This is a genomic window from Phascolarctobacterium faecium DSM 14760, assembly GCF_003269275.1.
Taxonomy (GTDB): Bacteria; Bacillota; Negativicutes; order Acidaminococcales; family Acidaminococcaceae; genus Phascolarctobacterium; species Phascolarctobacterium faecium.
The window spans coordinates 90,018-147,688 of the sequence record NZ_QLTS01000002.1 but is presented as its reverse complement, the minus strand read 5'-3'; the positions used below and the strand labels follow the sequence as shown (position 1 = coordinate 147,688).

The following is a 57,671-nucleotide window of genomic DNA, read 5'->3' as shown; positions in this document are numbered from 1 at the left end:
ATATGCGTCAGGTGATTGCCAAACGTCAGGCTGACGGGCTGGAAAAATAAGTTTTGCCCTTATAAAAAAATTTGGCCGCAGGTTTTACAGCCTGCGGTTTTTTATGCCCGACAGCGTATTTATCGGCAGGACTTAGCAGGATTTTTCGGGAAGATTGCGAATAATAATAAGTGGTTTACTATGCCTGAAGGAGGGTATGCAAATGGATATGAATCAGGAAACTAAGGTCACTGTCATTGACGACCGGCTGCGTCAGGAGGAAGCTGAAACTTTGTGCCGCTGGGCTGCTGCCCGCGCCGGGGTTATCGTTGTTGCTCCGTTACTTGGAACAATGGCGCTGATTGCTAATGATGTGTATCTGGTGATAAAATTAGGCAGTGTTTATGAAGAAGAAATCGGAGAAAAGGCGGCCGTAAGCCTGCTGAGTTCTTTAGGAGCTTATTTTGTAGGCAGTACGCTGACGACACTGATCCCGTTTGCTCCCTTGCAGATACCTGTAGCTGTAGGGACTACCTATGCGCTGGGACGGGTCGTTACCGAATGGCTGAAGGCCGGTAAACCGGCGGACCTGAGTCCGTTTAAAACTGTGTATGATGATGCTTTGCGTGAAGCAAAGAAAAATATTGAGCTTTTTAAAAATGACCCTAAAAAAGATGAACCACTGGGTGATGAAAGTAAAAAATACGATTTGTGATCAAACCATAATGAATGGAGGTCCTTTATGTACGAGAACTATGATGTAGCGATTATCGGCGGTGGCCCTGCGGCTGTTTTCGCAGCTTATGAATTTACTCTGAAATATCCGACGGTCAGTCTGATCATGCTGGAGGAAGGCAATCCAATCGAACGGCGTCAATGTCCGCTGGCTGCAAAAAAAGTGGATCATTGCCTGCGTTGTGTTCCTTGTGATATCATGCGCGGTTTTGGCGGTGCCGGTGCTTTTTCAGACGGTAAGTATAATTTTACGACTGAATTCGGCGGCTGGCTGAGCGAGTATATTCCGGAAAAGACTGTAATCGAGCTGATTGATTATGTTGATGAGCTTAATTGCCGTCATGGCGCTCCCGGCGAATATTTCAGCACAAAGAACAGTACTATCGGCGGTCTGGCGCTGGGACATGATCTGCACCTTTTAAACGCCAAGGTCCGGCATCTGGGGACTGAAAATAACCTTATTATTATGGAGCATATTTATAAATATCTGGCTGAGCGAATGGAGATCCGCTGTAATACCCATGTGGAAACTATCAAGAGGCACGGTGACGGTTTTGAACTGGGCGTTCGCGGTGAGGATAAAGCTGATATTCGCTGTGATTATCTGATCGCTGCTCCCGGACGTGCCGGTGCGGAATGGTTTACCGAACAGTGCCGCGGGCTGGGATTGTCCTTTATTAACAATCAGGTCGACGTAGGCGTGCGGGTAGAGGTGCCGGCGCAGGTCTTTAAACACATTACTGACGAAGTCTATGAAGCTAAGCTGGTTTACCGGACACGGCAGTATAATGATCTGGTCCGTACTTTCTGCATGAATCCCAACGGTTATGTAGTGGCCGAAAATACTGACGGCATCATTACAGTCAACGGGCACAGTTTCCGCGATCCCAAGCTGCACAGTCATAATACGAATTTTGCTTTACTGGTCAGCAATAAATTTACAGAACCGTTTACTGAACCGCATCAATACGGCAAACGTATCGCTTCTTTTTCCAATATGCTGGGCGGCGGCGTGCTGCTGCAGCGTTTCGGCGATTTGATCAAAGGCCGGCGTACTAATGAAAGACGTCTGGAAAAAAGCTTTACTAAGCCTACCTTGTCGGCTACGCCCGGCGATTTGAGCCTGGTGCTGCCTAAACGCCATTTGGATAATATCATCGAAATGATTTATGCGCTGGATAAGGTGGCGCCGGGGATGGCTAATGCCGATACCCTGCTTTACGGTGTAGAGGTAAAATTCTATAGTACGCGTCTGGAACTTGATGATAAGCTGGAAACTAAGATCCCGAACCTGTTCGCCGTCGGCGACGGTGCCGGTATCACGAGGGGGTTGTCACAGGCCAGTGCGAGCGGAGTCTATGTTGCCCGCCAGATCGGCGCGCAGCTATGCGGAGGAGCGGATTAATTTTATGATGAACGGAGCAAAGTCATGACCTTGCCTCTTATCAGTATGCGGCAGATAACGAAACGGTTTCCTGGCGTTATCGCCAACAATAAAATAAATTTGGAATTGTACCCCGGTGAGATACATGCGCTCTTGGGTGAAAACGGCAGCGGTAAAAGTACTTTGATGAGTATCCTTACAGGTCTTTACAAGCCTACAGAAGGCTGTATCATGGTTGGCGGGGAGGAAGTAAAGTTTGCTTCGCCTGCTGACGCCATTGCCAGCGGTATCGGGATGGTACATCAGCATTTTAAACTGATCGAATCTTTTACGGTAGCTGAGAATATCGTTCTGAGCCAGAGCAAAGGCGGTTTTTTGCTGAAACCGGAGCAGATCATAGCAGATATTGAAAGTCTGGGTGAGAAATATGGACTGCAGGTAGATCCGCGGGCCTATGTCTGGCAGCTTGGTGTGGGAGAAAAACAGCGCGTGGAGATCTTGCGGATGCTTTATCATCGCAGCCGTGTGCTGATCCTGGATGAGCCTACGGCTGTTCTGACGCCGCAGGAGACACGCGAGCTGTTCGTCAATCTGAGAAAGATGGCAGACGACGGCTGTGCGGTAGTTTTTATTTCCCACAAACTCAACGAAGTCGAGGAACTGGCCGACCGAGTAACTGTTTTGCGCGGCGGCTGTGTAACCGGCAGCGCCGCAAAAGAAGATATGCGTCGCGACAAGCTGGTGCAGATGATGATCGGCCGCGAGGTGCTGAATACCTATGAAAAAAACTGCGAGCACTGCGGTGAAGTGGTGCTGCAGTTGGAGCAGGTTTCAGCTCTCAATGATATGAATACGGTTGGACTGAACAATGTCAGGCTTGCAGTCAGAGCGGGTGAAATTTATGGTATCGCCGGAGTATCGGGCAATGGTCAGCGCGAGCTGGCTGAGGTACTTGCCGGACTGCGGCCGGCGATGGGCGGAAAAATATTTTTTTACGGACAGGACCTTACCAATAAAAAACCGAAGGAAATGATCGAAGCAGGTATCAGTTATGTGCCGGAGGATCGTCTGGGTATGGGGCTGGTGCCAAATCTGGATTCGGTCAATAACGTGATCCTGAAAGAATATGACGGTAAATTTTCCAAAGGCTGGCGGATTCGGCGTGAAGCTGCTATAGCGGCGACAAAACGTATCGTAGAAGATTTTGATGTGAAGCTGGGATCGATTTTCCAGCCGGTGAAGATGATGAGCGGCGGCAATCTGCAAAAACTGCTGCTGGGACGCGAGATAGCCGCTAAACCCAAGCTGATGATCGTACTGTACCCGGTACGCGGCTTGGATATAGGTGCTATCGAAGCAGTGCACAAGCTGCTGCTGCAGCTGAAAGAAGAACAGACTGCGATCATTCTGGTATCGGAAGAGCTGGAGGAAATCGCAAAGCTGGCTGATCGTGTAGGCGTTATGTTTGCCGGGCAGATTTTAGGTGAATTCCCTGTCAGCGAAATGGATACAGAAAAAATCGGTGCTTTGATGGCGGGTATTACCGAAGCGGGAGGTGCGGGCGTATGAAGCTGGTAATGGAAAAACGTCTGGCACCCAGTCCGCTGATGCGCTCGCTGGTGCCGGTGGTGGCAGCTTTCGCCGCTCTGGTTTTCTGCGGTATCTTTTTTGCAGTGACGGGGCGCGATCCTTTTGAGGTATATTATGCCATGTTCAGCGGTGCGTTAGGTTCTGAGTATGGTATTTCGGAAACGATCGTCAAAATGATACCGCTGGCGATGTGCGGATTAGGCATTGCCATTGCCTTCAGGATGCAGATCTGGAATATCGGCGCTGAAGGGCAGTTTTATATGGGAGCCTGTGCGGCCAGCTGGCTGCCGCTGACTTATCCTGACCTGCCTTCTATGATCATGCTGCCGGGCATGCTGCTGCTGGGAGCTGCGGCAGGCGGGATGTGGGGACTTTTAGCCGGGTGGTTCAAAACCAAGTGGCTGGTCAGCGAACTGATTACGACGCTGATGATGAATTATATTGCAATTTTATGGGTCAATTATCTGGTCTATGGTGCGTGGCGTGATCCCAAGGGCTTGAATTTTCCTTTGACAGCGGCCTTCAGTGAGTCGGCTTTGCTGCCCTCTTTCGGAGATCTGCGCGTACATGCCGGTATCATTATTGTATTTGTTTTAGCGGCAGTTCTGGCAGTAGTTTTTCGTGATTCCCGCTGGGGCTACGAGACACTTGTTATTGGTTCCAATCCTACGGCTGCCCGTTATGCCGGGATCAATATTCCCAGAAATGTTTTGCTGGTGATGCTGCTAAGCGGTGCTGTCTGCGGGATGGGCGGCATGATTGAAGTCAGCGGCATCGTTGGCAAGCTGCAGCCGGGTATCAGTCCCGGTTATGGTTATACGGCAATTATTGTGGCCTGGCTGGCGCGGCTGCATCCGGCAGCGATTATCGTAGTAGCTTTTTTGTTTGCGATTATCCATGTCGGCGGGTTTATGGTGCAGACACTGGGGATTCCTTCGGCTGTGGCAACAATGCTGCAGGGAGCTATTTTATTCTTTGTCGTCGGCGCTGATATCTTTACCAATTATCAGCTGCGCCTGATCAAAAATGAAGGAGGCGAAGAGAGTGAATGAGACATTGCTCATTTCAATTTTAGCTGCCTCTATTACGGCCGGTACCCCTATTTTGTTTGCTGCGCTGGGTGAACTGATTTCCGAGCGAGCTGGTGTTACCAATCTGGGTGTGGACGGGATGATGCTGGTCGGTGCCTGTGCCGGGTTCATTGCCGCTCAGCAGACGGGCAGTCTTCTAAGTGGTGTTGGGATGGCGCTGCTGGCAGGTTCATTGATGGCGCTGATACACGCTTTTCTGACTGTCACCCTGCGGGCAAACCAGGTCGTCAGCGGTTTGGCGCTGACCTTGTTTGGCACGGGTCTATCCGGTTATCTGGGTTTGGATTATGTGGGGCAGCAGGCGACTGTTGTTTTCAGTAAGCTGGCTGTACCGGGGCTCAGTGAGATCCCGGTGCTGGGGCCGGTACTGTTCAGGCAGGATCTGCTGGTTTACTGCAGTTATATTTTAGTGGCTGCTGTTGCTTTTTATCTGTACCGTACAAGAGCAGGGCTGTTTATGAGGGCTTTGGGAGAAAATCCGGCTGCTGTAGATGCTGTAGGCGTCAATGTTTTTGGACTGCGGTATTTATATGTGATCATGGGCGGTGCTTTAGCCGGTTTGGGCGGCGCGTATTTGTCGCTGGCTTATGCTCCCTGCTGGCTGGAAAATATGACGGCCGGACGCGGCTGGATCGCGGTGGCACTTGTAATTTTTGCTCTGTGGGATCCCTGGCGTGCGCTGCTTGGTTCGTATCTTTTCGGCGGCATTGATGCTTTGGGCTTTCATTTGCAGGTCATTGGCCTGCCCGTGTCTGTTTTTATTTTGAATATGCTTCCATATATTTTTACGATAGTGGTTTTGATTTTGGTTCTGGCCCGCAAAGGGGGCCGTCTGGCAGCGCCTCAGGCGCTGGGGCAGCCTTATGACAGGGAAGAACGTTAAACGAGGAGAGCTGTTATGGAATTTTTTATTTTCTTATGCTTTATGTCTTTTGTGTCTTTTGCTGTGGCCTTCCTGGCTTACGGACTGGTGATCCGTCTTATGGGGACGACGAGTTCTGCAAGCCGTTATTCGCAGATCATTCTTGTGCCGATAGCGATCATTGGTTATGATTTTCTGACGATCACTGCGCCGGCCGAATACCGTTATGTTATCGGCGGCCTGCCGATGCTGCTTTTAGGATTAATGCTGCTGTATTACCGTTTTGGTAAAGGCGGCAGTATGGATGATGCTCCGGCACCGTCAGAGATCAAAAAAGTAAGTAAAAAATCCCTGAAGCATCAGGCGAAAAAAAATAAAGTTAAATAATTTTGCTTTAGCAGGAATTTAGGCTGTAAAAAGAGAAATTAACAGTGAAACCAATAAGCTTATTATTGATTTTGAATATTCTAAAAGCAGTTAAGATAGCAGGAGGTGCGTATTATGTTTAAAAAAATCTTAGTACCTGTAGACGGTTCCGAAACCGCATGGCGCGCATTGAATAATGCGTTGGAGATCGGTAAAAAATTTGAGAGTGAAATTTTGGTAGTGAACGTAATCCAGCCTTATAATAATGCTGCTCTTTTGGCAGTCCCGCTTGACCATGCTACGATTAATCAGGGTAACAGCGAATTGGAAAAAGTCGGTGATAAGGTTTTGGAACTGGCCAAAGAAATGGTCGGCTCCTATCCGCATAAAGTTGAATATGATATGGAAGTAGGGCATCCGTCGGAACGGATCATCGCTTTGTCCAAAAAAGTGGAAGCCGACGCGATCGTTTTGGGCAGCCGCGGACTCAGCGGCATTGCTGAATTTTTCCTGGGCAGCGTCAGTTCCAAGGTTTCTCAGTATGCAACAGTGCCGGTACTGATCGTAAAATAATTGCGGAGCTGTGTTTAAAGTTTTGATGAAGGATGATGAATATGTTAAAAAAAATCCTCGTACCTATCGACGGGACTGAATATTCCTGGCGGGCCATGGAATATGCCGCTTCGCTGGCAAAGCTGTCGGGTGGACACCTGGTTATTTTGACGGTCGTTAAGCCGGGGATTAAAGCTGTCGGCGGTGCTCCTTTGGAAGAAGAACTGGTCTATAGTGCCAATGGGCCGGTGATGCAGATCGGCAATGAGGTGCTGGGCGCTGCCAAGCACTTAATGGACAAACAGGAAATCCCCTGCGATTATCTGCTGGCTATCGGCAGTAGAGCAGCTGAAGAAATAATTAAGCTGAGCCGTCGAGAAAACTGTGACAGCATTGTTATTGGTAGCCGCGGCTTTGGAGCTCTGGAAGGGCTTTTAAAAAGCAGTGTCAGTAAAACGGTGATCGAAGAATCCGAACTGCCAGTTATTGTAATTAAATAAAAGTGGTCTTTGAGGCGTTGTGTATAAATTACACAGCGCCTTTTGTTGTTTTAAGAATAAAAATATTCTAAAAAACCAAAAATATTGAATAGATATTATAATGATGTTATAATACAAATGGATAAACAAAATGCAAACTTTTAAAAATGTTAAAAATAAATATCCTGAAGAAGCTTTTTTTAACTAAAGTAAAAGTTGCGACTGGGAATATTTATAAAAGAGGTGCAGAAATGAGCTCGAAAATGATGGGCTTCGACGAATTTCCTCAAATAGCGCGTACAGAAACAGCAAGAGCGATCTATCTGATTGATGTTGATACCTGTGAAATTGTTTATATGAATAAGAGTGCGAAAGACATGCTGCAGCTGGCTTATGAAGATGACAGCTACTGCGGTAAAAAATGTTATACGGTTTTACAGGGACTGAACAGCAAGTGCAGGTTCTGCCGGAATAATCTGCTGACTACAGAGCGCATGTTTGTGGAAGAAATATATCAGCCGTCGGTACAGCGCTATTTACAGGTCAAGAGTATTTTATTCAATTATATGGGGCGTCGTCTGCGTTTTGAAATTCTATATAATTTTAAGGAAGAAGAACTGGAACAGCAGAAAAAATATCTGGATCAAAAATTGGAACAGATCCGTTGGGTAGATAATCTTACAGGACTGTATAATAGAGAGAAATACAGCAGTCTGTTGAAGGATATAGAAATTAAGAAAATACGGCAGATAGGTATTGTCGATATGGATATCAACGGGCTGCGCAATATCAATGCAACCAAGGGCTATCATTCGGGTGACAGGGTCCTGATCAGGATAGCAGCACTTATCAAAAGTGTTTTTGGCGTTAATTCATTTCGTGTCGGCAGTGATGAGTTTGTCAGTTTGGCGCTGAATATGGATAAAGCGGATTTTGAAGCAAAAGTAGCGGCGCTGAAAGCTAAATTCAGTGCAGAGACAGATTTCAGGGTCTCGGTCGGCAGCTTATGGAGCGATAATTGCCGGGATATTTATAAAAAAGTATCTCAGGCAAATGCGGTGATGGAAGCGACAAAATCGTTTGGCTATAAAAATCTGACCGCCGATTATAATCATAAAGCAGAAAGCGCGCACCGGCTGTTGGCCGAGATCGCGGAAGGAAGGTTCAAAGTTTACCTGCAGCCGAAAATAAACCTGCAGACAGGTCTGATAGAAGGTGCCGAGGCCCTGGTCAGAAAAATCGACGATCAGGGAGTGATAATAGCGCCGGATAATTTTATTCCTGGTTACGAAGAAAATGGTTTGATAAATTATATCGACATCTTTGTTCTGAAGACAGTCTGCCGGATGCTGAAAGACTGGCGTGAACGTGGCGGCAGAGTTTTTAAGATGTCTGTAAATGTTTCGCGGGTAACGTTGATTGCGGAAGATACAATCAAAAACAGTGTGGCTATCTGTAAGAAATATGGTATTGATCCATGTCTGATAGATGTGGAGATCACGGAAAGCTTTGGTTTGCTGGAAAAAGAGCTGCTTGTGGATTTGATCAAACGGATGCATGAGGCTGGCTTCAGTATTTCCATGGACGATTTCGGTACTAGCTTTTCTAATCTGGAATTATTGTCACAGGTGCATTTTGATACGGTAAAGTTTGACAAAAGTCTTACGGACAGTATCGTAGACAATCCTAAAACGCAGATTTTGTTTAAGGCGGCGGTTTCTATGTGCCGTGAATTTGGCGATACGCTGACTTTGGCTGAGGGCATTGAAAATGAAGAGCAGCTCAAGGTTTTGCAAAAGCTGGGCTGCCAGTTGGGTCAGGGTTATTATTTTGCCCGACCGCTGCCTGAAGACGAGTTTTGGGAGCGTTATGTAAAAAAATAAAAAGCATAAAAATAACCCCGCTGCATTATTGCAGCGGGGTCTTCTTCTTCAGGTTCAGTATGAGCGCCGGCCCATTTCCGGATGCGCTACGGGTTTTAGATGCAGGCGCTTGGCCTGTTCTACGGCTTTATCCAGCGGCAGGTCCTGTCGTCCGGACTTGCTTTCAAAGACACAGCAGGGAGTATCGCTTCCTACTTCTCCGCCTGGAAGATAAATATATTCCTGATTATCGTTATCGCCGAGAATAATACCGGCCAATAATTGTTCTGCTAGTATTTTTGACATAATATCCTCCTAGAACATGCGGCGTTTCCACAACCAGTAGCCTGTACCTACAGAAATCAGCAGGGCGATGGAAGTGATGGTGACAAAACCGAATTCGTTACCTTCCAGAGGCACCGGAACGTTCATGCCCCATAAGCCGCCGATAGTTGTGGGGATAGCTAAAATAATGGTTACAGAAGCCAGGAACTTCATAACTAAGTTCAGGTTATTACTGATGATAGAGGCAAATACTTCCATCATGCTGTTAAGAATATGGCTGTACATTTCAACCATTTCAATAGCCTGCTTATATTCAATGATGACGTCTTCCAAAAGGTCTTCGTCTTCTTCGTAGAGCTTGATCAAATGTCCTGACTGATTTGTAGAACGCAGACGCAGCAGTTTTTCAGTAACGATATAATTGCTGCGCAGGGAAGTAGTAAAGTAGGTCAGTGACTTCTGAAGATCCAGCAGGTTGAATAACTCGGAGTTTTCCATGGATTTACGCAGATGCTGCTCCAGTTCATCAGTACGTTTGATGATGATACGAATATACTTTAGATATAAAGTAGCTGATTTATAAAGGATCTGGAACAGGAACCGCGTTTTTTTGAAGGTGCTGAAGAAACGATGATTATAGGAAGAAAAGTCAGCAACAACAGCGTTAGGCTCCAGACAGACGGTGACAATAAAGTCTTCAGCGATGATAATGCCGAGCGGCAGTGTGTCGTAGTCTTTGTTACTGCGTAAAAAAGGAATATCGACCAGGATCAGGATCTGGTCGTCTTCGGTTTCGATACGCGATTTTTCTTCTTCGTCAAGCGCGGCCGTCAGAAAATCCAGCTGGATCTTAGTAGCGGCGGCTATTTCATGCAGTTCTTCAGGGGAGGGACTGACAATGTCGATCCAGCAGCCCTTTTCTAATTGTTCAAGCTCAAGCTCATCGATGCCGTTTGGTGTACTTTTGAGGATCTTATACATTGCAGGTGCCCCCTTTCCTTGGAATTTGCGATGTTGTTATTTGTTTAGATGCTGCTCCAGGGCCTGAGCCAGCTGGTCGCCGCAGGAGGTGCTGCGGTTGCCGCAGTGAATGCCGCGCAGTTTTGCGGCAACTTCCTCGACGGGAAGTCCTTCTACCAGGATACCGATAGCTTTAAGATTGCCGGGGCAGCCGTTGACGAAAGTAACATTATGGACCTTGCCGTCAACGATGTCATAATTTATTTGTTGAGAGCAGGTGCCGCTGGTTTTGTAAGAATACATAAATTTAAGCCTCACTTATCAGGGAATTTCAGATAAATAAATCTTCTGTAATCTTTTTTACATTCGACATAAAAATCTAAAATCCTTGTTGCCGACAGCAAAGTATAAAAAATTTTACAAGGCAGCCAGCGAATGTAAATGAGCTAAAGAAAGTAAAAAAGTGTTTTAAAAAGCTGTTTTACTTCACTTTGCAGAAGAAAATTGATATAATTATATCCATACTTGATGGGTAGGAGGGTAGTATGGCAGCAGGCGCCTTCTGAGGCGCAGAGTGGTTTTAATAAGCAGCAATGTAGCAGCGTAGAAAGGTAGTGTGGCATTTGTCTATTCAGTTGATTATCGTGTGCGTGTATATCGCGCTTTTGTTTGGTATCAGTTTTTATGTTAAAAGGCGGGCTGATAAAGGCTCGACGGAGTATTTGTTTGCCGGGCGTAAATTAAGTGCCAGCCTGATCGCGGTCAATATTACGGGGCTTGCGGTCGGTGCGGCTTCTACAGTGGGCGTTGCCGAAAATGCCTTTAAAGTAGGTATGGCGGCAGGCTGGTATAATGCAGCCTGGGCAGCGGGGGCTGTCGTGATGGGGCTTGTTGCCGCTGGGAAACTGCGGGCGATGAAGATTTCTACGATCCCGGAATTTTTTGAGAAATACTATGATACGAAAGGTCGTGTCATCAGCGCGGTCGGTCTTGTTATTATTATGTCTGTTATTACGGCGCTGCAGTATTTGGCGGGCGGGGCGATTCTGGCTTCACTGCTGCCTGACATTTTCAGTTTTAAAGGCGGCATGATGATGAGTGCCGTTGTTTTCATCGGCATCACCCTGATCGGCGGTCTGTGGTCCTCAGGTCTTTCCAATATCGTCAGCGTTTGTCTGATTTATGTCGGTGTCCTGTATTCCTGCTTTGCCGCTGTCAATAATGCCGGCGGGATCGAGAATATTGCGGCTCAGCTGCCGCCGACGCTGGATTGGTTCGATCCTTTGGCTGGTATACCGATGGCGGTCATTATCGGCTGGTTCATAGTTATGGTCACACAAGCGATCACGGCACAGGGACCGGTGCAGATTGCCTGTGGTGCCCGTGATGCCAAAACTGCCCGTAAAGGTTTTCTTTTAGGCGGCATTTTGATTTTCCCGATCGGATTTTTATGCGCGCTGCTCGGCATTGTAGCGAAGGTTTCTTTCCCGGATATTACGGCGACTATGGCTCTGCCGAAAGTCGTTATGAGTCTGAACCCGGTGGCATCAGGAACGACGCTGGCTGCCTTGTGGGCGGCCGATGTTTCTACTGCCTGCACGATCCTTTTGGGGGCGGGCACTTTGTTCAGTCAGGATATTTACAAACGTTTTATTAATCCTTCTGTCAGCGATGAAAAATTTGTCACTGTCAATCGTCTGACTATTTTCGGGGTTGGTTTGATAACCTTATGGTTTGCTTTCAATGCCGCAGGTATTTTGAAGACCATGATTGCCGGTCTGTCGATGACTACCGCTCTGACCTGTGTCTTTTTATTTACTGTGTTTGCGCCGGGGCTGTGCCGCAGAAGCAGTGCTTTTTATACAACGCTGGTCGGACTTTTAGGGCTGGTGGTCTGGGAATTTGTACCGGCGCTCCATGTTCTGCAGCATGTAATTTATTTTGAATGGCTTATTTGTATTGTAACCTTTTTAATAGTGGCAGTTGTTGATAAAACTCCGATTAAAGTACCGGAATATGTAGAGGAAGAGGCTTGATATTATGACCGACAGCAAACTCACCAGTATTGAAATCGGCCGTGCGGCCCTGAAAATAGCTGTTACAGGTTCACGCAGCGAAGAGCAGAGAATCAAGCAGGAACTGGCTGAACAGGGTATTCGTTCGACAGCGGTCGATTTTGGCGGGGAATTTATTCCGTCTATTGTCAAGATTGTTGAACGTGCTGTAGTGGCAGCGCAGAGGCAGGGCCTGGTTTCAGATACGCATGTTGGCGCCGGTGCGGTAGCAGGCGCTGCTCATGCGGCTTTAGAGCAGGTGAAAACCAAGGCTTTGGGCTTTAATGTCGGCGGCAAGATCGGTGTTGCCCGCTGCGGTGAGCATTTGTGCGTTGCTATTTATATGGCGGTAGGCGTGCTCAATCTCAATGAGTTGTGTGTAGGTCTGGCGCATCGTTCGCTGGATAATGTGGAATAAGGACGCAATAGTAAAAGCAGTGAGGTTATTATGAATATATTTGATGTTATCGGACCGGTAATGATTGGTCCGTCCAGCTCGCATACGGCTGGAGCCGTACGTTTATCGTTATTGGCGATCAGCATTCTGGGGGCCTGGCCGGTAAAGGCGCAGATTGCTTTGCATGGGAGCTTTGCTCAAACTTACCGCGGCCATGGCACGGATATGGCGCTTCTTGCGGGACTGATGGGCTGGCTGCCGGATGATGCCAGGATTCCGCAGGCAATGGATTTTGCGCAGAAGCAGGGCTTGGAATACGCATTTTCCACGATCAATCTAGGTGATCTGACACATCCCAATACGGTCTATTTTAAATTGACAGCTGCAGATGGCAGAAAATGCGAAGTTATTGGTTCTTCTATTGGCGGCGGACAGGTTCTGGTAACTTCTATTGACGGTGCGGCTGTAGAACTGAGCGGTAAGCTGCCGGCGATCCTTACCTTGCATAAGGATAAGCCTGGTGTTATTTCCCTGGTCAGCAGCGCTTTGGCAAGTGCCGGTATCAATATTGCCGGTATGCGGGTTTTCAGGGCGAATAAAGGCGGGTTGGCAACGATGGTCATTGAATGTGACCAGGTCGTGCCGGAGCCGATAATCAATCTGGTTGCTGCTTTGGAACCTATGCAGTCGGTGCGGTTCATCCGTAATGTTTTGTGAGGTGCAGCGTGATTAACGAGAAAATTTCTTTAAGGACCTGGATTGAGGCCGCAGCTGATCAGGGTGTTCCGTTACATACTTATCTGCTGAAGCTCAGCAGCGAAGAGCTTGAACTGAGTGAAGATGCTATATTAGAGCAGATGCAGACAATGCTGCAGGTAATGGAAGAATCGGCAGCATTCGGTCTGACCGGGGTAAGTTCACACAGCGGCCTGACTGGTGGTGCTGCTAAAAAGCTGCAGGAGGCCAGACAGTCTGAAAATTATAAAAATATTTTAGGCGGTGTCGTTAACGATGCTGTGGCTTATGCCATGGCTGTAGGTGAATGCAATGCGGCGATGGGACGTATCGTCGCCGCTCCTACCGCCGGAGCCAGCGGCGTTCTGCCGGGAGTACTTTTGGCATTGAAGCAGCATTACAATTTGAACGAACGGCAAATGGCTGAAGCTTTGGTAGTGGCTGGTAATATTGGTATGGTCATAGCCAGCCGCGCTTCACTGTCGGGCGCTATGGGCGGCTGTCAGGCTGAATGCGGCAGTGGTGCGGCTATGGCGGCCGGTGCTGCTGTAGATGTGCTGGGAGGCACTCCGGAACAGGTAGGACATGCAGTGGCGATAGTATTCAAAAATATGCTGGGGCTTGTTTGTGACCCTGTTGCCGGTCTGGTAGAAGTGCCGTGTATCAAACGAAACGGCGGTGCCGCTGCACAGGCGTTGCTGGCAGCAGAATTGGCTCTGGCTGGTATCACAAGCTTTATCCCTGCAGACGAAGCCATTGATGCGATGAAGTCAGTAGGCGATCGTTTGCCCTGCACGCTCAAGGAAACGGCGGAAGGCGGACTGGCACAGACACCAACTGCACTGGCCTGGGCACAGGCTTATTTTGCCGCTGATGGTAAAATTTGAAAAATATTTTAGATAAGTATTAAATGGAGGTAGATCAAATGAAAAAAATTATTAAGACTGAAAATGCACCGGCTGCTATCGGGCCTTATTCTCAGGCTGTTATGGCTAATGGTATGTTGTATATGTCAGGTCAGATAGCTTTGATTCCTGAAACAGGCGAAGTAGTAGATGAAGGTATTGAAGCGCAGACGATCAGAGTCTTGAAAAATATGGAAGGCGTATTGTCTGAGGCAGGGTTGACTTTTGACGATGTGGTAAAAACCACTGTTTTTTTGACTGATATGGAAGATTTTGGCGTTGTTAACAGCATTTACGGTGAAAAGTTTGCTGAAAACGCTCCTGCGCGTTCCTGCGTACAGGTTGCGGGACTGCCGAAAGGTGTTAAAGTTGAAATAGAAGCAATCGCTGTCTGCAAATAATAATCCCTGCAAAAAAATGTAAAAAAGTTTATAAAAAAGATTGACATAAACTAGTGGCTATGGTAGAATAACATTCGTCGCCAAGCTATTAAGTTTGGACAATTTGGTGGCTGTGGTGAAGCGGTTAACACGGCGGATTGTGGCTCCGTTACTCGAGGGTTCGATCCCCTCCAGTCACCCCATAATTATCCGGTTTCTATCCTTGGGGCGTAGCCAAGTCGGTAAGGCACGGGACTTTGACTCCCGCATGCGTTGGTTCGAGTCCAGCCGCCCCAGCCAATGTGATCCACTAGCTCAGTCGGTAGAGCACCTGACTTTTAATCAGGGTGTCCCGCGTTCGAGTCGCGGGTGGATCACCATTTTTTTTGCCTGTTTGCGAGTGTGGCGGAACTGGCAGACGCACTAGACTTAGGATCTAGCGCCTTCGGCGTGCAGGTTCGACTCCTGTCACTCGCACCAATCAAATTATAAAGCTGTAGAATCGTTAGATTCTGCAGCTTTTATTTTTTACACTTGCTGATTATTGAACTATTAAAGTTCAGGGGCTAGCGAGTGTATTTTTTATTTGAGGCTGGTAGGAACTGTTGGAGCAATAATTAAGATTAATGTATAATATATGAAACAATAAAGGATATTAATTTTCTAATAGAATTAAAAACTAAAAAGTTATTGACAAAAACAGAAAATAATATTATATTAATACTAAAGAAAATATCATTAACAGCAGATAACAGACTTGGATATTTCGATTAACAAATGCGTATTCGGGCGCTGACCCCGTAAATAAAAATATAGGAGGATAAAGACATGAGAAGTATTACAACATTAGACCTGCAATATGCCCATAGATTTTATGGGTTCAAAGGTGAAGCACAGTATCTGCATGGACATTCAGGTATTCTGACTATTGAGGTGGAAGATTCTGTCGAACCAGGTGTCAATATGGTATTTCCCTGTAATGAAATTCAAAAAACTGCCTGGGACGTTTTAAAGAACTTCGATCATGCACTGATTTTGAGGGAAGATGATCCGCTACTGCCGGCAGTACTTGATGTTTACGAAAAACAGGGTATCCGTAATGGCGCTCCGCAGAACCAGATGAAAGGCGCGGCTTTCAAGACAGAGCTGGCAACAGCATACCCGGATTGTCGTCTTGTGGTTACAAAAGAAACTATGACTGTCGAGGGCATGATCAAGATCGTTTATGATCTGCTTAAAGACAAACTCAATATTGCGAAAATAACTTTTGTCAGCGGTGTCAATACTGCTTCGGCAGAGTTCACAACCAAGAATCAAATTGATCGTTGCCCGCTGTGTGGTATTGCCTTGAATGAAAATGGTGTTTGTCCGAAGTGCGGCTATAAAAAATGATAGTATAGAAATAATGAAAACAGCAGGCCTATAAGGCCTGCTGTTTTTTGTTGGGATAAGATGGACGAAGGGTTAGAGGATATTCATATTAAAATTACTGGAGGAAAATAAAACAACAGCAATTTAAAGCAGGATACAGGGAAAATTTTTATTTGTATCTTGACTTGGAGTGAGCTTTAAGTGTTATGATTGATAAAAGAGGAACGCATAGGTGTTTATTTTACCATAGCAGAGAATATTACAGCGACGTGAAATTAGAGAGCTAAAGTTTCTGCTTTAAAGTATATATGGGGGAAGGTTTGTTATGCGGGGGCTGAATAATGAAAAAAGATACGCCTTGCTGGACAGTCTGCGAGGGCTGCTGTTATTGGAGATGATCGTCTATCATTTTTTTTGGGACCTGGTGTATTTATTTGAGCAGGATTTGCCCTGGTTTCATAGCAGTTTGTGTTATTGGTGGCAGCAAAGTATTTGCTGGCGTTTTATTTTTCTATCAGGCTTTTGCTGGCCTTTGGGGAAAAGAGCTGTACGGCGTGCTGTGCAGGTTTTTGGTGGAAGTGTCCTGGTGATGGTTATAACGCACATTTTTGTGCCGGACCAGGCGGTTACCTTTGGCGTTTTATTCTTTCTGGGGTCAGGTATGCTGCTGCTGGAGCTGCTTGACCGGCAGCTGTGCAGGCTGGCTCCTGTCTGGGGCATTACAGCAAGTGGTATGTTATTTTTTCTGACCCGCAATATCAACGACGGTTATTTAGGTTTTGAGGATTGGAATTTTTTCAAAATACCGGAGCAGCTGTATCTGAATAAATTCACTACTTATGTAGGGTTTACAGAGGCAGGATTTGTTTCCAGTGATTATTTTTCTTTAGTGCCCTGGTTCTTTTTATATTTGGCAGGATATTACTGTCTGCGTTTTTGTGAAGCTCTGGGCGGGTTTCCTCAGATCTTCGATTATGGCAGCCGCAGTCTGAGTTTTTGCGGACGGAGGTCTTTGTCAGTCTATCTACTGCATCAGCCGCTTTTGTACTTGCTGCTGACGTTGATTTTGGGTGGTAAGGTATTGCTTTAAGGAGAAGGAGTGTTGGAGTATGGAATATCGTGAATTGGGACGGACAGGTATTAAAGTCAGTGTGATAGCATTAGGGTGCGAAGGCTTTGTTGCCAACGAAGGTGCCTTAACAGAGCAACTGCTGAATGCGGCAGAGCAAGGCGGCATCAACTGTATTGATTTGTATGCGCCGCAGCCGGAAATGCGCAGCCGTTTGGGTAAATGGCTGCGTGGCCGCCGCGGTAAATTTGTTTTACAGGCACATTTATGTACGGTTTGGCAGGAGGGACAGTATAAGCGGACCAGGGAGATCGGGGAAGTGAAAGCGAGCTTTGAAGATCTGCTGACACGGCTGGCAACGGACTATATAGATATTGGGATGATCCATTATGTGGACTCTCTGGAAGATTGGGAAGCGGTAGCTGGTGGCCCGGTAATGGCGTATGCAAGAGAAATGCAGGCTCAGGGAAAAATCAGGTATATCGGCTTGAGCAGCCATAATCCTGCCGCAGCTATGCAGGCTGTACAAAGCGGTTTGATCGATGTACTGATGTTCAGCGTTAATCCCTGCTATGACCTGCAGCCGGCGAATGAAGACTGTTATGCGCTTTGGGATGGGAAAAATTATGACAGGCAGCTTGTGAATATGGATCCGGAGCGGGAAGCGCTGTATGAAACCTGCAGCCGCCTGGGTGTCGCTATAACCGTAATGAAAGCTTTTGGCGGCGGTGATTTGCTGGATGAAGAGCTTTCGCCGGCAGGAAAAGCTTTGACTGTTAATCAGTGTCTGCACTATGCTTTGACGCGTCCCGGAGTAGCGGCGGTGATGTCGGGAGCGCATACTGTTGACGAGCTGGAAAAATGTCTTGAATATACTACGGCGGCTGATGTTGAAAAGGACTATGCGGCTGCTTTTGCCGCTTTACCGAAAATCAGCTGGGAAGGACACTGCATGTATTGCGGACATTGTGCTCCCTGTCCGCAGGGAATAGATGTGGCAGCAGTAACTAAATTTTTGAATCTTACCAAAGCGCAGAACAGTGTTCCTGAAACAGTACGCGAACATTATGCTGCGCTGCGGCATCATGCCGGGGAGTGCGTGAAATGCGGCGCTTGTGAGAAACGCTGTCCATTTAAAGTTACAGTTATCCAAAATATGCAGGAAGCAGTGAAAGTGTTTGGTATGTAATAACGTAAATAATCTTAAAAATAAATTATTGCTTGACTTGGAGTTGACTCCAGGTGTTAAAATAATCGCAGGAGGAGGTGTTGCTCTATGACGATTGCAGAAGTCAGTAAAACGTTTGGCTTGACAGCTGATACGCTGCGTTATTATGAACGAATTGGCCTGATACCGCCGGTCAAGCGCAGCAGCAGCGGTATTCGTGATTATGATGAAAAAGATTGTAATTGGGTAGAATTTATTAAGTGCATGCGCGGTGTTGGTATTCCGGTAGAAATGCTGATTGAATATGTGGCGATGTTCCGCTTGGGCAAGGAGACGATTGCTGCCCGTAAAGCTCTTTTGGTAGAGCAAAGACAGCAGCTTGCCGACAAGATAGTAGCTATGCAGGCTGTACTGGAACGGTTAGATATGAAAATAGATGGTTATGAGGAAAGATGTTTAAAATTTGAGGAAGAAAATTTAAGACAATAAATAAGATTTGCAGCAGAGGTCAGCCAGGAGTTGGTTGACCTTTATTTTTTATCTTCGATCATAATAAATGTCTGAAAGATAATAAATATTTATATAAACAAATAAAAGTGATATAATTATTATTATACGCAAATGTTTACTTGAATAATATTGTTCGATGTTTTGGCTGGGGAGGTATTTAGGATGCTGAAAAGAATATTGACTGCTGTGTTGATGCTGTTTGTTCTGCTGGTAGTCAACAGTGCAGGTGCTTCTAATACAGTACGCATAGCCTATTCGGATATTGATAATTTTGTCGGTATCAAAGACGGACGGCTGGCAGGTTATGGCGTAGCTCTATTTGATGCAATTGCCGAACATACCGGCTGGACTTATGAATATAAAAGCGGTTCGTGGGAACAGTGTCTGGAGTGGGTGAAAAACGGTGAAGCCGATTTTACTTTTCCAGCCCAGTACAGCGAGCATCGGGCGGCGGATTTCCTTTTCAGCAGGCAGAACTGTATTTTAGATTTTGCTGCTATTTATACGTCCGGTACCAACAGCGATATTTTATATCAGGATTATCAGTCATTGCAGGGTAAACGATTAGGCATGATCAAAGGCAACTATCTTAATTTATGTTTTGACAAGTTTGTGGGGAGTAAAGGCATCAGCGTTCAGAAATTTTATTACAGCAGTGGTGCAGAAGTCAATGAAGCATTGGCTGCCGGTAAGATCGATGCTATTATGAGTGGGAATTGTGTGCTTGACGAAGATAAAAAGCTGGTTGCTAAATTTGATTATCTGCCTGCGTATATCATTACGGGAAAAAACAATACGGCATTAATGGAGCAGCTGGATCAGGCGATGCGGGCGATAACGCTGGAAAATCCTTATTTTACTGCCGTGTTGTACGAGAATTTTTACGGACGTGCCGACAAGTTGGCCAAGGGGTTTACCAGGGCGGAACTTGCTTATATCCAGACAGCCGCACCGCTGCGTGTTGTCGGTGATGCCGATAATTATCCGATGGAATGGCTGGACGGTAAAAACGGCGTTTATAAAGGCACTTATCAGGATGTGCTGAAATTATTGGCTCAGAACAGCGGTTTAACGATGGAAATGACCTACACTCCTGATATGGCCTCGTCGTGGGAATTGCTGGCTGACGGCAGAGCTGATGTTATTTCCGGAATCGTCTGGACGAAAGAATTGGAGGCCCAATACGATTTTCTGCACACAGACAGCTTTCTAAAAGAAAATTATCTGATTTTGGGTAGGCGCGGAGAAAGCTTTGATTTTAACAGCCGTTTAAAAGTAGCTATGAAAACTTCATTTATAGGCACTGCAGATTACATCAGGCAGAAATACCCGCAGTGGCAGATTGTTGATGGCGACACTTTAGAAAGCTGTCTGGAAATGGTGGTCAACGGCGAGGCCGATATTATGCTGGGCAATTCTATTGTGATGACAACTAACAGGTATCTGAGCAAATATGCCAGCCTGATGCCTGTAATGACGGTAAGTATGGAAATACCTGTAGGTTTCGGCATTTCTAAAAAATGTCCGCCGGAGGTATTGAGTATTTTTAATAAATCAATCCAAAAGCTGGATGCAGGTGCTCTGGATAAAATAATTTTAGATAACAGCATCGTTAAACACAGAGCATTGGACTGGCGGGAATTTATTAAAAATAATTTTCTTGTTGCCGGAACAGTATTTTTTGCGGTATTGGCTTTGAGTTTTACGGGTATTTTTCTATTTTTGAAAAACCGCCAGCAGGCTAGGTTTAATAATAGTTTGGCTGAAGCACTGGCTGCAGCGGAACGGGCTAGAAGCGCTGCTGAATACGCACATAATGCTAAAAGCGAATTTCTGTCGCGGATGTCGCATGAGATACGCACGCCGATTAACGCGATTGTCGGAATGAGCGATATTGCAAAGCTGCGCGCTGCTGACAGCCAGCCCGTATTAGATTGTTTGGAGAAGATCGATACTGCGTCCAGGCATCTGGCTGCATTAGTAGATGATGTTTTGGATATGTCCAAAATAGAAAATGACAAATTGCAGCTGACGCCGCAGATAGTTTCACTGCACAGTATCATCTTTTCGACCCTGGATATCCTGCAGCCGCTGGCAGAAAAAAAGGGTGTTCTTTTACAGCGGAAGGTAAATGTTGCAGATTGTTCTGTGTACGCTGACAGCAGAAGACTGCAGCAGATCATGGTAAATTTAGGAGCCAATGCAGTAAAGTTTACAGCTAAAGATAAAAAAGTTGTTTTAAAATGCGATATGCTTGAACAGGATGATGAGAGCATGCTGGTCCGGTTTGTCTTAGAAGATGAGGGAATCGGTATAAAAGAAAGCAATAGACAATGTATTTTTGAGGCATTTAATCAGGGCGGACGCAGTACAGATGCTTTTTATGGAGGAACGGGACTGGGTCTGGCCATTTCGCAGAAGCTGGCTCATATGATGGGCAGTGAGATCAAGCTTGTCAGTACATTTGGGGTCGGCAGTCGCTTCTGGTTTGATCTGCGTCTTGCCAAGGCCTCTGTTTTGCAGCAAACGCTTGTAACTGATGAGATCAATCTGCATGGTTACAGACTGCTGGTAGTAGAAGATAATGAAATAAATATGGAAATTGTTTGTGAGCTGTTGCGTAATGTCGGGGCCGAATTTGCTACAGCGAGCGATGGTGAAGAGGCGGTCGATTTATTTTGCGAGGCAGAGCCGTTTACTTATGACGCAGTTTTGATGGACATCAGAATGCCAAGGATGAATGGTTATCAGGCTGCTGCTGCTATCAGAGCATTGCCGCGTCCGGATGCTATCTCGGTTGTTATAATAGCGATGACGGCAGATGTGCTGGAAAATGATGTGGAACAGTCACTGGAACAGGGCATGGATGCACATGTTGCCAAACCGTTCGATACCCGTCAGTTTCTGTTTTTACTGCGCGGTTTATTGCAGAATAAAGAAAATATGATTTGTAAATGAATAAAGTATTGACAAATTTAAATAGCCTAATATATAATTTAGGAGCTGGATATTCTGGTAGGTGAGGCTACCACAGGGATATGGATTGCTGCCGCGGAGTGGTGGAGACACCATGAGCAGGTTTGAACAGGCTATGTCGACAACAAGGCATAATCTAATGCAATTTCACCGCCCTGTGGAGTTAAAGCTTGAACAGGGCCGGTTCTGATTGAACTGTAAGGTAAATTTGTTTTATTGCCGCGTCTTTGTTTAAGCATTGACGCGGTTTTTTTATTTGCCGCGGCCAGCCGCAGAATTTTGATTATAGATATTTTATAAAAAAGTGAGGTGAGAAGAATGGACGCAGGAGGCAGTAGGGGCATAAAACCAAAAGGCGAAGAACCAGGAAGCGGTCTGCCGTCAGGGCGTCTGTTCTTCCGCGACAATTACATATAAATACTTTGTCTTTTCGTTGTGTGTCCTACTTTCCTGAAAGTATGCAGTAAAACCGTAAGGAGGTAGAAAACAATGAAAAAGAAATTACTGTTTTTAAAAAATAACCCGCAGGAAATCCTGCATCGTGAGAAGGTCAATGAAAGACTGCGTTTTGCTGCAGCTCATGACGTGAACACAGTTCTGAAGTATTTGGGAACGACTGGCAAAGGATTGCCGTCCGGTATGGTAGAGCAGGCTCGTGAACGGTATGGCGATAATGTTGTGACGCATGGACAAAAAGAATCTCTGTTCACGCGTATCTGCAAAGCTTTTATTAATCCTTTTACAGCGATTTTGTTTGTTTTGGCGGCAGTATCGGCTTTTACAGATATCTGGCTGGCTGATCCGGGTGAAGAAGACGCCGTGACTGTGATCATTATTACGACGATGGTTATGATTTCCGGTATCCTGCGTTTTGTGCAGGAAACGAGAAGTGGTAATGCGGCGGCTAAATTATCGGCTATGATCGAAACTACGACCTGTGTGGAAAGAATGGAAACGGGTCAGCAGGAGATACCACTGGACGAAGTCGTCGTCGGTGATCTTGTTCATTTATCGGCGGGCGATATGGTACCTGCTGATATCCGTATTATTTTTGCCAGGGATCTGTTTGTCAGTCAGTCGGCATTGACCGGTGAAAGTGAACCGGTAGAGAAATATCTTTGCCTGGATGTTCAGGCAGCTTCTATAACAGAAGAACCTAATCTGGCCTTTATGGGCAGTAATGTCATCAGCGGTACAGCGGTAGGAGTTGCCGTAGCAGTGGGCAATGATACGCTTTTGGGAGAAATGGCCAAGGCGCTGAACAGCAAGCCTCCGAAAACCAGCTTCGAAAAAGGTGTCAATTCTGTTTCCTGGGTTTTGATACGTTTTATGCTGGTCATGGTGCCGGTAGTTTTGTTTATCAACGGCTTTACCAAAGGTGACTGGATGAATGCGGCCTTGTTTGCAATTTCCGTGGCCGTAGGGCTGACACCTGAAATGCTGCCGATGATTGTGACGACCTGTCTGGCTAAGGGTGCAGTCGCAATGTCCAGAGAAAAAGTTATTATCAAAAATTTAAATTCGATCCAGAACCTTGGATCTATTGATATTCTCTGCACTGATAAGACCGGTACGCTGACGCAGGATAAGGTTGTACTGGAATATCATCTGGATATTGAAGGCAAAGAAGCGCCGCGGGTATTGCGGCATGCCTTTTTAAACAGTTATTATCAGACGGGTCTGAAAAATTTGATGGATATTGCCATTATCAGCAGGACGAAACTGGAAGAGGAAGAAAACAAAGATCAGCTGGGCGATCTGGAACATTTTTACCAGAAGGTAGATGAGCTGCCCTTTGATTTTGAACGGCGCCGGATGAGTGTGGTAGTAGAAGACCGGAATGGGAAAACGCAAATGATCACCAAGGGCGCCGTAGAGGAAATGCTGAATATTTCGGCTTTTGTCGAATATGCAGGGCGTGTAGTGCCGTTGACGGCTTCTATGAAAAAGCTGGTTATGGAAAAAGTGGATGCGCTTAATGCCGATGGCTTGAGAGTCATTGCCGTAGCGCAGAAAACCAATCCTTCGCCGATAGGAGCTTTTTCGATAGCAGACGAGAACGAAATGGTTTTGATCGGTTATCTGGCTTTTCTGGATCCGCCCAAAGAAACGACTGCAGCTGCGATCAGGGCTTTGCAGGAGCATGGTGTTGCCGTGAAAATACTGACAGGGGACAATGAAAAGGTCACAAAATGTGTTTGCCGTCATGTAGGACTTGCAGCAGAAAAAATGCTGTTGGGTTCTGAGGTGGAAGCTATGAGCAACGAAGAATTGGCGGCAGCGGCAGAGTATACCACTGTTTTTGCCAAATTGGCGCCGGCGCAGAAAGCCAGAGTAGTACGCCTGCTGCGTGAAAATGGACATTCTGTAGGTTATCTCGGCGATGGCATCAACGATGCGGCGGCCATGAAAGCCTCTGATGTTGGTATTTCTGTCGATACGGCCGTGGATATTGCCAAGGAATCGGCGGATGTAATTTTACTGGAAAAAGATTTGCTGGTTTTGGAAAAGGGTATTCTTGAAGGCCGTAAAACCTATGCTAATATGATTAAATATATCAAGATGACGGCTTCGTCTAATTTTGGTAATATTTTTTCGGTTTTGATCGCCAGTGCTTTTCTGCCCTTCCTGCCGATGGCGTCGATACATCTGATTTTGCTGAATCTGATTTACGATATCTCCTGTACGGCGATTCCCTGGGATAATGTGGACAAAGAGTTTTTGACCAAGCCCAGAAAATGGGATGCTTCCAGTGTCAGCAAATTTATGCTTTGGATCGGTCCTACAAGTTCTGTTTTCGATATTTTGACCTATGCACTGATGTATTTCATCATTTGTCCGGCCGTTGTCGGCGGCCATTTGTTTCACGAACTGAGTGATCCTGCCCAGCAGGCATTATATATCGCTGTTTTTCAGGCTGGTTGGTTTGTTGAATCAATGTGGACGCAGACGCTGGTTATCCATATGATCAGAACGCCAAAGATTCCCTTCCTGCAGAGCCGCGCTTCAGCGCCTGTGACATTACTTACGTTTATTGGTATCGCAGTGCTGACAGTGATACCGTTTACAGCGGTGGGACATGCTATCGGGCTGGCTTCGCTGCCTGGTGAATATTTTAGCTGGCTGGCCGCTATTACTTTGGCATATATGCTTTTGGCTACGATGATGAAAAAACTTTATATCAAACGCTATGGAGAACTTCTATAGTTGTTTATAGACGCTGGAACGCATATAATATAAAGATACGAAGCGTAATAAATGGGGGAATGGATTAATGCTGGGGACTATCGTCAATACAAGCACGATCATTGCCGGCAGCGTGCTGGGCAGTGTGTTCAGACAGGGGATCAAAGAAAATTACAAAAAAGCACTCTTTGATGCGTTGGGATTGGCTACTGTTGCTCTGGGAGCTAATGCAGTAGTCAGCAATATGCCGCAGAGCAGGTTTCCCGTCTTGTTCACTCTTAGTCTGGCGCTGGGCAGCATTATCGGTACTTTGCTTGATATCGACGGCCGCTTTCAGCGTCTGGCAGGGCGGTTCAAAGGCGGGTCCGACCTTGGTCAGGGGCTGTCTACGGCAATACTGCTTTTCTGTATCGGGACCCTGTCTATTCTGGGGCCGATAGAAAGCGCGCTGTATGGTAATAACACTTATCTTTTTACTAATGCTACGCTTGATTTTGTAGCTTCGATGGTTTTGGCTTCCGCATATGGCATCGGCATAGCCTTGGCAGGAGTCGTGCTGTTTTGCTGGCAGGGGTCGATCTATCTGCTGGCCGGTTGGCTGGCGCCATTTTTGACAGCTGAGCTGATGACAGAAATTTCGATTATCGGCGGAGTTTTTATTATGAGCTCCGGGTTTGCGATTTTAGAATTAAAAAAGTTTAAGACCTTGAATATGCTGCCGGCACTTATTGTTCCTGCAGTTTGGACACTGCTTTTAAAATGTTTTTCCTGAGTAAAAACGGTCTCATTTTAAAATGAGGCCGTTTTTTAGTTTTTTTAAGTGATTATCTTAACAAAAAAATAAGTTAAAAGTGTAAAATAGCTGTCAGAAAACAGGTTGTGGACTTGTAGAAAAACGTGGCGGTGTTATAATAAAACTGTAAGGAGAATTTAAAACAGCGGTTAGGGCCGAAAAGTTAATTGCTTTTTTAAATTCTCAGTGCTACAATATAGTAAAAGATAATTTTTATTTGTTGCGATTACACACTGCAAATAAATCAAAATTTTGAAAGGTGGTGGCAGTAATGCCAAATTTTGCAAACCCGTTTCAAGGTAATGTCAACAGAAAGTTAACCAAAGAAGAATTGATCCAAGCCGTACGTCTGGATATTGCAGGTGAGCTGGAAGCTATTTACTTGTATGATGCCCATGTACAGGCTACTGATGACGAAGTGGCAAAAATGGTTATTTCCGATATTCGTGACGAAGAAAAAGCCCATGTCGGTGAGTTGATGACTTTGCTGCGTTATCTTGATCCTGCTGAAGCAGAACATTTCATTTCCGGTGAAGGCGAAGTTAAGGAAATGCTTGAAGGCCTTGGTATGAAAGCTGCCGGGATTGCCGATGACAAAACGGAAGTTACCAATAAAGCGACTACCGTAGGCAGCCTGCTGGATAAATAGGAGGTATGGTCATGGAATTTTTAATGCGTGATGATGTTAATCTGTCTGCCGAGCAATGGCAGTCTATTGATAGTGCCGTAATCCAAGCGGCAAGAAATGTTTTGGTTGGACGTAAATTTCTACAGATTTACGGTCCTTTGGGTGCCGGTGCACAAAGTGTGAATGTAGATGTGCTGACTCCTGCTGAAAAAGGCAGTGTAGATTTCTTCGGTGAGGAAGAGGAAGCTGTAAAAGTTACAGGCCGCAGTTTTAAAGAGCTGCCAATGATCTATCGTGATTTTGTATTATCCTGGAGAGATATGGAACAGGCCAGACAGATCGGTATGCCGATCGATTTGGGTGCGGTCAGCGCTGCCGCAAATGCCTGCGCTCAGAAAGAAGACCTGATGATTTTTGCAGGGAATCCGAAAGCCGGTTATGAAGGCCTGGCTACGGCAGAAGGTGCTTTTAAAGTAAAAAAATCCGACTGGAGCAAAGATGAAAATGCTTTCAGCGATGTTGTTAAAGGTCTGCAGCATTTTGCGGACAAGAATTTGAGAGGCCGTTATGCTTTGGCAGTCAGCCCTGACCTATATGCACAGTTACAGCGTTTACAGGTCAGCACCGGATTACTGGAAAGCGAACGCATCAAAACCCTGGTTGGCGGCGGATTATATATGACTCCGGCGTTAGGTCTTAATAAAGCCGTATTGGTCTGCGCTGAACCGCAGAATATGGATCTTGTTATAGGTCAGGACCTTATTACCGGTTATATGGGTTCTGCTAAGCTGAATCACGAATTCCGTGTATTTGAAACAGCTTTGCTGCGGATCAAATGCAAAGATGCAGTAGTGGTTTTTGGCTGATCGTAAAATTTAAAGCCTGCCGGCATATTATGTCGGCAGGCTTTTTACTATGCAGAATAGCAATACTGAAAGCGTATTAATATTTATTTAATAAAAATACTTGATGTTTAATAATTGAAAATAAGCTATAATAAAATAAAAATGGATTATCGGTATTAAGGAGGCCGGGCATGGATAAAAAACGTGGTTATAATATAAAATATTTATTGCTGTTCACTTCAGCAGCTGCGTTGCTGTGCGCTCTGGCTGCATATATCAGCATTAACGATACCTATAAGTATACCCGTGAAAGAGCAGCTTTTCTGGCGGAAAGCTATGGCTCTCAGACGCGCTACGAACTGATGGATCTTTATGATGACGCTTTTGTCCTACGTGAGCTGATCCAGCAGGGTATGCTGGATGCCAAAGGTACAAAAATAGCCGTACACGAAAAAGGTTTTCGCAATATGTCAGAGCTTGGTATCCAGAGAATGAACAATGTCTGTACAGCCTTTGACGATATGGCTTTGATCACAAATGTATCTTTGGCTATGGCAGAAGGTCCGCTGCAGGACGGTATTCCTGAAAAAACTGTGATTTCCTATTGCTTTCCTTATGAAATCAATAAAAGTGCCCTGGGAAAAAATCTGATGATCCAGCCGAAACGGGATGACGCTATCAGGAAAGTGTATCGCAAGCAGGGCGAGTTGGTGATCGAAGGACCGTTCAGAAGGATTCAGGATAATGAGCTGGTACTGACGGGCAGGGTCGCTGTAAAAAATTCTGACGGTTCACCCTGGGGCTTAGTTGCTGTGACTTTGGATATGAATCCGGCAAGTCCGAAATATGCTTTGCAGAACATCAATTTTGCCGCACTGCAGGGGCAGAAATATCGTTATCATTTATACAAGATAGAAAACGGAGCCAAATTGACGATTGCTGCTTCTGACCATGCGGCAATGGCAATGACAGGCGGAATGAAATATGATATCGAACTGCCGAATGCCAGCTGCATCATAGAGGTAGACAAAGCAGGCGGCTGGGTTGGTAATAATATAATTTTTTTGAATGCAGGGATTGCCTTTTTTGTATGGCTGCTGAGTGTTTTTGCCGTAAAAAAATGGCTGGAAAATAAAGAGGCCCACCGTGAGATTGCAGACAGGGAAGAAATACTGCGTCAGATTGCCGATAATATCAACGGAGGCGTTTTGACACTGGTCAATGATGCCGGCTTCTGCATCCGTTATGCTAACGATGGATTTCTAAAATTGATTGGTTATACAAGGGAAGAATTGGAAAACGTACCTTCGTTTTTGAGGGCGCATTTGATATATGAAGAGGATGCGCCTAAATTTCAGGCATTACTGGATGGTGTCTGGCATCTTAATGATAAGATCGATTTGGAGATGCGCCTGCTGCATAAAAACAGGCATTATATACCTGTTTTGATCCGTGGCAGCGTGGGGATAGATAAAGACGGCATGCTGGTAATGTACTGCGTTATTGTTGATATCAGTGAACAAAAGCGTATCATACAGGAACTGGAACTTGAGAAGGAGCGTTATGATCTTTTAGTGCAGGCTTCCAACGAAATAATTTTTGATGTGGACGTGCTGCCGGAGCATATTGCCTGGTCGCCTCTGTATCGCAGGATTTTTGGCTTTGAACCCTTTGGTAAGCTTGCTTCTGAATCTGCGCCTCCGTTAAAATCGGAGCCCGATAAAAATATTGCCGTTATCAGTGCGTTTATCCATAAAATTATTGCAGAGAAGCATTCCGACAGTGAAGAACTGCTGCTCAGTTATGCCAATGGCGAGCAGCACTGGTTCAGGATCCGGGCTAACTGCATCATCAAAAAAGATACAGTGATCCGCCTGGTAGGCAAGCTGGATAATATTGATGCAGAAATGCTTGAAAAAGAAAAGCTGCAGGACATGAGCCGTATCGATCAGCTGACAGGAGTTTATAATAAAGCCGGCTTTAAAACTGTGGTGGAACCGCTGTTGAAAGAAAGCGGTTCGGGCAGCTTTATCTTTACTGACCTGGATAATTTTAAAACAGTCAACGATACCTTAGGGCATCAGACAGGCGATAAAGTTTTACAGGAAATGGCAGCAAAGCTGCAGCAGTTTTTCCGCTCCGACGATATTATCGGCCGTTTTGGCGGTGATGAATTTTATATTTATGCACCGGGGCTTTCGCCGGAGGCGACAGTCAAAAGGGCGGAGGATTTATGCCGTATTCTGCATACTGCCTATGATGGCGTTACTGTTTCTGCCAGCATTGGCATTTGCTATTTCCCTGAGCATGGCCGGGATTTTGACAAGCTGGTGCATTTGGCTGATGTGGCCGCGTATGTTGTAAAAGAAAGAGGCAAGGGCGGTTATCATGTTTATGAGCCGGGTGATAAAATTTAATTTTGCTTGCTATTGCCGGCAAAAGATGCTAAAGTTAATTTAATATCATAAGTCGATCCACTGGGGGCGCATTATGCTGAGAGGCCGCAAGGCCGACCCTTAGAACCTGATTTCCGGGTAATGCCGGCGTAGGGAAGTGGCGTAAGCGCGAGCCAAAGCCAATTTCCTGTGGGAGATTGGCTTTTTATTTTGAAGGGGGAGTTTAATAATGGCAACACAGATGCAGTTGGCCCGTCAGGGCATAATCACAGAAGCGATGCTTCAGGTAGCGGCGCAGGAACAATTGGCGCCTGAGGTCATCAGGACTGGTGTAGCGGCAGGAACAATAGCTGTTTGCTGCAATATCAACCACAAAAATCTTGTGCCGCGCGGTGTAGGTCAGGGCTTGGCAGTCAAGGTCAATGCCAATATCGGTACTTCCAGCGCTTATCCTGATCCTGAACCTGAGCTGGCTAAGCTGCGCGCTGCTATTGATGCCGGGGCCGATTCTGTGATGGATCTTTCTACAGGCGATAATATCGACGCTTCACGTAAGGCTATCATTGCTGCATCCACTGTAATGGTTGGTACGGTACCGATTTATCAGGCAACAGTAGAAACTATTAAAAAACGCGGTGCCGTTGTTGAAATGACGAAAGAGGACCTGTTTGAAGTTATTCGTCAGCAGGCTGCCGACGGTGCTGATTTTATGACGATCCACTGCGGTATCAACCGTCAGGTTCTGCACGCTCTTGTCAGCGAAGGGCGCGTTATGGACGTTGTCAGCCGCGGCGGCAGTTTTATTACCGGCTGGATGCTGCATAATGATCGTGAAAATCCTTTATATGAATATTATGATGAAATATTGGACATCTGCGCGGAGTATGATGTAACGATCAGTTTAGGTGACGGACTGCGGCCCGGCTGCCTGGCAGATGCTACAGACAGGGCTCAGATTCAGGAGCTTTTGAATTTGGGGGAATTGACCCAGCGGGCCTGGCAGCGCGGTGTACAGGTAATGGTTGAAGGACCGGGACATGTTCCGTATAATCAGATTGCAGCTAATATGCAGCTGCAGAAGCGTTTATGTCATGGTGCGCCTTTTTATGTTTTGGGGCCATTGGTAACTGATATAGCGCCTGGTTACGATCATATTACTTCTGCCATTGGCGGTACTCTGGCCGCGGTCAGCGGCGCTGACTTTTTATGTTATGTAACGCCGGCCGAACATTTGGGGCTGCCTGACATTGACGATGTACGCGAAGGCGTGATCGCAACGAGGATCGCGGCTCATGCTGCCGATATTGCCAAGGGACTGCCCCAGGCTATAGCCTGGGACAGGGAAATGGCTGTCGCACGTAAAAATCTTGACTGGCCGGAACAGATTCGTCTGGCACTCGACCCGGTGAAGGCGCAGGCTTACCGCGACAAGAAGAATAAGGCGGAGGATGAAGCTTGTTCCATGTGCGGCGATTACTGCGCTGTCAAGATCGTGGGACAATATTTGGAAGCGCACAGGAAAAAACAATAATAACCGTAAAAAGAGGACTTACATATGTAAGTCCTCTTTTTTATCAGTCTTTGTATAAATAATCCTGTACTTTGCTGTGACTGTCTTCAGGTCCGACCATGATGAAGACGTCCCCCGCTTCGAAAAGCGCGTAGGGGCCCGGCGAAACGATCAGCTCTTCGCCTTTGCGGATAGCGACGACGGTAACACCGGTACTTTGCCAGAAGTTTATTTCCGAGATCATCTGTCCCAGGAAACGGCAGTCTTGAGTTATTTTTACTTCATAAGGCAAGATAGGTGATGCCAAACGGAATTTTTCAATATATTCAAGTAGCTGATGGACATTATCTAAAATATCGTCCTGTTGTTTTTTCTGTTGTTCTGATAAGGTTTCGATATTTTTTTTCAGTTCGGTAATGGTAGAAATATTGCGGAAACGGCTTACCAGCTGTGAGGCCCGTTCGGCCGAAAGCACTGTGCTGCCGCTGCCTGATTCAATGGCGACGATGCCGACATCCTGCAGCATGAACATGGCGCGGCGGATCGTTTCAGGAGAAACGGCATAATGAGCTGCAAGCATGGAGCGTCCGTAAATTTTTTCGCCGGCCTTATATTTGCCGGCAGCTATCTTGGAAGCGATATCGATAGCGATCTTCTGATAGATTGGTTCTGCTATTTTGTGTTTGTTAGCCATGGTATAGTCCTTTACAGTAAAAATTTAGTAAAAATCAACAGGCTTAAAATTTATATTTGTCTGCTGGCAAGGCGCAGCAGCAGACTCCACAAGTGGCCTGACAGGCGGCTGCGGAGATTTTCCGAAACAAACTGTTAACTGACAGCTGCAGATCTTCGCAGTGTAAAAAAGTAATTAAAGTAAATTGACAAGCTTTTATAAGTAAGTTAAACTAAAAAACAGATAGAAGCAACTCAATAATAACATAAAGTTGTCGGATTGAAAAGGGGGGAGTTTTGATGAAGAAAAAAATACTGCAGCTGTTGGGTATGGTTTTGTTTGTAGGCCTGCTGGCAGGCTGCGGCAGCAATAATGAAAAAACGGTAGTTTTTTCTGATGCCGGCTGGGACAGTGTGAAGTTTCATAACGCGGTAGCCGGTTTGATTGCAGAAAAGGCTTATGGTTTAAAAGTAGAAACGATGAACGGCTCGACGCCGATTATGGAAGCGGCGCTGGTGCGCGGTGATGTGGACGTAAATATGGAGCTCTGGACGGATAACGTTGCTACCTATCAGGCTGATAAAGCCGCTGGTGGGATAGTCGATCTGGGAATCAACTTCGATGATAATAAACAGGGCCTGTATGTACCGCGTTATGTGATCGAAGGTGATCCCCAGCGTGGCATTGCGCCGATGGCGCCTGATCTGCACAAGGTTTCTGATCTGGCCCGCTACAGTAAACTTTTTGTGGATGAAGAAAATCCTTCCAAAGGGCGTATTTACGGAGCCATCCCCGGTTGGGCGGTCGATGAAGTAATGTTTAAAAAGTATAAGCACTACGGGCTGGATAAAAATTATGTGTATTTCCGTCCAGGCAGCGAGGCGACCTTAAGCACAGCTTTTGTAACGGCTTACGAAAAAGGTTTGCCGATCGTTGGCTATAATTGGGAACCGACCTGGATCAGCGGCAAGCTGGATCTGGTGCTTTTAGAAGACGCGCCGTATAATCAGGCCGGGTTTGAAGCAGGTGAAACAGCTGCGCCATCAGTAGTTGTCATGGTATCGGCTAACAGCCGTTTTCCAAAACGGCAGCCTGAGTTTACAGAGTTCCTGAAAAAGTATCATACTTCCAGTGCTTTAACAGCGGAAGCTCTCGCTTATATTGCCGATAATAAGGCGACTTATGACCAGGCGGCCCGTTGGTTTTTACAAAAACATGATAATCTGCTTACGCAATGGCTGCCGCCCGATAAGGCCCAGACCATGCGGGCTGCGTTAAAAGAACAGTAAGGGGGCGGGCGTATGACAAGTTGTTTGTTGAATTTTCCTAATATCAATCTGAATATAGCAGAACCGATAGATGAATTTGTACGTTATATCAATATTAATTACGGCGAGGTTTTTGTTGCCGCCAAAAAGATGCTCAGTATTTTTATTAACGGCATCAACGGCGCACTGGATATGATTCCCTGGTGGCTGATGATTCTGCTGGTAGTTTTTGCCACAAAAAAACTGATGAACAGCTACAGAAACGGTGTCATTTACGGCGGCCTGCTGTTTATGATCGGTGCCTGCGGGTATTGGCATATGATGAATGAAACTTTAGCTATCGTGATCACGGCAGTAATTTTTTCATTGCTGATAGGTTTGCCGATCGGGATCGCTCTGGCGGCGGTACGCGGCGCTGATACGATCGTGCGGCCGATACTGGACGCGATGCAGACGATGCCGACCTTTGTTTATATGATACCGGCAGTTATGCTGCTGGGACCAGGAAAGGTGCCGGCGGTTCTGGCAACAGTAGTTTATGCTGTGGTGCCTGTTATCAGGCTGACCAGTCACGGTATCCGCCAGGTCGATCAGGAGGTTGTTGAGGCCTCCCGCTCGTTTGGTTCCTCCAGCTGGCAGACTTTGTTTAAGGTGCAGATACCTCAGGCGCTGCCAACGATCATGACCGGTATCAACCAGACGATGATGATGGCGGTGGCGATGGTAGTTACCTGTGCCATGATCGGTGCGAACGGACTTGGTATGGAAGTTTTGATCGCTATTAACCGTATGGAATCCGGACGCGGCATTATCGCCGGTTTCGCCATTGTTATTATTGCGATCATTATTGATCGTCTGACACAGAGCCTGGTGCAGAAGGAGGGTAAATGATGCAGGAAAAAGATACGGTTTTAGAAGTGAAAAACTTATATAAATTGTTTGGTCCCTATGACTTCCTGGATGAAAGAAAAGCTGCCTTCAAGCTGTTGGAGCTTGGAGCCAGCCGGATGGACGTTATGGAAACGACAGGTATCATGGCTGCGATCAGCGATGTTTCCTTCAGCGTCAAAAGAGGTGAGCTTTTTGTACTTATCGGTTTATCAGGCAGTGGTAAATCAACTATCGTACGCTGCCTTAATATGCTGCATAAGCCGACAAAGGGCGAAATTCTGATCGATGGTGAGGACATTACCAAATATAATGAAAAACAGTTGCAGGAGCTGAGGCGTACGAAGGTTTCCATGGTCTTTCAAAACGGCGGGCTTTTGAGCCATCGCGATGTACTGGGTAACGTGGCCTATGGCTTAGAAGTACGCGGTGTCGGCAAAGAAGAACGTGAAAATAAGGCTATGGAAATGATCAATATGGTCGGACTGACGGGTTATGAGCACGAAAAACTCAGCAGCTTGTCAGGCGGGATGAAACAGCGTGTAGGTATAGCCAGGGCGCTTGCTAATGATCCTGATATACTTCTGATGGATGAAGCTTTTTCGGCGCTTGATCCTCTAGTCAAAAACGATCTGCAGTTTGAGCTGCTGCGGATCCAGGAACGCATGGGTAAAACAATTGTTTTTATTACCCATGATATCAACGAAGCCTTTAAGCTTGGTAACAGAGTAGGTATCCTGCGCGACGGCAGAATGGTGCAGATCGATACGCCGGAACAGATGCTTGCAAACCCTGCAGATGATTATGTTAAGAAATTTATCCATAATGTCAATACCAGTAAGGTCTTTTGCGTGCGTAATATTATGTCTACGCCCAGCTGTATCGTTAAAGACAGCGACGGTGCCAATACGGCGCTTACCAGTATGCGCGCCAACGGCGTGTCCAGCGCTTATGTGGTCGGAGATCATATGAACTTCATCGGTATCGTTACCCTGGAGGGAGCTTTGGCTGTCCGTGACGGGAAAAAGACTTTCAGCGAAGCGATCATACGCGATGTGCTCCAGGTCAACGATCTGGACGCTCCCGTTGCTGATATAGTGCCTTTGGCAGCTAATGCTGCCTTTCCGCTGGCCGTGGTTGATGAAGAAAAAGTATTCCGTGGTATTATCACCAAGGCTTCTGTCTTGTCTTCCTTTGTTGCCTGAAAATCAGCAGATGTTAAAAATAAAAGAAGAGCTGCCAAAGCAGCTCTTCTTTTATTTGGTCATAAGGCTATTTTGGCGAGATGATCGCCGTCAAGCCTATAGCCGTAATTTTTGCGCGGGTCCCAATAATTGACCCGTACAATGTCGCCCTCTTGTAAAGCTTTTTCTAATTCTGTGCTGTCTAAAAGCCCCTTGCGGGTAATAAGATTTGTCAGAATAGTAAAGTTTTCCGCCTGTACTTCGATAGAATTAGCGATACAGTCTTTGCCGCTGTCACTGCCGTCACTTTTCAGCAGATCAAGATAAACACTGCGTCCTTTCAGATATTCGCTGATATCAAAGGCAAGCTTGTCAATGCCTTTGGCATCCTGGTCAAAAAGTCGTGGAGTTTTATTAAAAACGACCACGATGCCTGCGTGAGCTTTGGCTAAGATGTTGATAGGTTTTCCGCCGTGTTTGTTTGGTATAGTCAAGTGAGCTGTGGCAGCGTCATTGGCTGTATCTATTTTAATCCTGGGAATACGGGCTTGAAGAGCATTTGCAATGTAGTTAACAATCGTCTGCAAATTCAACACCTCCGTAGCATTATTATAGCATTTGTCAATAAATTGAGTAGTTTTAAAAATTTACAAAATACTTGCATAATATTCACATGTATACATGCGAAGGAAATTTACAAAAGTAATTAAATAGTGTATACTAATTGTGTGAGCAAGGGTGAACTATGTCTTGCCGCACATTTATTTTGCGTATCACTGGAACCGATAAGGCCGGTTCCCATATCTTGTACTCTAATTAAAAGAAAGAAGGGGATCAAATGACAAAAATGAAAACTATGGACGGTAATACGGCAGCGGCGTATATATCTTATGCGTTCACCGATGTCGCAGCTATCTACCCTATTACCCCGTCCTCTACCATGGCCGAAGTTGTAGACGAATGGGCTGCTCAAGGTCAGAAAAATGTTTTTGGTCAAACTGTAAAAGTATTGGAAATGCAATCTGAAGCTGGTGCTGCCGGTGCCGTACACGGTTCTTTGCAGTCCGGTGCTTTAACAACAACCTACACTGCTTCGCAAGGTCTCCTTCTGATGATTCCTAATATGTACAAAATGGCAGGCGAACTGCTGCCGGGCGTGTTCCATGTTTCTGCCCGTGCTTTAGCTGCCAGCTCACTGTCTATTTTCGGCGACCACCAGGACGTTATGGCTACACGCCAGACAGGTTTTGCGCTGCTTGCTGAAAGCGGAGTACAGGAAGTTATGGATCTGTCGGCAGTGGCTCATTTGTCTGCTATCAAAGGTCGTGTTCCTTTTATTAACTTCTTTGACGGTTTCCGTACTTCCCACGAAATTCAGAAAATAGAAACTCTGGCTTATGATGATCTGGCTAAACTGATCGATTATGATGCGGTCACTGCTTTCCGTAATCGCGGGCTCAATCCCGATAATCCAGTCGTTCGCGGCACTGCTCAAAATCCTGATATCTATTTCCAGACCCGTGAAGCTGTAAACTCTTACTATGAAGCTTTGCCCGGTATCGTTGAAGAATATATGAACGAGATCAACAAGCTGACTGGACGTAAATATGGTCTGTTCAACTATTATGGTGCTCCGGATGCGGAAGAAATCATCATCGCTATGGGCAGTGCCTGCGAAACGATCCAGACTGTTGTCGAAAAACTCAACGCTGAAGGCAGGAAGGTCGGCCTTCTGGCTGTGCATCTGTATCGTCCGTTCTCGATCAAACATTTTATGGCTGCTGTTCCTAAAACAGTTAAACGTATTGCTGTTATGGACCGCACCAAAGAACCCGGTTCCTTTGGCGAACCGTTATACATGGATGTGCGCGGCGCTTTCTACGAAGCAGAGATTTCACCGCTCATCATCGGCGGCCGTTATGGCCTGGGCAGTAAAGAGCTGACTCCGTCTGAAGTGCTGGCGGTTTTTGAAAATCTTACTGCAGCAGAACCGAAAAATAATTTCACTGTAGGCATCGTTGACGATGTTACCAATACCTCTTTGGCGGTAACTACCTCGCTGGATACTACTCCTGCCTCTACCAAAAGCTGTAAATTCTGGGGCCTGGGCAGTGACGGCACTGTCGGCGCCAACAAAAGCGCGATCAAGATTATCGGCGACCATACGGATATGTATGCGCAGGGTTACTTCTCCTACGATTCTAAAAAATCCGGTGGTATCACTGTCTCGCATCTGCGCTTCGGGCATGAGCCGATCCGCGCTCCGTATCTGATCACTTTTGCAGACTTTGTAGCCGTACATAATCAGTCTTATGTAGACAAATATGATGTTACCGCAGGCCTGAAAAAAGGCGGTACCTTCCTTTTGAACTGCAACTGGTCTATGGAAGAGCTGGAAACGCATCTGCCGGGCAATATCAAACGCTACATTGCTAAAAATGCTGTTAATTTCTATACTATCGACGCGGTGAAGATCGCTCAGGAAATCGGTTTGGGCGGACGTATCAATATGATCATGCAGTCAGCCTTCTTCAAACTGGCGGATATTATTCCTTTGGCTGATGCCGTCAAGTATCTGAAAGAAGCTGTCGATCATTCCTACGGACTGAAAGGCCAGGCTATTCTTGACATGAACTATGCGGCTATCGACCGCGGTGTAGATGCTATTGTGAAGATCGATGTACCTGCAGCCTGGGCTGATGCTGCTGGTGACGCCAATATCGCAGTTACCGGCAACGAATTTATCGATAATATACTGACTCCAGTCAATCGTCTGGAAGGCGATAACCTGCCTGTCAGCACCTTTAATAAAAATGTCGACGGTACTTTCCCCAGCGGCACTTCCGCTTACGAAAAACGCGGTATCGCGATCAATGTACCGGAATGGCAAATGGATAAATGTATTCAGTGCAACCAATGTTCCTTCGTTTGCCCGCATGCAGTCATCCGTCCTGTTCTGATGACAGAAGCAGAAGCTGCCAACGCTCCGCAGGGACTGGAATACAAAGATGCCATCGGAGCTAAAGAACTTAAATTCCATATGGCTATTTCACCGCTGGATTGCACCGGCTGCGGCAACTGCGCGCAGGTTTGCCCGGCTAAAGAAAAAGCTCTGGTTATGAAACCTCTGGAAAGTCAATTGGCCAAAACTGCTCATTGGGATTATACTGCCCATCAGGTTACGGCCAAACCTAATCCGATGAACAAAAATACTGTCAAAGGCGTTCAGTTTGAACAGCCCTTGCTTGAGTTCTCCGGCGCCTGTGCCGGCTGCGGCGAAACTCCGTATGCCAAACTGGTTACACAGCTTGTTGGTGACCGCATGATGATCGCCAACGCTACGGGCTGTTCCTCTATCTGGGGGGCCAGTGCGCCTTCCATGCCGTATACTACTAACAGCAAAGGCCATGGTCCCAGCTGGGCAAATTCTCTTTTTGAGGATAATGCCGAATATGGTTTGGGTATGTACCTGGGTGTAAAACAATCCCGCGAGCGTGTTGCTGAAATGGTAAAAGCAGTTTTGGCTGCCGAGATTCCGGCTGATCTGAAAGCAGCAATGCAGGATTGGCTCGATAATATGGACGTCAGCGAAGGCACTCGTGAACGTGCGGAAGCATTGACGGCCGTTTTGGAAAAATATCAGGACCAATGCGATAAATGCGCAGCTCTGTATAAAGAAAAACAATTCTTTGTCAAACGCAGTCATTGGATCTTTGGCGGCGACGGCTGGGCTTATGACATCGGTTACGGCGGTCTGGATCATGTTCTGGCTTCGGGTGAAAACGTTAACGTTATGGTTTTTGATACCGAAGTTTATTCAAATACCGGTGGTCAATCGTCCAAAGCCACACCGGCTGCAGCTATTGCCAAATTTGCTGCCAGCGGCAAAAAGACCAAGAAAAAAGATCTGGGCATGATGGCCATGAGCTATGGTTATGTTTATGTGGCCCAGATTTCTATGGGTGCCGATAAGAATCAAACTTTGAAGGCGATTGCAGAAGCGGAAGCTTATGACGGACCGTCCCTTATCATTGCTTATGCTCCGTGTATCAACCACGGATTGAAAGCGGGTATGGGCTGCAGCCAGCTGGAAGCTAAACTTGCTGTAGACTGCGGTTATTGGGCAACCTACCGTTATAATCCTGCTTTGAAAGAAAAAGGTGAGAATCCTTTCGTATTGGATTCTAAAGAGCCTACTGCTGATTTCAGAGAGTTCCTTTTGGGCGAAGTTCGTTATTCTTCCCTGCTCAAACAGTATCCTGAAACAGCTGAAGCACTGTTCGCCAAAACTGAACAGGATGCTAAAGAACGTTTGAATAACTATAAACGTTTGGCTGGCAAAGCATAAGCCCTGCTGTAATAAAAAACAAACCGCCGTCGGTTTTGACGGCGGTTTTTGTTTTCGGGTGTGCTGTGCAGTCTACGGCATTCAAGAGGTATTTGTTGGAACTTGACGAGAAGGCATATTTGCCGTATAATATCAAAATAGCACGGAGAGGTGGTCGAGTGGTTTAAGGCTCTGGTCTTGAAAACCAGCGAGGTGCAAGCCTCCGTGGGTTCGAATCCCACCCTCTCCGCCATATTTTTACAACAGCGTTGTAGGGGCCTCGTAATAAATATTTGCGTTGGTACTCTTGAAAAAAATATCAGGATAGTGTATACTATCCAAGTAAGTCAAACGGAGTGGTACTCAAGTGGCTGAAGAGGACGGTTTGCTAAATCGTTAGACGGGGTGACTCGTGCGTGGGTTCGAATCCCACCCACTCCGCCACTATTAAAAGTTTCAGAGCCTTCGAGATTTTTCTCGAAGGCTCTTTTTCTATGTCTGGATAAAGTTTTAAAAGTTTTTCTGGTTTAAATACGCTGTTTCTGTGTAATAAACTTATCAGAAAATGAATAGAAAAAAATTTAAAGTGGCTTTTTATGAAGAAATAGTTGAATATTTGGAAGTTAGTAATACAATGAAAACATAACTTTGTTAAGCTTGAGGGGGCGAAAATAGTGAAATCAGAAAATAATATTGTTGAGGGTGCGCTCAAGGTCCACAAACTTACCTTTTGGGAAGCTGCCATGATCATTGTCGGCGCTAACATCGGGTCCGGCATTTTAGGACTGGCCTATTCGGCCAGAAAAGCCGGCTGGCCGGTATTGATGCTGTGGCTGATCATAGCAGGATTTTTTACGACGGCGTCAATGCTGTATGTGGCTGAAACTACGTTAAGGACCAGAAAGGTCATGCAGCTGCCGGGACTTGCTAAAAAATATGTGGGCGAGCTGGGAGCCTGGCTTGTCTTTATCTCAGTGGCGGCAAATACCATTGGCTGCCTGATTGCTTATACTAATGGCAGCGGCAGGATTTTAAGCGAGATGTTCGGTCTTTCTACACAGATCGGCAGTTTGCTTTTTTCTGTTCCGGCTGTTATTGTAGTCTGGTTTGGCCTGAAAGCGACCGGCGTAGCTGAGAAAGTTATCAGCTTTGGAATGATGGCGTTGCTGGCGGTGATCATAGCAGCATCTTTTTTAGCTGAGAACTCTGATTTGTCCAATGCGATTTTTACAAACTGGACTTATGCGATACCGGTTTTCAATGTTGCGATCTTTTGTTATATCGCTCAGTATGCCGTTCCTGAACTGGCAAGAGGTTTGGCACATGATCAGCAGAAGCTGGCGCCGGCTATTGTTACGGGAATGTCATTGACGATGGTTTTGCTGGCTTTGGTGCCGCTGGCAGTACTTTCTTTGACGGGGCCGGAAAATGTAACGCAGGTAGCAACTATTGCCTGGGGCAAGGCTTTGGGGGAATGGGCCTTTTTTACGGCCAATCTATTTGCTCTTGCTGCGATGATGACTTCCTATTGGGCAGTTGCCGGCAGTTTTCTTACCAACATCGTGGATAAGTTTAATTTTAAATCGGAGGACGATGTTAAGACCAGGCTGTTTGTTTTGGCATGTGTGGTTATTCCTCCGTTTATTTTGGCGTATAGCGGCTTGGTAAGCTTTGTCGACGCTATTTATCTGGCTGGTACGTTCGGCGGTGTCATTATGTCCGTGCTTCCTGTTTTGATGCTGCGTTCGGCAAGGAAAACAGGTGATATGGAACCTTCATGGCAATGCGGCTGGATAGCGTCTGCCTGGGTGCAGTGGTCAATGATCGTTTTATTCTGCGGTGCTGCTTTGTATGCTGTTTTAGGGTTGTTTGGCCTGCTGCCTGCAGCCTGGTAAGGAGATGACGAAAATGAAAATTTTTGCAAAAGATAAAGTCGTTTTTAACTTCAGTAAAGCTAATCAGCCGGTATATTTTGTGGAACCCGGAGAAACGTTTTGGGTCGAAACCGATGATTGTTATAGCGGGCAGATAAAAACAGAAACGGTTTTAAGACCTGATATCGATATAAGCATTATGGACTGTTCTGTGGGTCCTATCGCTGTGAGCGGGGCTGAACCGGGTGACGTTCTCTGCGTTGAGGTACTGGCTATTCAGCTGGCTGAGCAGGGGGTGATGGTTACATCTCCCGGTTTGGGAGTGCTGGGTGAAAAAATCACAGAAGCGCACACTAAAATAATTCCCATCAAAAATGGCTTTGCTGAATTCAATGAAAAAATAAGACTGCCGTTAACGCCGATGATCGGCGTGCTTGGCGTTGCTCCGGCGGAAGGCAGCGTGCATTGCGCTGTTCCAGGTGATCACGGTTCTAATATGGATACCAAGCTCATTAAGGTCGGCTCCAAAGTGTATTTGCCGGTATTTGTCAGCGGTGCCAATTTGGCGTTGGGCGATCTGCATGCCTGTATGGGTGACGGCGAGCTGAGCGGGACGGGAATAGAGACAGCCGGCAGAGTATGCCTGCAGGTGGAAGTTATCAAAGACCGGAAGCTGGCGCGTCCGATGCTTGAAACTCCTGATGCTGTTTATACGCTGGCCAGCAGAGCTGATATTCAGGAAGCTATCCAAACAGCAGTGCATGACATGGTAGAATTTTTAATGCTGAAAAAAGAATTGGATTTTGCTGATGCCTACAGACTGTTGAGTGCTGCCTGCGATATTCAGATCAGCCAGTTGGTGAATGATAATATCACTGTAAGGGTAAAAGCACCGAAACTGGATCTGCAGTTGGAGTCTGTTTTCTGAAACAGCAGAATAAACATAAAAAAATAAAACCACCCTGTTTATTACGGGTGGTTTTATTTTCAGCCCAGGCCGTTGAAGCGTGCCAAAGTATCATAAACTGTATGCGCCAGCTTATTTTTGTAAGCAGCAGGCAGCTGTTTTAAAACAGCAGATTCTTCTATCAAAGCTGCCAGGCTGTTTAAATTCGACATTTGGCAGCAGTTGGGCAGCAGGATATTGCTGATGATCAGCGACAGAGCGGGCAAATGTGTTTCCGGCTCCTGCTGCCAGTTATCAGGCAGGGCTTGTGCTATTGCAGTTTCTAAAAGAGTGGCGATATTTGTCATGATAGACCTCGGTTTTCGGTTTCTTGAAAATAGTATAACATAGGAAGGCTGATGTTGCTGAAACTGTAGACAAAAAAGAATTAATAGCATATAATTTGATGTAATATAAATAAAATAGTTAGAAGAATTTCAATAATATGCTTGTGTAATAATTTATGGGGAATTAAAAAGTTGGGTGTGAAAACGTGTACCATTATAAATTACAGGTATTGATTTTAAGCCAGGATAATCGTATATATGATGCTGTCAGTGCTCTTGAACCGCTGGCTGGTTTTGAGCACGAGCTGCTTTTAAGGCAGTCGGCAGACGCAGCTGTTAAAACTGCTGATGTTATTGTCTGTGAATTGTCAGGAGCAGTTTTGGCAGAGCTTGTCAAAAACTCTAAGCCGGATGCCGCAATAGTTTTTTGTGCTGAGCCGCAAACTGCAGAGCAGCTGGATGCAGCTGTTTACCAGTCGCTGACAGATCTTTGGATCAGGCCATGTACTGAAGCTTTTGTGGCTTTTAGGCTGCACAGACTTTTTGAACATATCAAGATCATAAAAGACTGTCATCTGGCGCAGCGTTATCTTGATACCGGAATCAACAGTATTCCCAGCCTGATCTGGTTTAAAGATATCCGCGGCGCGCATTTAAAGGTCAATGACAGTTTTTGCCGTGCCGTTGGTAAGACCAAGGCAGATGTTGAAGGCCGCGGCCATTATTATATCTGGGATATGAAAAAGGAAGAATACGAGCAGGGTGAGTATATTTGTCTGGAATCGGAAGAGATCGTCCTGCAGGAAAAGAAAACCTGTATTTTCGACGAAAAGGTCAAAACTAAGCATGGAATGCGGCAGTTTAAGACTTACAAGTCGCCGATTTTTGATGATAATGAGCAGTTGATCGGCACTGTTGGCATCGCGCACGACGTCACTGATCTGGAAAATATGGGGGCGGAGCTGGAAGTTATCCTGCGTAATCTTCCTTTTGCGGTTTTGCTGACTAACGAGGCCGGCAAGATCATCAATGCCAATGATATCTGCTCGCAGTATTTTACAGAAGGAAAAGAAGCTATGATCGGGCAGGAGTATCAGCAGTGGAAGCAGCAGAATTTAGCTGATATGAGTGAGATCAATGCAAAAGGCTATGCCGATGCAAAAGTGCTTGTCGGTCGGCGTGAAAAAAATCTGGAGATTTACGAAAAGCCTATTTTTGATGTTTTCGGTACGGCTGTAGGTATGCTGTGTATGTGCCGCGACGTAACCGTTGAACGGCTGCTGGAAAAGAAAATTATTTACAGTGCCAACACCGACCAGCTGACAGATCTTTATAACCGCCGTTATTTTTATGAATATATGACGCGTAATAAAATCATGTCTAAGCATGTCAACCTTTTTTATATCGACCTTGATAATTTTAAAAAGATCAACGATGAATATGGACATCAGGCCGGAGATACGGTTTTGGTAATGGTAGCCAAGCTGCTGAAGCAGACCTTCGGAGCTGAATTTATTGCCCGTGTCGGCGGCGACGAGTTTTTAGCGGTAGTTTTAGGCTCGAAGACAGATGCGGAGCTGGCAATTTTGGCAGAAAGATTTTTGAGCAGTCTGCAGCAGACGATTGCCGACAATGCTAAGTTCGCCGTGCTGTCAGCCAGCATCGGCATTGCCGTCAGTAATGCGCTTACGGATGTCGACCTGCTGATACGTCAGAGTGACTCGGCCTTGTACGAAGCCAAAAGAAACGGCAAGAAACAGTATAAAATATATCACAAATGACCATAAAAGCACTTTGCCGGGTATATAAAGGTAAAGTGCTTTTAGTTTTCCGGCGTATCAGAAAAAATTTATTGATATTTTAACAATGATAATGTAATTATTATTTGTTGCAATTATAATCATTAATGGTTAAAATTAAGATATAAATAAAATATATTGATAAAAGGAGCGATTATTATGGCAGTTGTACATATTACTAATGAAACTTTCGAAAAAGAAGTTATGCAGGCTGAAGGGAAAGTCCTGGTAGATTTTTGGGCATCCTGGTGCGGCCCCTGCCGTATGCTGGGACCGGTTATTGATCAGCTTGGCAGCGAACTGACTGATGTGAAAGTCTGCAAGATCGATGTTGATGCCAATCAGGATCTGGCAGCAAAGTATAAAGTTGAAACGATTCCTACCCTGGTCGTGTTTGAAGGCGGCAAGGAAGTGAAACGTTCTGTCGGCGTACAGCCGAAGCCGGCTATTTTGGCAATGCTGAAATAAATTGCGGCTGGGAAGCGGTGAAACTATGACTGAAAAACAAATTATGACTGATGTTTTGATCGTCGGCGCAGGTACTGCGGGTTTGACGGCGGCAGTCTATGCCGCTCGTGCTGGTAAATCTGTTAAACTGGTCGAGCAGTATTTGCAGGGCGGGCAGATCATCAATGCTTCGCATGTAGAGAATTTCCCCGGCTTTGAATCCATTGCCGGCTTTGAATTTGCCGAAGCACTTTATAATCAGGCTATCAAAATGGGTGCGGAAATCGTTTACGATAAAGTGACCGGACTGCAGGATTACGGCAGCCATAAAGGCGTACAGACTGAATATGGCGGCGAACTGCTTGCAAAAGCAGTGATTCTGGCGACCGGTGCGCGGGTGCGTCCGCTGGGACTGGAAAATGAAGACCGTTTTATTGGTTCCGGCGTTTCCTACTGCGCTACCTGTGACGGAGCCTTTTTTAAAGATAAAAACGTGGCCGTCGTCGGCGGCGGTAATACAGCGCTCGATGATGCGCTGGTATTGAGCTTTACCAGTAAAAAGGTTTATCTCATCCATCGCAGCGATACTTTCAGCGGCGAAAAACGGTTGCTGGAAAAGCTGCAGGAGCATGATAACGTTGTTTTCATTCTTGACAGTGAAGTAACAGCAATCAATGGCTCTGAACGGCTGGAGTCGCTGGGCATCCGCAATAAGGTCAGCGGCGAGGAACAGACGCTGGATGTCGATGCCGTTTTTATCGCTATCGGCCATGTTCCGGATAATAAAGCTTTCGCGTCTTTGGTTGAGCTGGACGCTTATGGTTACATTAAAACTGATGAAAATTGTGCGACTTCCTGTCCCGGCATTTATGCTGCCGGCGACGGCCGCGTTAAAAAGGTGCGCCAGCTGACGACGGCTGCCGCTGATGGTACGGAAGCTGCCCTGGCGGCTTGCGATTACATTGACCTTTTATGATGGACGAATGGGTGGAACAATCTTTTTTAAGGATCGTGATACCTGATGAATATTGATTTGGATATGTACCAAATGACTGCTGTAGCAGTAGTTGTATACTATGTTGGCCTGCGTTTAAAACGCAGGTTCAATATTTTTGACCAGTACTGTATCCCGGCTCCGGTTATCGGCGGCGTTCTGTTTTCTCTGCTGAATCTTGTCATGACGACCGGAGGCTTTTGGCATTTGACGCTGGATACATCGCTGCAGGGATTTTTTATGACGATGTTTTTTACCAGCATTGGTTATACGGCCAGCTTGCGTATGCTGAAAGAAGGCGGACTCAGCGTTTTGAAGCTGGTAGCTGTCTGCGCCGTGCTTATCGTTCTGCAGAACCTTGTTGGTATCGGACTGGCCTCTGTTTTTAATTTGGGGCCGCTGATCGGTATGGCGACGGGTTCGATCCCTATGGTCGGCGGGCATGGTACGGCTGGTTCCTTCGGTCCTCTGCTCGAACAGATGGGCGCGCAGGGGGCGGCGACTGTGGCTATTGCTGCGGCAACCTTCGGTCTGGTTATGGGCAGCGTTATCGGCGGGCCGATCGCCCGTTATCTGATCGATAAAGACAATCTTTTCTGTTTTGAATGTGTGCAGGAGCCTGTGCATAAAACTCCTGTTGTCGGGAAGGAAGCTTATGCTGTCGATAAAGAATATTTCCTTTTCGGCATCGGTCAGCTTTTGGTGGCAATGGGTATCGGTTCCTGGATCACAGGCCTGATAACATCTTTTGGTGTTACCTTCCCGTCGTACATTGGTGCGATGCTGGCGGCTGCTGTTATTCGCAACCTGTCCGACCTGACCGGAAGGTACGAAGTTTTTTCCAAAGAAATCGACGTTATGGGCAGCGTGTCGCTGTCGATCTTCCTTTCAATGGCACTGATGGGCCTGAAATTGTGGCAGCTCAGCGAACTGGCACTGCCGCTGGTGGTAATGCTGCTGGCGCAGACGGCGATGATGGCTTTGTTTGCCCGCTTTGTTATTTTCAATTTAATGGGGCGCGATTATGAGGCCGCTGTTATTACCGCTGCCGGCTGTGGCTTCGGTATGGGTGCCACGCCTAATGCCATGGCTAATATGAATGCTATCGTTGCACGTTACGGGCCGGCGCCTAAAGCTTATTTTATCGTACCTTTGGTCGGCAGTCTGTTCATTGATTTTATCAATGCCTTTATTATTACCCTGTTTTTGAATATGTTTTAAAGTGCTGTTAATAAAAAATACCACCCTTTGGGTGGTATTTTTTTATTTTGCTTATTTTCTTTTTACTTAAAACCTTCCAGCAGTTTGTTAAAGTTTGCCTGCGGCATTTTTTCAACGTTTTTAATAGTGTTGAAACCGGCAAGGCCGCTGGCCTGTTCGTAAGAAGCGCGGTCGTTTTCATACAGCAGCCCGGTCAGCATACCTTCTTTTTCCATAATATGCCGTGCGGCCGCACCTTTATCATGCGGGTCGTAGCCGGCAATATCTTTGACGTCGCTCAGATGCTCGCGGAACCATTCATAAGTATTGGTATGGTTAAAAGTTACGCAGGGGCTGAACACATTCACGAAGGAAAAACCCTCGTGACGTACGGCTGCGACGATCAGATCTACCAGCTGCGGCAGCTGGGCTGAAAAGCCCTGCGCTACAAAAGTTGCTCCGGAAGCTAAAGCCAGTTCCAAAGCAGCGATCGGGGTCTCGATATTGCCTGTCGGCGTGGTCTTGGTTTTAAAGCCAACATCACTGCGGGGAGATGTCTGACCTTTGGTAAGGCCATAGACATGATTATCCATCAGGATATAAGTGATATTGACGTTGCGGCGCATAGCATGGATAGTATGCGCTGTGCCAATGGCAAAGCCGTCGCCGTCGCCGCCGCAGGCGATAACGGTCAATTCAGGGTTTGCCAGCTTAACGCCCTGGGCAAAAGGCAGAGCGCGGCCATGAGTTGTATGCATGCCGTAGGCGTATAGATAACCGCCGATACGGCCGCTGCAGCCAATGCCGGAAACCAGTGCCAGCTGATGCGGTTCCAGATTTAGTTTTACTGCTGCCTGCTGCAGAGCCATTTGAACGGCGTAATCACCGCAGCCCGGACACCAGTTGGGTTTTACCTGATTTTGAAAACTAGCTAAAGTCGACATCTTACAGCACCTCCTTGCATTTGGCCAGCAATTCTTCTTTATAGAAAATATCACCGTTGTATTTTAAGATAGAATGCAGCTCCGGACAGGGCGGTACATTCATTTTTATCAGCCGTGCCAGCTGTGCCGTGGCATTGTGCTCGACGACGACGATTTTTTTCGCTTCCTGCAGATAATGGTTGAGAGCGCAGACCGGGAATGGCGATAACAGGCGAATCTGGACATGATTGACGCGCAGCCCTTTTTCGCGCAGCTCCTCAGCCACTTCGCTGATGACGGCGCGGGTGCCTGCCATACCAATGATCAGCAGATCGCTTTGCGGATAGGGAGCGTCTTCATAAAGCGGGCTTTCAAATGTATCAACAACGCTGCGGACCTTGCGCAGGCGTTTATCGGACTGTGCTGTACGCATGGCCCTGTTTTCGGAAGGCCGGCCAACTTCATCATGCTCCAGCCCGGTGCCGAGGCTGATGCCGTTTGGCGTGCCCGGCAGGACTCGCATGGAAATGCTGCCTTCTGCTTCCAGATCATAGCGTTTAAAATACTCCGGCGATTTGATTTCCGGCAATCCGTCCTTGACCAGCTTGCCGCGCCGCACCTGCAGTTTGCCGTAATCAAGGCTGGTTACGGACTGTTTGCCTAAAGACAGCTGCAGGTCAGAAAGCACGATGACCGGACATTGATATTCTTCAGCCAGATTAAAGGCTTCAAAAGTGTCGTAAAAAGATTCTTCTATAGAAGAAGGCGAAATAACGATTTTGGCAGTGTCGCCGTGTGTATTATAGATCGCTGCCATCAGGTCCGACTGCTCATGCTTGGTCGGCAGGCCGGTACTGGGGCCGCCTCTTTGTGTATCGATCACGACCAGCGGGGTCTCTGTCATTTCCGCCAGGCCGATTGCTTCCGCCATCAGCGATAAGCCTGGGCCTGCTGTCGCAGTAAAAGCGCGGGCGCCGGCATAAGCTGCGCCGATCGCCATCGTGCAGGCCGAGATCTCGTCTTCCGTCTGCAGCATCACGCCGCCTTCGGCAGGTGCGTATTTTACCATATATTCCATAATTTCTGAAGAGGGAGTTATCGGATAGGCCGACATGAATTTGGCGCCCGAGGTCAAAGCCCCCAGAGCTACTGCTTCATTGCCCAACATAAACAGCTTCGGCTGTGGATTTTCCAGTTCCGGCATCGTAAAGGCTGCCAGCAGATCATGATAATTATTTTTAATATATTCGTAGCCTGTTTCCAGCGCCAGGCGGTTTGTCTCCATGACCTCGGCGCCTTTGCGGCCGTATTGTTTTTCCAGCAGCGGCAGCAGTTTGGCAGTATCGATGCCCAGTAAAGCGGCGGTGATGCCTAAAGCCAGAATGTTTTTCGGCAGTGTTGTACCGTCTGCTTTGCTCAGTTCGTTCCAGGATAGAGCAACAGTGCGTACCTTTGGCTTTTTACCTTCCAGCCAGGCAGTATCGGTAACTAAAATGCCTTCGGCTGTCAGTTCAGGCGCATCCACCTCTAGTGTGTCCGGGTCCATCGCGATCAGCAGATTGCAGCTGCTGGCGATCGTAGCTACCGGATGGTTGGCGATACGCAGCTTATAGCTGGTGTGGCCGCCCTTGATCCGGGACGAAAACTGACGGTAACCATACACGTCATAGCCCAGAGAGCATAAAGCTGCGGCGAAAATCTCACCCAGGCTCTCTAAGCCTTCGCCCTGCTGGCCGCCGGCCTTCCACGATAATTCTTGTTTTTTCATACAATATCCCTCCTTATTAAAAGGTTTTTTAGTACAGGTATTTACCCGGGAGAAGTTTAAAAAATTCACCCTGTGCAGATAAGTTTCTGTATCTATAGTTTAACCTATTTCTGCGGAAAATAGCAGTAGCAATTAGATTTAAAAACTTTTTAAATATGTTGAAAATAGCCTGCAGATACGGCAGTACAGCTGCAAATAAGTAATTTATAAAAGCATAGCCTGTAAAAATAATTTTTCGTTGGCAAACAGGACGCGGCAACGCTTTGGTAAAAACAGCGAATTATCCGAAAATAAAGAAAAATGCAATCATTAGTTATATTTTTAACAAAATAACTTGCAATAATTCTGAAAATAATGTAAAATATGTCCAAACAATGAATTATATATAGGATAATAATTGTTTTTTAACCTGTTTATAATGCGTTGAGGAAAGTATCGAAGCAAAGCAGTGCGCCGAGTAGAGGAAACTAGGTAACTCGCATGAAGCAAACTGATGCGCACAGATTCCTTTCCGGGACGTTTTATAAAAATAAAACATTTCCGAAGGAGGAAATAACAATGAAAAAATCTTTAGTATTAGCAATGGCTATGGCTTTGGGTGTAACTGCTTCTGCCTATGCTGCAAACCCCTTCTCCGATGTACCTGCAGGTCATTGGGCATATGATTCCGTAAACAAACTGGCAGCAGCTGATATCGTTGACGGTTATGGCAACGGCACTTTCGGTGGCGATCGTCTGATGACCCGTTACGAAATGGCTCAAATCGTAGCTAAAGCAATGGCAAAAGGCGCTAACGTAGACCGTTTGGCAGCTGAATTTGCTGACGAACTGGACAGCCTTGGTGTTCGCGTTGCAGCTTTGGAGAAAAAATCCGACAACGTTAAAATCAACGCTCAAATCCGTGCTATGTATCAATCTTATGACAAACATACTAACTTAAATGGTACTAATGCTACTAGCACTCTGCGTTCTCGTATCTGGCTCAACGGCCAAATAAACGAAGACTGGAAATATGTTGGCATGTTGCAGAACGAACAAGATTTGCTCAACGATGAAGGCGATGAGAAAACTGAATTCCAACGCGCATTCGTTACCGGCCGTATCGGTGGCGTTAAAGTAGAAGCTGGCCGTAATAACACTGCATTGGGCTTGGGCGTTGGCAATATCCTCAGCCATCGTACCGATGCTGTAAAACTTGGTTTTGGTAAAGATTTGAAAGTCGGCTTCCAATATGGCAAAATCTCCAGTGGAGATAATAGTAAAAAAGCTGATAAATACATGGCAGCTACTTTGGGCGGCGAAATCGGCAAATTGGGCTTGAACGCTGGTTATGTCAAAGCTGACGAAGTTGTTAAACTTGGCCAAGATGATAAAATCTGGTATGTAGGCGCTGACTACAAATTTGGTGACTTCACAGTTGATGCTACTTATTTAAAATCTGATGTAGATAAAGTTAATACTATGTCTGTTGATGAAGATGGTTATGTAATTGGTTTGGCATATAAAGGCGCTAAAGCAGCTAAAGCTGGTACTTATGGCGTTTATGCTAAATACTATGACCAGGGCGCTGGCACTTATATTCATCATGGCATGAATACCGATTTAGCTAACGATTTCAATAAAGAAGGCGGTTTCAAAGGTTATATGCTGGGCGTAAACTACGCTTTCGCTAAAAATATCGTTGCAGCTGTTGAGTACTCTGATTTTGATGCAAAAGAAACTGATAAAAATGACAAGACCATTTGGTCTGAAGTTGTCTTCACTTTCTAATTTTAGTGAACCTGCTTCTTCAAGGGCGATCTTAAGATCGCCCTTTTTTATATCTTAGGATTAAAATCATTGAATGTATCATTCAAACTTTATTATAATAATTGTCATATTATCTGCTTTGACTCTATTTTTTTTGTTTGTTTTATGATAAAATAACTTATAATTGATAGTTATTTGAAGGAGGTTATATCGATGAAAAATATTCTGCGCTATTTATTGTTGGCTTTAGTTGTGATTGGTTTTACTGTCCCCGTTTTCGGTAAAGCCGAAGCCGCTAAAATAGCTATTCTGCCGCTGGCGAATAATGTAGCTGATGATGAGCTTTCCGGTCAGGTTTTCTTTAATGAATGTATGGATTATTTCAAATTCCCCGAATTTGATATGGTTGATGATGCTGTGCTTGACAAAGCTTTGAAGGAAGAAAATTATGCTGTTGTTGGCAAAAATGGCCCTGACGAAGCAATGCTCAAACGTATCATGGCTAAAACAGGCGCTGATATGGCATTGATGATGAGTTTGGATGAACTGAGCCTGGAGCCGCAGATGGGTATGATTGAAGATTATTATAAATTTAAAATCAAAGCCCGTATCATGTATGTCAACGGCATTACCGGGAAGGTCACAAAAGACCGTATTAACGATGAGGAACTGGTTGAATATCCTGTTATCGCCCGTACTGATTATGAACACAATGAATTCCGTAACCATGTGATTCGCGAACTGAAAAAAGTTGCTAAATTTTAATATTTTTTCTAAAACCGGCAATCTTTATGATTGCCGGTTTTAATTATTATATTTATAAGTTCGATTTATAATTATAATTTATAAAATTGCATAATAAAAGATGAAAAGAAAATCAGATTACATTTTTACTGCATAAAAATAAAAAATACTTGTCAAAATCGTAAAAACGCGGTAAAGTAAATTAAGTTTATAATCAGTTGATTAAGGAATAATCTCTATAGTTGGATTTGCAGAGGAAACAAGGCAACTCGCCGCAATGCTTGCTAAAGAAGTTATTCTAAAACAGCAAAATTATAAACTTAATAATTTCCTGAGGAGGAATAACAATGAAAAAATCTTTAGTATTAGCAATGGCAATGGCATTGGGCGTAACTGCTTCTGCCTATGCTGCAAACCCTTTCTCCGATGTACCTGCAGGTCATTGGGCATATGATTCCGTAAACAAACTGGCAGCAGCTGGTATCGTTGACGGTTATGGCAACGGCACTTTCGGCGGCGATCGCCTGATGACCCGTTACGAAATGGCACAAATCGTAGCAAAAGCAATGGCAAAAGGCGCAAACGTAGACCGTTTGGCAGCTGAATTTGCTGACGAACTGGACAGCCTTGGCGTACGCGTTGCAGCTTTGGAGAAAAAATCTGACAACGTAAAAATCACTGGTGAAGCTCGTTTCCGTTACGCAGATTCAAAAGGTAAAGGCAATGTAGCTGACAGTTATGTTGGTGATTTACGTTCTCGTATTTGGATCACTGGACAAGTTAACGATGACTGGTCTTACACCGGTATGATCCAAAATATTCAGGATTTTGCAGGCGACTATACAGGTGATGAAAAAACTGATTTCCAACGCGCTTATGTACAGGGTAAATTAGGCGGTATGGCTGTTACCGCTGGTCGTTACAATGCATTCTTTGCTGACGGTAATATCTATGATAACCGTGCTGATGGTGTTGAACTTTCCTATGGCGATAAAGTAAAATTATCTTTGGCTGCTGGTAAAGCAACTGATGAAATTACTAAATTATATGTACTTGAAGGAACCACTGGTGGTAACTATGCAGGCGGCGCTCTTTCTGCTGATTTCGGTGCTGTAAATGCTACTGCTGGTTACTATAACTTTAAAGATATTCTGCAAAAAGATTCTGGTATTGACAATGCTATTTGGTTTGTAGGAGCTGGAACTTCTTTCGGCGATTTTGGTTTAAATGCAATGTATTTGAAAGGTGATGCTAGTTATCAAGGACATGACCTTGATGGTCTTGATGATGATGGCTACACTGTTGGTTTGACTTGGAAAGGCGCTGAGGCTGCCAAAGCTGGTTCCTATGGTCTGTTTGCTAACTACTATGATTTGGGTGGCCAAACCTATATCGCACACACTACTGATGCAGACACCTTTGACGGCGAAGGTTTTAAAGGTTATGGCGTAGGTGCTAACTACACTGTTGCTAAAAACATGGTCTTTACTGCTGCCTATTATGATACTAAATCTAAATTGAACAGCAGCGACAAAGACAAAATCATCTGGACCGACCTGACCTTCACTTTCTAATTTAACTGAATTAGATACTGTAAATTTAAAAGCGGCTGCTTAGGCAGCCGCTTTTTTCAACAAAACAGTTTTTGATTTTTCGGAAATGTGTTAAGATATCTTCAGATGCTTTTTACTGAAGGAGGTAAATAATGAAAAAATTCTTTAATTATGTGCTTTTGGCGTTAGTAACGGTTTGCTTTGCTCTGCCGTTAGGCGGTAAGGCTGAAGCGGCTAAAGTAGCCGTTGTGCCGCTGGCTAATCATGTTGCCGGTGATGAACTGGCCGGTACCATTTACATGCAGGAAGCTTTGGCACTGTTCCGTTATCCGGAATTTGACCTTTTGGGTGAGGATGTAGTGCTGGAAGCTATCGGCAGTGAAAATGGCCTTGCTGATTACAGCAAAGCCGCTTTAGAGAAGGTAGCTCAGGCTACCGGCGCTGACATTGTAGTGGCTATGCAGCTGGATAAACTGGATGCTAAGCGGATGCCGCAGCGTAAAGAAGCAACTTTGAAAATGGATCTGCGCGGTAAATTTGCTTCGCTGAATACTGTTACCGGTGCTTATTATTATAAAGACCTGCGTGACACCAGAACGATCGAGGAAGCCGTTACTGTACGCGGTGACTGGGAGCATGAAGTATTGCAGAATGTAGTGCGTAATGCCTTTAAAAAGGTTGCGGGAAAATAACCTGTAGTTTGATAAAAAATAACGTCAGCCATTAAGGCTGACGTTATTTTTTATCATTTATATTTTTAAAGGAAACGTAATAAAATTTAACAAAGGTTCTTGTGAAAAAAGCAAATTTGTATCTCCTCTTGTTTTTTACAGTTAAAATGTGCTAAGATGTTCAGAGTAGACATCTAATCTGGTATAGAGGAGGCTCTTTAATGAAAAAAATTATGAATTTTGTACTAATGGCTGTTTTGGCTGTTTGTTTTGTACTGCCGGCAGCAGGTAAGGCTGAAGCTGCAAAATTGGCTGTTGTTCCGCTGGCTAACCATGTAGAAGATAACACTACTGCAAGTATGATTTACATGGAAGAGATCATGGATACGTTTAAGTTTCCTGAGTTTGATATGATTGCCGAGGACGTTGTGGATAAGGCGGTAGGCAGCAGGAATATTTCTGATTTCAGTAAAGCCAACCTGGAACGTATTGCCCGTGAAAGCGGTGCGGATATCGTTATTGCCATGTCGCTTGATAAACTGGATGACAAAGCTTTGTTTCCCCGTCGCGAGCCTACTTTGAAGCTGGATATGAGCGGTGAGTTTGCATTTTTGAACAAAGTTACCGGCAGATATTATGTTAAAAAGTATTCTGACGATATGGAAATTGAAGAGATTTTGACTGTACGCAGTGATTGGAAGAGCGAAGAATTTGCCAAGACTGTACGCAGTTATTTGAAAAAGGTGACCCAATTTAAATAGGCTTATTATTGAAAGGGGCAGCTGATCATAGATCAGCTGCCCCTTTTTTGGTTCCTGCTGTCAGTCACCTTCTCCTCCCGATTGAGAAGGGTCGAATTTCCATTTGCGCTGACGTTCAAAATCACTGTCATTCTTACGTTTTTTGTCTTTTTTATGGTGACGGTTTTCCTCTGTGCGTTTTTTCTCTTCCTGACGTTCCCAGCGTTCACGGTCCCGGCGCTCTTGCTTGTCGGATTCATATTCTTTGCCGCGCCGTTTTTTTTCACGGTTCCAGGCTTCCTGTTCTTTGCGTTCCCTATCGGCCATGCCCAGGGTTATGTTCGTATAACTGCTGACGTTTTGATAACAGCTGTTTCGAGAGGGGGTCGGAATAATATTATTTGAGGCTTCGGAGCTGAATGAAGGCAGGCAGGCTGCCAGGATGATACCTGCTGTAAGTAGCGTTTTTTTCATTTTAGGACCTCCTTTATATTCGTAATTTACTTATTCTAACATAATTCATTTGTTATATACAATGGCCTTATTTTATAAGAATAGAGATAGGATAGGCGAAAATAATTTTTGGTGTAATAATGCAATTTTAAAAAATAAAATTATAGGATATTGGCAGAAAAAATAATTAAAAGCTTATAAAATGATGAATTTACTGATTTTTAGTTAAAATAAATAAATAGTAATTAACCTTGCAAAAAGGAAGGCCAGTGTTTAGAATATATAAAAGCTTATACTTTTAGATCAAAAAAATAATGAAATGGATTTCCGTAAGTAGAGGAAACAAGGCAACTCGCACTAAAGGAGATTCGGAATTATTTATTTGAGCGCAAAGTCTTTATAAGCTTAATAAATTTCCGAGGAGGAAAGAAACATGAAAAAATCTTTAGTACTTGCAATGGCAATGGCATTGGGCGTAACTGCTTCTGCCTATGCTGCAAATCCCTTCTCCGATGTGCCGGCAGGCCATTGGGCGTATGATTCCGTAAACAAGCTGGCGGCAGCTGGTATCGTTGACGGTTATGGCAACGGCACTTTTGGTGGCGATCGCCTGATGACCCGTTATGAAATGGCACAAATAGTAGCAAAAGCAATGGCCAAAGGCGCTAACGTAGATCGTTTGGCAGCTGAATTTGCTGACGAACTGGACAGCCTTGGCGTACGTGTTGCAGCTTTGGAGAAAAAATCTGATAATGTTAAAATTACAGGTGAGTTCCGTGCTTTGTATGCTAACCATGAAGGTAAAGGCAGCATTTCCAACGATTATGAAAGCACTTTGCGTTCCCGTATCTGGATCACAGGTCAGATCAATGACGGCTGGAAATATACCGGTATGCTGCAGAACACGCAGGATCTGTCTACTGATTCCGGTGACGAAAGCACTGATTTCCAACGTGCCTATCTGGAAGGCCGACTCGGCGGTATGGATGTAACTGCCGGCCGTTACAATGCATTCTTTGCTGACGGTAATATCTATGATAATCGTGCTGATGGCGTGGAAGTTTCTTACGGCGATAAAATCAAGATCATTGGTGCCGCTGGTAAGGCAACTGACGATCTCGATAAGCTGGGCGTTTCCGGAACTACCGGCGGCAGCTATGCCGGCGGCGCTGTAGTTGCTGATTTCGGTAAATTCAACGCGTCTGCAGGTTACTATAACTTTAAAGACATTTTAGCTAAAAACAGTAAACTTGATAATGCAATCTGGTTCGTAGGTGCTGGTACTGAGTTTGGCGATTTTGCTTTGAATGCCATGTACCTTAAAGGCGATATGAGCTATCATGATGTTGATCTTGACGGCCTTGATGATGACGGCTGGACTGTAGGGTTGACCTTCAAGGGTGCGGAAGCGGCTAAAAAAGGTTCCTGGGGCCTGTTTGCCAACTATTATGATTTAGGCGGACAAACCTATATTGCTCATACTACTGATGCTAATACCTTTGACGGACAAGGTTTTAAAGGTTATGGTGTAGGTGCAAATTATACTGTTGCTAAAAATATGGTTTTAACTGCTGCTTACTATGATACTAAATCTAAATTTGATACCAGTGATAAAGACAAAATCATGTGGACTGATCTGACGATCACTTTCTAAGACAGATTTTTGCAGTTAATTAAATAATCTGAACTAAAAACGGCCGCATATGCGGCCGTTTTTGTATACTTTGGAACAAGTAAGAAAATTTTTTTCAAGAGAATACATAAAGCGGAAAAAATGGATTTTAAAATATAGGCGATTTATTATTATCAAAAGCAAAAGAAAAGTGGAATTTACTGATTTTTAGTTAAATTAAATAAATATAAAATAGTATTGCAAAAACTAGAAACGCACGCTAAAATAAACTAAAGCTTATAGTTTTTAAAGTTTATAATAATTGAAAAGCGGATGGCCGTAGAGGAAACTAGGTAACTCGTATGGCGCATTCCTTAGGAAATTGTTATGAGCTGAAAAACTTGGCTTAATAAATTTCCGAGGAGGAAAGAAACATGAAAAAATCTTTAGTACTTGCAATGGCAATGGCATTGGGCGTAACTGCTTCTGCCTATGCTGCAAAC

The 57,671-nt window shown here is 45.5% G+C and carries 51 protein-coding genes, 6 tRNA genes and 2 riboswitches (1 of these 59 only partly in view); of the genes, 48 read left to right on the top strand and 9 right to left on the bottom strand.

Annotated features, from left to right (window positions below; translation table 11 throughout):
• From C8D73_RS04545 to C8D73_RS04500, 10 genes are all read left to right on the top strand, one after another.
• Positions 1–50: the 3' end of a DUF190 domain-containing protein gene (locus C8D73_RS04545; protein ID WP_021718142.1), read on the top strand. The gene continues 337 nt to the left of window position 1, outside the view; 50 of the gene's 387 nt are visible here — the last part of the coding sequence; the start codon falls outside the window, past its left edge; its stop codon occupies positions 48–50.
• A 152-nt stretch (positions 51–202) separates the two neighbouring features.
• On the top strand, positions 203–694 hold the full coding sequence (locus C8D73_RS04540) for a DUF697 domain-containing protein (RefSeq protein ID WP_021718141.1): 492 nt from the start codon (positions 203–205) through the stop codon (positions 692–694).
• A gap of 27 nt (positions 695–721) precedes the next feature.
• Positions 722–2,119, top strand: a complete 1,398-nt coding sequence (locus C8D73_RS04535) for an NAD(P)/FAD-dependent oxidoreductase (protein ID WP_113077444.1) — start codon at positions 722–724, stop codon at positions 2,117–2,119.
• 24 nt (positions 2,120–2,143) lie between these two features.
• Positions 2,144–3,667 carry an ABC transporter ATP-binding protein gene (locus C8D73_RS04530; RefSeq protein ID WP_113077443.1) on the top strand — a complete coding sequence of 508 codons (1,524 nt, stop codon included), beginning with the start codon at positions 2,144–2,146 and terminating at the stop codon, positions 3,665–3,667.
• Positions 3,664–4,740 carry an ABC transporter permease gene (locus C8D73_RS04525; protein ID WP_046430953.1) on the top strand — a complete coding sequence of 359 codons (1,077 nt, stop codon included), beginning with the start codon at positions 3,664–3,666 and terminating at the stop codon, positions 4,738–4,740. The genes C8D73_RS04530 and C8D73_RS04525 overlap by 4 nt, the downstream gene beginning before the upstream one ends.
• Entirely contained in the window at positions 4,733–5,662 is a 930-nt protein-coding gene (locus C8D73_RS04520; protein WP_113077442.1) for an ABC transporter permease, read from the top strand. The genes C8D73_RS04525 and C8D73_RS04520 overlap by 8 nt, the downstream gene beginning before the upstream one ends.
• Before the next feature lie 15 nt (positions 5,663–5,677).
• Complete coding sequence (locus tag C8D73_RS04515) at positions 5,678–6,028, top strand: hypothetical protein (RefSeq protein ID WP_046430951.1); 351 nt, start codon at positions 5,678–5,680, stop codon at positions 6,026–6,028.
• A 114-nt stretch (positions 6,029–6,142) separates the two neighbouring features.
• Complete coding sequence (locus C8D73_RS04510) at positions 6,143–6,580, top strand: universal stress protein (protein WP_021718136.1); 438 nt, start codon at positions 6,143–6,145, stop codon at positions 6,578–6,580.
• Positions 6,581–6,621: 41 nt separating this feature from the next.
• Positions 6,622–7,059, top strand: a complete 438-nt coding sequence (locus tag C8D73_RS04505) for a universal stress protein (RefSeq protein ID WP_021718135.1) — start codon at positions 6,622–6,624, stop codon at positions 7,057–7,059.
• A 230-nt stretch (positions 7,060–7,289) separates the two neighbouring features.
• Positions 7,290–8,921: a GGDEF domain-containing phosphodiesterase gene (locus tag C8D73_RS04500; RefSeq protein ID WP_125668757.1), complete on the top strand. Its 1,632-nt coding sequence runs from the start codon at positions 7,290–7,292 to the stop codon at positions 8,919–8,921.
• A 54-nt stretch (positions 8,922–8,975) separates the two neighbouring features.
• Here the strand turns inward: C8D73_RS04500 and C8D73_RS04495 are convergent, their stop codons facing one another.
• From C8D73_RS04495 to C8D73_RS04485, 3 genes are read right to left on the bottom strand one after another with little or no spacing between them, the layout of a single operon-like run.
• Complete coding sequence (locus C8D73_RS04495) at positions 8,976–9,206, bottom strand: hypothetical protein (protein WP_113077439.1); 231 nt, start codon at positions 9,204–9,206, stop codon at positions 8,976–8,978.
• A gap of 9 nt (positions 9,207–9,215) precedes the next feature.
• Positions 9,216–10,166: a magnesium transporter CorA family protein gene (locus C8D73_RS04490; RefSeq protein ID WP_021718132.1), complete on the bottom strand. Its 951-nt coding sequence runs from the start codon at positions 10,164–10,166 to the stop codon at positions 9,216–9,218.
• Between the two features lie 36 nt (positions 10,167–10,202).
• Positions 10,203–10,448 carry a TIGR03905 family TSCPD domain-containing protein gene (locus C8D73_RS04485; protein ID WP_021718131.1) on the bottom strand — a complete coding sequence of 82 codons (246 nt, stop codon included), beginning with the start codon at positions 10,446–10,448 and terminating at the stop codon, positions 10,203–10,205.
• Positions 10,449–10,768: 320 nt separating this feature from the next.
• Between C8D73_RS04485 and C8D73_RS04480 the strand changes: the two genes are divergently transcribed.
• The 20 genes from C8D73_RS04480 (at position 10,769) to thiC (ending at position 31,089) form a co-directional block, all read left to right on the top strand.
• Positions 10,769–12,181 (top strand): sodium:solute symporter family protein, encoded by a 1,413-nt coding sequence (locus C8D73_RS04480; protein ID WP_113077522.1) that lies wholly within the window; start codon positions 10,769–10,771, stop codon positions 12,179–12,181.
• Positions 12,182–12,185: 4 nt separating this feature from the next.
• The gene (locus tag C8D73_RS04475) at positions 12,186–12,617 is read left to right on the top strand and encodes a HutP family protein (protein WP_113077438.1); all 432 of its coding nucleotides are present in this window, start codon (positions 12,186–12,188) and stop codon (positions 12,615–12,617) included.
• A gap of 30 nt (positions 12,618–12,647) precedes the next feature.
• Positions 12,648–13,313 carry an L-serine ammonia-lyase, iron-sulfur-dependent subunit beta gene (sdaAB, locus tag C8D73_RS04470; RefSeq protein ID WP_113077437.1) on the top strand — a complete coding sequence of 222 codons (666 nt, stop codon included), beginning with the start codon at positions 12,648–12,650 and terminating at the stop codon, positions 13,311–13,313.
• Positions 13,314–13,324: 11 nt separating this feature from the next.
• Positions 13,325–14,218 (top strand): L-serine ammonia-lyase, iron-sulfur-dependent, subunit alpha, encoded by an 894-nt coding sequence (gene sdaAA, locus C8D73_RS04465; RefSeq protein ID WP_044491836.1) that lies wholly within the window; start codon positions 13,325–13,327, stop codon positions 14,216–14,218.
• Between the two features lie 38 nt (positions 14,219–14,256).
• Positions 14,257–14,637, top strand: coding sequence for a RidA family protein (locus tag C8D73_RS04460; RefSeq protein ID WP_113077436.1), 381 nt, complete (start codon positions 14,257–14,259; stop codon positions 14,635–14,637).
• 106 nt (positions 14,638–14,743) lie between these two features.
• A tRNA-His gene (locus C8D73_RS04455) sits at positions 14,744–14,819 on the top strand.
• 21 nt (positions 14,820–14,840) lie between these two features.
• A tRNA-Gln gene (locus C8D73_RS04450) sits at positions 14,841–14,916 on the top strand.
• Positions 14,917–14,920: 4 nt separating this feature from the next.
• Positions 14,921–14,996, top strand: a tRNA-Lys gene (locus C8D73_RS04445).
• A gap of 16 nt (positions 14,997–15,012) precedes the next feature.
• Positions 15,013–15,096 (top strand) — tRNA-Leu (locus C8D73_RS04440).
• 348 nt (positions 15,097–15,444) lie between these two features.
• Entirely contained in the window at positions 15,445–16,008 is a 564-nt protein-coding gene (locus C8D73_RS04435) for a 6-carboxytetrahydropterin synthase (RefSeq protein WP_021718125.1), read from the top strand.
• A gap of 304 nt (positions 16,009–16,312) precedes the next feature.
• Positions 16,313–17,077: a heparan-alpha-glucosaminide N-acetyltransferase domain-containing protein gene (locus C8D73_RS04430; RefSeq protein ID WP_113077435.1), complete on the top strand. Its 765-nt coding sequence runs from the start codon at positions 16,313–16,315 to the stop codon at positions 17,075–17,077.
• A gap of 19 nt (positions 17,078–17,096) precedes the next feature.
• Complete coding sequence (locus C8D73_RS04425; protein WP_021718123.1) at positions 17,097–18,245, top strand: aldo/keto reductase; 1,149 nt, start codon at positions 17,097–17,099, stop codon at positions 18,243–18,245.
• 87 nt (positions 18,246–18,332) lie between these two features.
• On the top strand, positions 18,333–18,713 hold the full coding sequence (locus C8D73_RS04420; RefSeq protein ID WP_021718122.1) for a MerR family transcriptional regulator: 381 nt from the start codon (positions 18,333–18,335) through the stop codon (positions 18,711–18,713).
• A 183-nt stretch (positions 18,714–18,896) separates the two neighbouring features.
• A complete protein-coding gene (locus C8D73_RS04415) occupies positions 18,897–21,692 on the top strand; it encodes a transporter substrate-binding domain-containing protein (protein WP_113077434.1) in 2,796 nt (931 codons plus the stop codon).
• A 46-nt stretch (positions 21,693–21,738) separates the two neighbouring features.
• Positions 21,739–21,896: riboswitch (M-box (ykoK) riboswitch) on the top strand.
• A gap of 303 nt (positions 21,897–22,199) precedes the next feature.
• Positions 22,200–24,917: a magnesium-translocating P-type ATPase gene (gene mgtA / locus C8D73_RS04410; RefSeq protein WP_021718119.1), complete on the top strand. Its 2,718-nt coding sequence runs from the start codon at positions 22,200–22,202 to the stop codon at positions 24,915–24,917.
• 67 nt (positions 24,918–24,984) lie between these two features.
• Entirely contained in the window at positions 24,985–25,668 is a 684-nt protein-coding gene (locus C8D73_RS04405) for a DUF554 domain-containing protein (protein ID WP_113077433.1), read from the top strand.
• A 292-nt stretch (positions 25,669–25,960) separates the two neighbouring features.
• Positions 25,961–26,338 carry a demethoxyubiquinone hydroxylase family protein gene (locus C8D73_RS04400; protein ID WP_021718117.1) on the top strand — a complete coding sequence of 126 codons (378 nt, stop codon included), beginning with the start codon at positions 25,961–25,963 and terminating at the stop codon, positions 26,336–26,338.
• 11 nt (positions 26,339–26,349) lie between these two features.
• Complete coding sequence (locus C8D73_RS04395) at positions 26,350–27,183, top strand: family 1 encapsulin nanocompartment shell protein (protein ID WP_021718116.1); 834 nt, start codon at positions 26,350–26,352, stop codon at positions 27,181–27,183.
• Positions 27,184–27,353: 170 nt separating this feature from the next.
• The gene (locus C8D73_RS04390) at positions 27,354–29,579 is read left to right on the top strand and encodes a sensor domain-containing diguanylate cyclase (protein ID WP_113077432.1); all 2,226 of its coding nucleotides are present in this window, start codon (positions 27,354–27,356) and stop codon (positions 29,577–29,579) included.
• 52 nt (positions 29,580–29,631) lie between these two features.
• Positions 29,632–29,731, top strand: a riboswitch (TPP riboswitch).
• Between the two features lie 56 nt (positions 29,732–29,787).
• Positions 29,788–31,089, top strand: coding sequence for a phosphomethylpyrimidine synthase ThiC (gene thiC, locus C8D73_RS04385; RefSeq protein WP_113077431.1), 1,302 nt, complete (start codon positions 29,788–29,790; stop codon positions 31,087–31,089).
• A gap of 43 nt (positions 31,090–31,132) precedes the next feature.
• On the opposite strand, the gene C8D73_RS04380 is transcribed toward thiC, so the two are convergent.
• Positions 31,133–31,762: a GntR family transcriptional regulator gene (locus tag C8D73_RS04380; RefSeq protein WP_021718113.1), complete on the bottom strand. Its 630-nt coding sequence runs from the start codon at positions 31,760–31,762 to the stop codon at positions 31,133–31,135.
• Positions 31,763–32,040: 278 nt separating this feature from the next.
• Here C8D73_RS04380 and C8D73_RS11285 point away from each other — a divergent pair, with 278 nt between their 5' ends.
• The 3 genes from C8D73_RS11285 to C8D73_RS04370 are packed head-to-tail and all read left to right on the top strand — an operon-like array spanning position 32,041 to position 35,102.
• Positions 32,041–33,030, top strand: coding sequence for an ABC transporter substrate-binding protein (locus C8D73_RS11285; protein ID WP_155164323.1), 990 nt, complete (start codon positions 32,041–32,043; stop codon positions 33,028–33,030).
• Between the two features lie 12 nt (positions 33,031–33,042).
• Positions 33,043–33,900: an ABC transporter permease gene (locus C8D73_RS11280; protein WP_211305779.1), complete on the top strand. Its 858-nt coding sequence runs from the start codon at positions 33,043–33,045 to the stop codon at positions 33,898–33,900.
• Positions 33,900–35,102: a quaternary amine ABC transporter ATP-binding protein gene (locus C8D73_RS04370; RefSeq protein WP_021718110.1), complete on the top strand. Its 1,203-nt coding sequence runs from the start codon at positions 33,900–33,902 to the stop codon at positions 35,100–35,102. The genes C8D73_RS11280 and C8D73_RS04370 overlap by 1 nt, the downstream gene beginning before the upstream one ends.
• Positions 35,103–35,161: 59 nt before the next feature.
• On the opposite strand, the gene C8D73_RS04365 is transcribed toward C8D73_RS04370, so the two are convergent.
• On the bottom strand, positions 35,162–35,668 hold the full coding sequence (locus C8D73_RS04365) for a hypothetical protein (RefSeq protein ID WP_021718109.1): 507 nt from the start codon (positions 35,666–35,668) through the stop codon (positions 35,162–35,164).
• A gap of 251 nt (positions 35,669–35,919) precedes the next feature.
• On the opposite strand from C8D73_RS04365, the gene nifJ reads away from it, so the two are divergent.
• From nifJ to C8D73_RS04340, 5 genes are all read left to right on the top strand, one after another.
• A complete protein-coding gene (nifJ, locus tag C8D73_RS04360) occupies positions 35,920–39,429 on the top strand; it encodes a pyruvate:ferredoxin (flavodoxin) oxidoreductase (protein WP_113077430.1) in 3,510 nt (1,169 codons plus the stop codon).
• Between the two features lie 144 nt (positions 39,430–39,573).
• Positions 39,574–39,661, top strand: a tRNA-Ser gene (locus C8D73_RS04355).
• Between the two features lie 100 nt (positions 39,662–39,761).
• Positions 39,762–39,852: transfer RNA gene (locus C8D73_RS04350), tRNA-Ser, on the top strand.
• A 230-nt stretch (positions 39,853–40,082) separates the two neighbouring features.
• Entirely contained in the window at positions 40,083–41,303 is a 1,221-nt protein-coding gene (locus C8D73_RS04345; RefSeq protein ID WP_021718105.1) for an aromatic amino acid transport family protein, read from the top strand.
• 13 nt (positions 41,304–41,316) lie between these two features.
• Entirely contained in the window at positions 41,317–42,210 is an 894-nt protein-coding gene (locus C8D73_RS04340; protein ID WP_046430934.1) for an acetamidase/formamidase family protein, read from the top strand.
• A 59-nt stretch (positions 42,211–42,269) separates the two neighbouring features.
• On the opposite strand, the gene C8D73_RS04335 is transcribed toward C8D73_RS04340, so the two are convergent.
• On the bottom strand, positions 42,270–42,536 hold the full coding sequence (locus tag C8D73_RS04335; RefSeq protein ID WP_046430933.1) for a hypothetical protein: 267 nt from the start codon (positions 42,534–42,536) through the stop codon (positions 42,270–42,272).
• Between the two features lie 185 nt (positions 42,537–42,721).
• Here C8D73_RS04335 and C8D73_RS04330 point away from each other — a divergent pair, with 185 nt between their 5' ends.
• The 4 genes from C8D73_RS04330 (at position 42,722) to gltS (ending at position 46,976) form a co-directional block, all read left to right on the top strand.
• Entirely contained in the window at positions 42,722–44,296 is a 1,575-nt protein-coding gene (locus tag C8D73_RS04330; RefSeq protein WP_046430931.1) for a sensor domain-containing diguanylate cyclase, read from the top strand.
• A gap of 177 nt (positions 44,297–44,473) precedes the next feature.
• Positions 44,474–44,782: a thioredoxin gene (gene trxA, locus C8D73_RS04325; protein ID WP_021718101.1), complete on the top strand. Its 309-nt coding sequence runs from the start codon at positions 44,474–44,476 to the stop codon at positions 44,780–44,782.
• 25 nt (positions 44,783–44,807) lie between these two features.
• Positions 44,808–45,737, top strand: coding sequence for an NAD(P)/FAD-dependent oxidoreductase (locus C8D73_RS04320; RefSeq protein ID WP_211305778.1), 930 nt, complete (start codon positions 44,808–44,810; stop codon positions 45,735–45,737).
• Between the two features lie 45 nt (positions 45,738–45,782).
• Positions 45,783–46,976, top strand: a complete 1,194-nt coding sequence (gene gltS, locus C8D73_RS04315) for a sodium/glutamate symporter (protein ID WP_021718099.1) — start codon at positions 45,783–45,785, stop codon at positions 46,974–46,976.
• Between the two features lie 62 nt (positions 46,977–47,038).
• On the opposite strand, the gene C8D73_RS04310 is transcribed toward gltS, so the two are convergent.
• Complete coding sequence (locus C8D73_RS04310) at positions 47,039–47,899, bottom strand: 2-oxoacid:ferredoxin oxidoreductase subunit beta (RefSeq protein WP_021718098.1); 861 nt, start codon at positions 47,897–47,899, stop codon at positions 47,039–47,041.
• Position 47,900: 1 nt separating this feature from the next.
• On the bottom strand, positions 47,901–49,646 hold the full coding sequence (locus tag C8D73_RS04305) for a 2-oxoacid:acceptor oxidoreductase subunit alpha (RefSeq protein WP_113077429.1): 1,746 nt from the start codon (positions 49,644–49,646) through the stop codon (positions 47,901–47,903).
• Between the two features lie 558 nt (positions 49,647–50,204).
• Here C8D73_RS04305 and C8D73_RS04300 point away from each other — a divergent pair.
• The 5 genes from C8D73_RS04300 (at position 50,205) to C8D73_RS04280 (ending at position 55,124) form a co-directional block, all read left to right on the top strand.
• Complete coding sequence (locus C8D73_RS04300) at positions 50,205–51,416, top strand: porin (protein ID WP_113077428.1); 1,212 nt, start codon at positions 50,205–50,207, stop codon at positions 51,414–51,416.
• 192 nt (positions 51,417–51,608) lie between these two features.
• Positions 51,609–52,160, top strand: coding sequence for a hypothetical protein (locus C8D73_RS04295; RefSeq protein ID WP_113077427.1), 552 nt, complete (start codon positions 51,609–51,611; stop codon positions 52,158–52,160).
• Positions 52,161–52,486: 326 nt separating this feature from the next.
• Positions 52,487–53,713, top strand: coding sequence for an S-layer homology domain-containing protein (locus C8D73_RS04290; RefSeq protein WP_021718094.1), 1,227 nt, complete (start codon positions 52,487–52,489; stop codon positions 53,711–53,713).
• 131 nt (positions 53,714–53,844) lie between these two features.
• Entirely contained in the window at positions 53,845–54,384 is a 540-nt protein-coding gene (locus C8D73_RS04285) for a hypothetical protein (RefSeq protein WP_113077426.1), read from the top strand.
• Positions 54,385–54,584: 200 nt separating this feature from the next.
• Complete coding sequence (locus C8D73_RS04280; RefSeq protein ID WP_021718092.1) at positions 54,585–55,124, top strand: hypothetical protein; 540 nt, start codon at positions 54,585–54,587, stop codon at positions 55,122–55,124.
• Positions 55,125–55,184: 60 nt separating this feature from the next.
• Here C8D73_RS04280 and C8D73_RS04275 read toward each other — a convergent pair whose 3' ends face one another.
• On the bottom strand, positions 55,185–55,577 hold the full coding sequence (locus tag C8D73_RS04275) for a hypothetical protein (RefSeq protein ID WP_113077425.1): 393 nt from the start codon (positions 55,575–55,577) through the stop codon (positions 55,185–55,187).
• A 412-nt stretch (positions 55,578–55,989) separates the two neighbouring features.
• Between C8D73_RS04275 and C8D73_RS04270 the strand changes: the two genes are divergently transcribed.
• Positions 55,990–57,210, top strand: coding sequence for an S-layer homology domain-containing protein (locus tag C8D73_RS04270; RefSeq protein ID WP_113077424.1), 1,221 nt, complete (start codon positions 55,990–55,992; stop codon positions 57,208–57,210).
• Positions 57,211–57,671: the final 461 nt, after the last annotated feature.

Excerpts from the sequence above, each read along its gene's own strand:
- C8D73_RS04540 (WP_021718141.1), top strand. The coding sequence starts at position 203 with ATGGATATGAATCAGGAAACTAAGGTCACTGTCATTGACGACCGGCTG.
- C8D73_RS04535 (WP_113077444.1), top strand. The coding sequence starts at position 722 with ATGTACGAGAACTATGATGTAGCGATTATCGGCGGTGGCCCTGCGGCT.
- C8D73_RS04530 (WP_113077443.1), top strand. The coding sequence starts at position 2,144 with ATGACCTTGCCTCTTATCAGTATGCGGCAGATAACGAAACGGTTTCCT.
- C8D73_RS04525 (WP_046430953.1), top strand. The coding sequence starts at position 3,664 with ATGAAGCTGGTAATGGAAAAACGTCTGGCACCCAGTCCGCTGATGCGC.
- C8D73_RS04515 (WP_046430951.1), top strand. The coding sequence starts at position 5,678 with ATGGAATTTTTTATTTTCTTATGCTTTATGTCTTTTGTGTCTTTTGCT.
- C8D73_RS04510 (WP_021718136.1), top strand. The coding sequence starts at position 6,143 with ATGTTTAAAAAAATCTTAGTACCTGTAGACGGTTCCGAAACCGCATGG.
- C8D73_RS04505 (WP_021718135.1), top strand. The coding sequence starts at position 6,622 with ATGTTAAAAAAAATCCTCGTACCTATCGACGGGACTGAATATTCCTGG.
- C8D73_RS04500 (WP_125668757.1), top strand. The coding sequence starts at position 7,290 with ATGAGCTCGAAAATGATGGGCTTCGACGAATTTCCTCAAATAGCGCGT.
- C8D73_RS04495 (WP_113077439.1), bottom strand. The coding sequence starts at position 9,206 with ATGTCAAAAATACTAGCAGAACAATTATTGGCCGGTATTATTCTCGGC.
- C8D73_RS04490 (WP_021718132.1), bottom strand. The coding sequence starts at position 10,166 with ATGTATAAGATCCTCAAAAGTACACCAAACGGCATCGATGAGCTTGAG.
- C8D73_RS04485 (WP_021718131.1), bottom strand. The coding sequence starts at position 10,448 with ATGTATTCTTACAAAACCAGCGGCACCTGCTCTCAACAAATAAATTAT.
- C8D73_RS04475 (WP_113077438.1), top strand. The coding sequence starts at position 12,186 with ATGACCGACAGCAAACTCACCAGTATTGAAATCGGCCGTGCGGCCCTG.
- sdaAB (WP_113077437.1), top strand. The coding sequence starts at position 12,648 with ATGAATATATTTGATGTTATCGGACCGGTAATGATTGGTCCGTCCAGC.
- C8D73_RS04460 (WP_113077436.1), top strand. The coding sequence starts at position 14,257 with ATGAAAAAAATTATTAAGACTGAAAATGCACCGGCTGCTATCGGGCCT.
- C8D73_RS04435 (WP_021718125.1), top strand. The coding sequence starts at position 15,445 with ATGAGAAGTATTACAACATTAGACCTGCAATATGCCCATAGATTTTAT.
- C8D73_RS04430 (WP_113077435.1), top strand. The coding sequence starts at position 16,313 with ATGCGGGGGCTGAATAATGAAAAAAGATACGCCTTGCTGGACAGTCTG.
- C8D73_RS04425 (WP_021718123.1), top strand. The coding sequence starts at position 17,097 with ATGGAATATCGTGAATTGGGACGGACAGGTATTAAAGTCAGTGTGATA.
- C8D73_RS04420 (WP_021718122.1), top strand. The coding sequence starts at position 18,333 with ATGACGATTGCAGAAGTCAGTAAAACGTTTGGCTTGACAGCTGATACG.
- C8D73_RS04415 (WP_113077434.1), top strand. The coding sequence starts at position 18,897 with ATGCTGAAAAGAATATTGACTGCTGTGTTGATGCTGTTTGTTCTGCTG.
- mgtA (WP_021718119.1), top strand. The coding sequence starts at position 22,200 with ATGAAAAAGAAATTACTGTTTTTAAAAAATAACCCGCAGGAAATCCTG.
- C8D73_RS04405 (WP_113077433.1), top strand. The coding sequence starts at position 24,985 with ATGCTGGGGACTATCGTCAATACAAGCACGATCATTGCCGGCAGCGTG.
- C8D73_RS04400 (WP_021718117.1), top strand. The coding sequence starts at position 25,961 with ATGCCAAATTTTGCAAACCCGTTTCAAGGTAATGTCAACAGAAAGTTA.
- C8D73_RS04395 (WP_021718116.1), top strand. The coding sequence starts at position 26,350 with ATGGAATTTTTAATGCGTGATGATGTTAATCTGTCTGCCGAGCAATGG.
- C8D73_RS04390 (WP_113077432.1), top strand. The coding sequence starts at position 27,354 with ATGGATAAAAAACGTGGTTATAATATAAAATATTTATTGCTGTTCACT.
- thiC (WP_113077431.1), top strand. The coding sequence starts at position 29,788 with ATGGCAACACAGATGCAGTTGGCCCGTCAGGGCATAATCACAGAAGCG.
- C8D73_RS04380 (WP_021718113.1), bottom strand. The coding sequence starts at position 31,762 with ATGGCTAACAAACACAAAATAGCAGAACCAATCTATCAGAAGATCGCT.
- C8D73_RS11285 (WP_155164323.1), top strand. The coding sequence starts at position 32,041 with ATGAAGAAAAAAATACTGCAGCTGTTGGGTATGGTTTTGTTTGTAGGC.
- C8D73_RS11280 (WP_211305779.1), top strand. The coding sequence starts at position 33,043 with ATGACAAGTTGTTTGTTGAATTTTCCTAATATCAATCTGAATATAGCA.
- C8D73_RS04370 (WP_021718110.1), top strand. The coding sequence starts at position 33,900 with ATGCAGGAAAAAGATACGGTTTTAGAAGTGAAAAACTTATATAAATTG.
- nifJ (WP_113077430.1), top strand. The coding sequence starts at position 35,920 with ATGACAAAAATGAAAACTATGGACGGTAATACGGCAGCGGCGTATATA.
- C8D73_RS04340 (WP_046430934.1), top strand. The coding sequence starts at position 41,317 with ATGAAAATTTTTGCAAAAGATAAAGTCGTTTTTAACTTCAGTAAAGCT.
- C8D73_RS04335 (WP_046430933.1), bottom strand. The coding sequence starts at position 42,536 with ATGACAAATATCGCCACTCTTTTAGAAACTGCAATAGCACAAGCCCTG.
- trxA (WP_021718101.1), top strand. The coding sequence starts at position 44,474 with ATGGCAGTTGTACATATTACTAATGAAACTTTCGAAAAAGAAGTTATG.
- C8D73_RS04320 (WP_211305778.1), top strand. The coding sequence starts at position 44,808 with ATGACTGAAAAACAAATTATGACTGATGTTTTGATCGTCGGCGCAGGT.
- gltS (WP_021718099.1), top strand. The coding sequence starts at position 45,783 with ATGAATATTGATTTGGATATGTACCAAATGACTGCTGTAGCAGTAGTT.
- C8D73_RS04310 (WP_021718098.1), bottom strand. The coding sequence starts at position 47,899 with ATGTCGACTTTAGCTAGTTTTCAAAATCAGGTAAAACCCAACTGGTGT.
- C8D73_RS04305 (WP_113077429.1), bottom strand. The coding sequence starts at position 49,646 with ATGAAAAAACAAGAATTATCGTGGAAGGCCGGCGGCCAGCAGGGCGAA.
- C8D73_RS04300 (WP_113077428.1), top strand. The coding sequence starts at position 50,205 with ATGAAAAAATCTTTAGTATTAGCAATGGCTATGGCTTTGGGTGTAACT.
- C8D73_RS04295 (WP_113077427.1), top strand. The coding sequence starts at position 51,609 with ATGAAAAATATTCTGCGCTATTTATTGTTGGCTTTAGTTGTGATTGGT.
- C8D73_RS04290 (WP_021718094.1), top strand. The coding sequence starts at position 52,487 with ATGAAAAAATCTTTAGTATTAGCAATGGCAATGGCATTGGGCGTAACT.
- C8D73_RS04285 (WP_113077426.1), top strand. The coding sequence starts at position 53,845 with ATGAAAAAATTCTTTAATTATGTGCTTTTGGCGTTAGTAACGGTTTGC.
- C8D73_RS04280 (WP_021718092.1), top strand. The coding sequence starts at position 54,585 with ATGAAAAAAATTATGAATTTTGTACTAATGGCTGTTTTGGCTGTTTGT.
- C8D73_RS04275 (WP_113077425.1), bottom strand. The coding sequence starts at position 55,577 with ATGAAAAAAACGCTACTTACAGCAGGTATCATCCTGGCAGCCTGCCTG.
- C8D73_RS04270 (WP_113077424.1), top strand. The coding sequence starts at position 55,990 with ATGAAAAAATCTTTAGTACTTGCAATGGCAATGGCATTGGGCGTAACT.